The sequence below is a fragment of the Enterococcus sp. DIV1368d genome, assembly GCF_050542975.1.
Lineage (GTDB): Bacteria > Bacillota > Bacilli > Lactobacillales > Enterococcaceae > Enterococcus_D > Enterococcus_D casseliflavus.
Map to the genome: position 1 here is coordinate 2313529 of NZ_CP172939.1, position 57671 is coordinate 2371199.

Genomic DNA, 57671 nt, shown 5'->3' on the forward strand with positions numbered 1-57671 from the left:
GTAGATTCGATCCCATCCATTTCATCCATCACCAAATCCATCAAAATCACATCTGGACGTAATTCCAATGCCTTTTCATACCCGACTCGACCATTTTCCGCTTCCCCAATTACTTCTATATCGTCTTGAATCGATAGATAAGAAGAGACCCCCAGACGAACCATTTCATGGTCATCAACTAACAACACTTTAATCATACCTTATGCCTCCTTCAACAGTGGAACTTTAATTTCAATACTGGTTCCTTGATTTTTAAAACTAATAATTTTCAACGTTCCGCCAACGGCACTTACCCGTTCTCGGATATTCATCAAGCCATAACTGCCAGCCTTTTGATCTTGTGGATCAAAGCCAACACCGTCATCGATCACCCGCAATAACACGTTATTATCAATACGATGCAAGTAAACTTCCAACTCATTGGCCTTGGCGTGACGCAGTGTATTAGATAAGAGTTCTTGGATCACACGAAAAAGTTGATCTTCAATCGAACTAGGCATCGTAAAGTCTTCAATATCCCAAGTCAATAGAATTTTGATTTTGGTCTCTAATTCTTTTAACAATTGCTCGATTCCTTGCTTTAGACTCTTCCCTTCCAAAGTAACAGGTCGTAGATGAAGCAAGAGCGCCCGCATTTCAGATTGCGAAGCATTGATAATGTCTGTGACCATAGCTAACTGTTTCTTTTGGCTTTCTGGCGCATCTGTTCGAATCGCTTGCTCATTAAGTGCAGACATCATCATCATGGCGGCAAACAGCTGTTGAGAAACAGAGTCGTGCAATTCACGAGCCAGACGCTGCCTTTCTGCTTCTAAAATCTCTTCTTTTGTCTGACCATCAACAAACTGCGGTTTCGCATTCAATTGCTGTAATTCCATCGACATCTGTTTCATCTTCGATTGGATACTGGCAATATCACGATCCACATTCGCAATCAAATGGTTTTCAGACGCATGGGGGATTTTTGTTTCCAATAAAGGGCTATCGATATAGCCGCTGGCTAACAGTCTTAACTTTTCTTCCACCGGACCGTATTGACGGTTGCGAAAAAAAGAAATCAGTAAAAAGACAGCTAAAGCAATCAATGCAGATATTACAAGTAAGTGAAAGACGATTGGGATAAAGAAGAGCTTGATTTGAAAGACTTCTATCAGCCAATTATTTTTCCCACTGGCATATAAATAGGAAAACAGCATCAAAATCATGGTGAAAAAACTTGCTAATCCTGCATAAAAAGCAATCATGCCTCTTGAAAATTTCCCGATCATACCCGAATCACCTCAACATCACCAACAAGGGTATTCGTCAAGATTTTCAAACGCCGACTATTTTCGCCATAATCCGGGCTGTAGATCGTCACTTTTTCATTTTTCAAGCTCGTTTCTTCGCCTTCAAAAATAACGGAGCCAATAAAAGTACTGTGCTCTAATTTGATCGCTATACCAGCAGGCACTAAAATACGAGTTCTGCCAAAGCCTTTTCGTACGATCACGACGTTTTCTTTCTTAGGCAATAAAGTGTTGCCTAAATCGATAAAAGTGTCCCCCGTCAAGATATCTAAATTGATATCGTCCCATTCATAGACTTGACTGCCGATCCGTTCATTACCTAACCATTGCTGCTTTTGTTTCAGTGGATGATCAGCTTTGGGTTCTTCAGTTTCAACGATAATCATTTGTTTTTTGCGCCAGAATGAATTTTTAGTTAAGTCGATTCCGGTAATCTCGACTCCTTTTAAACCAATAAATAAAATCGCAAAAATCAGCATCAGCCACAGTGCTGGACTATTTAACAAACTGATCAAAATAGCAATGGAACTTGAGACCATCAAGAAATTTTTAAAATTGCTCTTGCGCTCACTTCGGTTCACAAGGACCAAGCACGTCACACCAAGTATTAATAAAAATAATAATGGCGGATTAGATAAAATTTGCCATACCGCAAAAAGCAGTAAGAGCGCTTCAACAATAAAGAAAAAACGCCAAGGACTTTTCATTCAAGCTCCTCCTCCTAGTAATTCTACTCTATCATACCTGAAAAAAATGGTTTGTCCATCCGTCGCTGGTCCGAAAAAAGACCCTGTTTGATCAAATTCCCTAAAGGAGAATGAACAACAGGGTCAACTAGATTGATCGAGTGATCAAGCAATTAGCTTTTCTTTACTTCTGTGATTCTTACTTGCATATCTCCGCCTGGCGTTGAGATCGTCACTTCATCATTGACTTTTTTCCCAATCAAGGCACGAGCGATTGGTGAATCATTGGAAATTTTACCAGAAAATGGATCTGCTTCAGCACTACCGACGATCATGTACTCTTCTTCGTCACCATCAGGCAACTCAACAAAAATAACTGTTTTTCCGATGGAAACTTCATCAGAGTCTACACCCTCATTATCAATGATCTCTGCAAAACGAATCATATTTTCTAAAGTAGTGATTCGGCCTTCGACAAACGCTTGTTCATCTTTAGCAGACTCATACTCTGAGTTTTCGGATAAATCGCCAAAACTGCGGGCTACCTTGATACGTTCAATGATTTCGCCGCGTTTTACCGTTTTCAATTCTTCTAATTCTTGTTCTAGCTTTTCTTTTCCTTCAAGTGTCATTGGGTAAACTTTTTCTACCATAGTTCTTTTCTCCTTTTAGTAACTTCTAATAAATCGCAAAAGGTAATCTTTTGCGATGAGTCCACAAAAGATTACCATGCTTTTTTTTAAATGTAAACTATAAACCTATGAAAATTTAATTTGAGGTATTGTTTACATATTGTTCCACTAATTGCATATGCTGTTCATAGGTTTCCGCAAAGTAAACTTCTTGGGTTTGAATGTCAGCAACGAAATAATAGTAGTTGTTCGGTGTTGGATCTAAGACCGCTTGGATCGCTGCTTCACTTGGATTGTTGAATGGTCCAGGTCCGTAGCCAGTATGCACATAGAGATTATAAGGAGAGTCAACTTGAGTGTCCTCATAAGTAACTAGCTCTTTGTGCTCACCTAACGCGTATAGAATCGAAATATCCGATTGCAGCGGCATATCAATCGCTAAGCGATTGAAGAATATCTGTGCGATATTTTTACGATCTTCTAGCTTACTACCCTCTTTTTCAACAAGTGAAGCCAAAGTAAGGACTTCTTGAACCGTCATTTCTTTTTGAGCAATTTGATCGAAATATTTCGACAAGACTGAATTTGATTTATCCACCATTTGGGTAACGACTTCTTCTAGGGTATTCCCTGTATAGTAGTCATACGTCGCTGGGAACAAGTATCCTTCTAGTCGGTAACGCACACCTTGCGCATCGCCGGCACTTGCTAAAAGCTCAGGATAGGTTTCTTTCATTTTTTCAAAGAACTCATCGCTTTCCATCAAAGCTAAGAAATCGTCTTTCGAGATATTCGTTGCTTCCGCTAGAGCATCACCGATTTGATCAACATCAAATCCTTCTGGAATCGTCACTTTTGCATCAGAGGTGACCGAGCCTTCGCCATTTTGCAACTGCTCACTTATCGCTTCCAGTGTCATATTTGGTGAAAAATGATATGTTCCTGCTTGAAAGCCCGTCAGATTATTAAATTTTGTGTAATAATTAAAAATCATTCCACTTTTAATAATGTTCTCATCCTCTAAGATTTCACCAATTGCTTTATTCGAAGAACCGCTTGGAATAACAATCGTCACCTTCTCAGTATCATCGGGATCTAATGGCTGCAAACTTGAAGTAACATATCGATAAGCTGAGAAACCTAATATTCCGCCGATTACTAAGAAAACAAGAACAACAATCAACACGATCTTATTAACTATTTTGTCTTCCTTGCTGCGCTGCAATCTGCGTTGGTTTTTTTCAGAAACAGTTTCTTGCAAACTTTCTGAAGAAGCAGAATGATTTTGTTTCTCTTCTATATGTTTACTTTTATTTAGATGATTACTACGAGATCCCACAGAATCGTCATCCAAGAAGCTGTGTTCAGATATCGATTCTTTTTTTGAACTTGATTCTTTTAAAGACTCCATAACTTTCTCTTTAAAAGAATCTTCTGGATGTTGTTTAGACAAAACAACTCCTCCTTAATTTCTTCTTTTTGACTTGTATCATTATACATGAAAACTCATCAGAAAGAAATGACATTCTTTTTTTTACTTAAGCATTCTGCTCATTTAAAACTTTTATAATTTTTCACCGGTCACGTTTTGCACAATGTTTTTTGCGATATTGTCCAAATTGTTTCTTATTCTCGCAACATCTGAAGGATTGGAGATAAAGCCAAGTTCCATTAAGCGATACTCAATCCCTCTAGATCTGAAAATATTTAAATTCAATAAGTCTTGTCTAAAACTCAACCCATTCGAATTAACAAATGAAGGATGCCAGCCGACATAGGTCCGAATGGTATTCGCTAGCCCGATATTAACTGAATTGGATCCCCCTGGTCTCACTATGACGTGCCCCCCAGAAGCTCCGATACCTCCGCTATCTAGATGAAATTCTGTAACTGAAGTGATTGCATTACTTACAAGGTGTGCTCCTTGTCCGTTTCGAGTGTCAGTAAACATATCGCGTGACACATCATAAAAATTAATTCTGCTTTCTTTCAATTGATTGGCATACTTCCGCAAATATGGAAGCAATTCATTTCTTGTAAAGTCTCGCTCATTTGTCCCGCTTCCCACTGCTCCCGGGTCAATCCCTCCGTGTCCCATTACAAATAGAAACTCTTGCATTTCGATATACGGTTTGGTTGTCGATCCTGGTGCCGGTTGATTTTTAGGCACAAGTTTTATTTCGAGAGACTCAACACGTTTTGCTAACGAACTCGTTCCAGCCCGCTGATCATTTCGAGCCCAATCAAGCCAACCATAAGTCTGGGAATGCACTCGATAATAAATATCATAAAGCAATGAGATATTGCCGGTCAGTCGAATTTGGAGTGCTTCGATCCGTTTCGCCTCACCTGTTGTACCGGCTGTACTCCCATTAGATTGATACCCTTGCCAACCATAGGTTTGGACATGCGTACGATATTCTATTCCACCTGTAACTGGTGAGTTTTCTAAACTTAGCTGGATTGCTTCCAGTCGTTTTGCCTGACCAACTGTTCCAATACTCGCTTGGCCCGGATTAATCGTCGTCGACCATCCAAAAGTCTGAACATGTGCACTCAAATGAATACTTGGTGTTTCAATTGTTTCGTAGGAGATAAACGGCATCGTACTATCTCCTGGCGGCGCCGTTCCTTTTTGCACAAGTTGAACTTCAATTGCTTCTACTCTTCGTGAGAGCGCGACACTTCCCGACATTTGATCGTTTTTCGCCCACCCTAACCAGCCAAACGATTGAATGTGAACCCGATAATAGACATCAAATAATTGAGACAAGGTTCCTGTCAAGCGGATCTGAATTGCTTCTATCCGTTTAGCTTCATTTGTTGTACCTGCAATTGCACCATTCGTTTGGTAGGATTGCCAACCATAACTCTGAACATGTGCACGGTATTCGATATCTCCATCATAAATATTATTATCTAAACGAAGCTGAATCGCTTCTAGTCTCTTTGCTTCTCCAATAACACCTCCAGAAACAAGACCGCTCGATTGGGACTCTTGCCATCCGTAAGTTTGAACATGCGAAGATAAATGAAGCGAAGGTTGGGTTACATTGTCAGTTGAAACATAAGGTTTATCAGTGTTCCCGGGTGCTGGACTACCTTTTTCCACTAGCTGAATTTGGATAGATTCTAGTCTTTTAGCAAATCCAGAAGTACCCGCTTCATTCCCGTTTTTCGCCCATCCAAGCCAACCAAACGTTTGTGAATGGACGCGGTAATAAATATCATAGTCCTCCTCTAACTCATCGGTCAAATTAATTTTGACTGCCTCAAGGCGCTTAGCTTCACCAATCGTTCCAGAAAATTCGCCATCTCTTTTTTCGCCTAAATCCCAGCCATAAGTTTGAACATGCGTGGAATAAACGATACTACCTTTCAGTTCTGTGCTGTCTGGATCAATAGCGAGCGACATTCCCTCCAAACGCTTCGCCTGTCCAACTGTACCACCAGTAACATTACTAGCTGGTGGTACTTGTGTTTCCCCATCTGTTTGTATATGTACCATTAGTTTCAAGTTGGGTAAACCTTTTGCGGATTTTAATTCAATATCATCCTCTTCACTGGAAGAAGACGTCGTCTGCTCTGTCGTAGAATCAAACGTACTTGAAGATGATTCTGTTATATCTTGCGTACTTGAGTCACTTACTGAAGTTGAACTTGTACTTTCACTATTTGTTGTAGAAGTACTATCCGACATTTCCGTCGTTTCTGTAGATTCGCTTTGATAATTTGAATCAGTACTGCTGGTTTGCTCATTTGTCAAACTCTCTGAAACGTTACTTGTCATTTCTTGTCCTACAACGTTCGTTTCAGCAAGTCCAATGATTGGACTGAAACTGCTCGCAAGGATTACTAGAACCAGAAAGAAATTAGCCAACCTTTTTTTCATATGAATTACTCACTCCTTTTTAATTAGATGCGATTTTTTATTTGAATACCACAAGATTTTCTTGAGTATAGCAAATCTAAAAGACAGATTTTATTTTTTTAACTTCCCCTGTAATTAACAAACATGAAACCAATAGAATTAACCATAAAATACCTTTGATTACCAGTAAGACGAAATAGTTCGTGTCGATCGTGATGAAATGATCGAACAAAAAGAGAGCAGCTGCTAAAACGACACTGATACATACTGGGCTGATCAGCTGCTTCAAAACATCTGAAAGTTTTCCTTCTAAGACTTTTGTCATTAAAATCCAGTAGGAGGTGAAAAAATTTAAGATATACGCTGCACAAACAAAGGCAGCCACATAAGTTATCTTCGAGAAATTGATTCCAACCAATGTTAAACTAAGAATCAAAAAAGTTGAAATCATTCCCGTTTTCAATAATGTTTTTGAATGGTTTCTTGCCATAAATATGCTTCCAGTTGCAGAAGTAAGCATCTGCGCCCATATACTAAATGCCAATATTGAAAAAGGAACGACAGCGGCATACCAGCGAGAACCAAAGAGAAATAGGATAATTTCCTCAGCATTCATTACCATAAAAATAGTTAATGGAAATGCGATTAATCCTAGGACATGGACAATTTTTAAAAACGTTTCTCGTATCAACTTCACATCATCTTGATGATGTGACAAAACAGGTTGCAGAACTGGGGAAATAATACCTAAAAATACCGTATTGGGCATAGTAATCATTTGATAACTCTTTTGATAATTTGCTAAGGGCACGGGACCTAAAAATCGTCCAATTAGTAAATTATCTGAATTACGGGAAAAATAATTTAATATTGTAAAACCTAATTGGTTTTTTGCGAATGACCATAGTACTTTAAAAGGTTGCGGGTCTAAACTTTTTGTGTACTTGATCTTAACTACAGCAAAATTAGCAAACAGCGTAGCAATTGCAGGAATAGCGGCACTTAAAATCAATGCATAAACGCCAAAGCCAGCAAAAGCTGAGGCAATACCAAAGATTGCACCAAAAAGATTACAGAACAAGAGCCTCAAATTAAGGGTTCGAAATCTCAATTCTTTATTTAAAATTGCCGTTGGTACAACGTTCATTCCTTCTGAGAATACAATGATCGACATAAACCAAAATAGCGATTTATAGATAGAATTATTATAGATAATCGCAACAAAATGGCCGAACAACCCAAAACCGACAGCTAACAGAAACGCAAACAGAACTGTATAGTTAAAAACAATGCCATAATCTTCTTCCTTCATCTCTTTGTTCTGAATGATCGCCGGACCTAGGCCAGCTGTCACAAACATTTGGAAAAATACTAGGAAAACTTGAACATTCGCTACCACCCCAAATTCTTCAACTGGTATTAATCTTGACAGTACAACGTTTATCAGCAATTGGATCAAAACATTGCTGTACTGTCCGATTGCTGTAAAAATCATACCTGATCTAAAAGCATTTCTCATCTAGATACTCATCCTTCTCTTTAAGTCTTCATTTGATAACGAAAACAATCCGCTCATTAATGATAAGTTCTTTTTTGAATATCTTAACTTAAAAAGATATGATTTCTTCAGATTGTCATTATATAATAGGTCACTCGAAGCATCTTCTTTGTGGTAAATACTCAACGCTGGTATATACAGTTGTTTGTATCCAAGTCGCTGACAAAGGATTGCCAAAAAATCTTCTTCAAAATAAAGAAATGTTTCCGGGTAAAAGCCAACATAGTTTCTCAAATAATTTTCGGTAAAAAAGATTGCTGCACCATGAAGTGTCTTCTCGTAAGGATCTAGTATTTCCTGGGGCTCTTCCGAAAAAGAAGCTGATTGATTCGTGCTGTTCTGATCTGGCATCAATTTTTTGAGGTGTTGATAGATATTTAATTTCAATGAACTTTCCAACAAAAATAACTTCAATCTAGGGAGAATCAAATCCGTTTTCTTTTTTAGGTTGACATTTAACGTATTTTGGTTCTTTCCGTCTCTGGTGATAATTTTTGTTCCAATCATTCCAATATCCTCGTTGTATGATATTGAAGCTAATCTTTCTAAATAAGTTCTATCTTCAAGGAGAGTGTCACCATTAATAACCAGGACCCTTTCAATTCCTTTCTTTCTAAAAATTGATAGACCAAAATTATTTCCTCTTGCAAAGCCAAGATTTTCTTTCGTCTGTACAACGGTTACCTGTTCTGAATCTTCATAGTTATCTGATAAACGTTTGAAGGAATCATTCGGAGAATCATTATCTACGATTAGGATATCTATCTCTTTAAAGGTTTGATTCATTAAAGATTCCACACACTCAATTGTATCTTGAAAAGCTAAATAATTCAGAATTAAGATTCCTATTGTTTTCTTCATTTCACTGATCCTACTTCTATATGATTTTTTTTATTATTCTTGCCAAAATACTTTTTTTCCCATTCTCTTTATTCTTATAAATCATACTTACTGCAGTGAGAAAGACTTTATAAAGAAAATAGTTTTTATAGAGAATCTGTCTTACGGCATTCTCTTTTGCATATTCTTGATTCATCGAAAATATTTCTCTAATCAACTGATTAGAAAGAGGGGTTTTATCCTGGATACATTTTACTGCAATAAAATCATTCAGATTCAGTGCTTTTTGATAAAAGTGCCCTAATGCTTCAGGATGTTTCTCTTTAAAAAAGTTCTCAGTTAACCTGTTTTTCTTTAACACATCAAAATTCTTCTTGCTTATCTTACTCGTTAAAGTTGAATTTTCTGTTGTTCGGTAATAATAGCTTTTACTATCAACCAATGCAATCTTCGTTATCCTGTCAATCAATTCATAGAAAAACAACCCATCCTCATAAATGATTCCTTCAATGAATGAAAGGTCTTTGAAAAGTTCCACGTTATACAGTTTTACTGTTGGAGAAACTGCTGGAAAATCAGAATCGTACAATTCGTCAATTAGTCTTAAAAATGTCCCTTCAACAATTTTAGGAGGATTGACCACAGCAAAGTTCAACTCGGTTTCTTCTTTGGTAAACTTGCACATAGCAACTTGAACATCACATGTTTTAATCGCATGCATCAATTCTTCACAATAAATCGGCGTAACAAAATCATCGCAGTCAATGAAAGCAATAAATTTGCCACTGGCATACGAAATTCCTGCGTTTCTAGCGCTTGATTGGCCACCGTTACTCTTACTGACTAATCGAATAACTCTGGATGTGTTTTTCTTTATGACTTCATTAACTACCTCTATTGAATCGTCTGTTGAGCCATCATCAACAACGATGATCTCTATGTTTTTATAGGTTTGATTCATAAGACTAGTGAGACATTCACCTATATATTTCTCTCCGTTATACATTGGAATTATTATACTGATTTTCTCATCCATTATTTTGTACTCCTCAAATAGTCAATTACAGGCTTAAAGGTTTTTTCAAAAGTAAAATGACTAACACCATATTGAAAAATAGCTGCGCTTAATTCCTTTTTTGAAGAATTTTCAAGCATCGAATCGTACCACTCAATTAAGCTTGGAATATCGATTGGTGTATCATCGCTCGGTACACGATAATAAAACGGAAGATCACAATTATCCAAATCAGTTTTCACTCCAGAAACAATCGGTAACCCTTTCGCCAAATACTCTTTTCCTTTTAAACTACTATTATAAGTCACTCCAGATCGATGACGGGCTAAAGAGTCAATCCCAATATCTGCATTCTGATAAAACTGATCCAATTGAGAAAATTCTACTCTGCCTAATAACTTCACTTTTTCTTCTAAGTGGTAATCAGAGACCAGCTTTTTATAGTCCTTTAAGACAGGACCATCCCCGACTAAAGTGAACATGACGTTTCTCTTAGCATCAGATGAATTATAGTATTCGTGCAGTCCCTGAATGACGCGATCATATCCATGGTAGAAACAAAGTGCTGCGACCCCTAGTAATCGGATTGCACCATCTCCCTCATTACTGCCTTCAATCGGACTAGCAAAGTCGTATGCATTCGAAAGATTGATACATGGTACATCAAAAATTCTTTCATCATCCGAAAAAGTCAGAACTCGATCAACGTAGTGTTTTAAATATGGTGTCCAGAGATGTTCTTTGGCTTGAATGTCCCATTTTACAATTCCTTTAAATTCATTCATATAAGGATATGTTGGAATTTCTAATAGGACAATAATTGATGGATTCATTCTCTTGATTTTTTTTAATAAATCGATAACACTTTTATCAAAAACCGCACTTTTTCTAATGTAAACGAAGTCGTACTCTTGCCAATTTATTTTCTCTTTTAAAAAAAACTGTCTTGAAAAAAAAGGAACTAGGTTTACAAACAAATGACCTATATTCCTTTTTGGGTTTATTAAGGGTTTCATGGAAAAACCATTTTTTTCAAACTCTTCAATTTGCCGACTGATCTTCTTTTGAATTCCACCAGCATGCGTTAAATCTTGGGAAAAATAAATACCCTTCATTTTTCTCCTTCTTTCATTTCTCTAATTTCCTTTTTCAAAAAAGATAACTCTTGTGTTAAAGTTTTGACTTGTCTTTGCGTATTTATCAATGCAATACTAGTTGTTAAAGTGATAAACAATAAAAAGGCAGTTAAACTATATAATGCTAAAGAAGTGAGTGTACTGATCCCTAGAAAGTGGGCAATCGTCGTCCCTACTTTGGGAAATAATGCACCGATCAACATTATTATTCCCAGTAAAAGCCATTTGTTCATTTGACGTACTTCTGCATGATCTTTACGAATCAAATAAACAGTTAAGACAAAAAAACCTAATGCTAAAAAAATAGCAATAATTTGTAATTGAACAGGCATTAGGATTCCTCCTTTTTGATCAAAGATGCAATCAGAATAGCCAAAGAGACATTAACCATATACGCTGCCGAGTCGAAAAAATGAATACTCGAGCGACCAGTCGTTCTTTCGAACATGTTTACCCCAATCTCTTTCACCCGGATGTTTTTGGCTACTAAATGCATGTAGCTTTCAGGTTCCGGATACTGGCTCGGATATCGATGGGCAAATTGTCTGATTACTTGCCGGTTTCCTGCTCTGAAACCACTCGTTACATCTTTGACGCGCATTTTTGTCAGAAGGTAAATAAGTCCTGAAAGAAGCTTGATTCCTAATTGTCTTGCACCAGTAGATTTAAACGTCGACGTGCTGTCTTCTACAAATCTGGATCCGACGGTAAAATCAGCCTGATTATTGATAATCGGTTCAACCAACTGACTTAAACTTTCAATATCGTGCTGACCATCGCCATCATATTGAATTGCGATATCATAATCGTGTTCTAATGCATACAGATATCCCGTCTGCACAGCTCCTCCAATACCTAAATTGTTCACCAACTCGACATGATGAATATTGTTTTCTAATAATACCGCTTCCTCATTGTCTGTAGACCCATCATTGATAACAAGATAATCTAAATTATATGGTGTTTTTTTTCTATACTCGAGTACCTTGTCGATTACTTGGACAATACCTTCTGCTTCATTATATGCTGGAATAATCAGTAAAATTCTTGGATTCACGATTTACACCCTAACTTTTCTTATAATTGATTGCTTTTTTGATTTTTCACGTAAAATTTCATGAGAAAAGAAGCAATGGTTTTCCCCCAATAACGTTTGTACATTTCCAATTCTTCTGCTTCTCTCGTTTTATCCAGGGTTGTTGCAGTTGTTTCAGATTCTTCGTGAATTCTATGATACATTGCATTTTTTGAGATGTAACAAATGTTTTCCGGCCGCTTCATGATTCGTTCCCATGCATCCCAATCTACTGCCATTCGCATCTGTTCATTAAATTTGAAGTCATTGAGCACCCGCAAATTATATGAAACAGCTGGACAACAAATAAAGTTCCCAAACGCATATATTCGCCTTTGATACCACTTTGATTGTAATAACCCCATTGTTTTTAAACCGAACGTTTTAATTTTAAGATTTATTGATCTTTTTCTAATTTGACTTTCTTGATCGATTTCCTTATAATCCGTAAACACAATACTTGTTTGATTATTATTTTCGAACGCATCAATGACGCTTTCACCATACTCTTTTAAATAGATGTCGTCTTGATGAACGATCGTCGCATATGGCGTATCAACAAAAGACAATGCATTGTTCCAATCTCGTCCGATACTTCCGCCTGAACTAGTAAACATAGGTATCTCATAAGAGTTGGCAATCTCTGTTATATAAGTATTTGGTGTACTTGTGTACAAAATCAGCTTGGACTTTCCTTTTTTCATACTTGTCTGATTTAAACAAGAAAGTATACATTCTTCTAAAAAAGAAGACTCTTTATAAGCGCAAATAACAAATGTATGCATGAATATCCCTTTCCATGAATTGTTAAGAGTTTTAAATATCCAATTCTAAAAAATTATACTCGACTTTTTAGTAATTCTCAACAAAAATTAAAATCCCGAAAAAAACTTAAAGAAGACAAACTCTCATTAATTGGCAAAAAATGAAAAAAAATAAGGATTCCACGCCTTTTTTTAAGTTTTTCTTTTGGAGACTTGTTATTATTCTAGTATACTATATATAATATGTATTTGGAGGTACAGGATGCTTTTTTCAATCTTACTTTTTATTCTCATACTCTTTTTAACAGCAAATAGAAGCTTTTATCGGCGAATTTCGCTTTCTCTATTTTGTGCCGTTTCTCATCTCTCATTCACGGCATTTATTGCACGATCACTCGGCTTAACTGAATTAAGAAAAAATCTCTTATCTTTTAGTTTCCTTTCAACCAAGTCCGCTGTCACTGGTGTAAGTATCCTTGTTTTTCTTTTTCTCTTATCAACGGTACTGATTATCAAAAAAACAGGTCTGATTGACAGAATATTTCAATCCTTGACCTGGCGTCTTCAACTTTCTTTTTTTATTTTTTCATTACTAGTATTCATTGGAGCACTTGCGGGAAACAGTGCCGTTTGGACGAAAAATTTTTTTGGTAATGTAGGCATTAGTGAAATTCTATACACGTTGTCTCAACCCTTGACAGGAACAGATGCGGGCCAAATTTATACGTTCATTTTGGGTCCTTTATTAAATTCTATTATTCTCACACTTAGTTTTCTAGTAATCCTATACTTGCTACTCTATGCTCTATCTTACAAAAAGTTTCAGAAAATTAAGTTAACCAAAAAGACGAGTTTCTTTTTTTCCTTCATTAGTGTAAGCCTCACTATATACGGTTTTTTCTTTGGTATACAAACATTGGGCTATGCAGAACTAAAAGCATATTTTTTTGAAAAATCAACGATTTACGAAGATTTTTATGTGGACCCGAATGATGTTGCGCTTACCTTTCCAGACCAAAAAAGAAACCTTATCTATATTTACGTCGAATCATTAGAATCAACGTACTTATCCATTGACCTTGGCGGAATGCAAGAAGTCAATCTATTACCAAATCTCACAGAATCAGCTTATGCAGATGGACTAAATTTTTCGCACCAAAGTACTTTCGGCGGTGCTCGTCAAGTTCCTGGTGTTGGTTTTACAGTAGGAGGAATGGTTGCCCAAAGTTCTGGGGTTCCTCTGAGAGTCTCTGGTGGCTATAACGAAAATGAATATGGCAATACTTCATCTTTTATGCCTGGTGTCACCACAATCGGTACCATTTTAGATCAAGAAGGATACAATCAAACACTGTTAATCGGTTCCGATGCAAGCTTTGGCGGCAGAGATAAATTTTACTCTCAACATGGAAATTACCAAATAAAAGATTATCAATATGCCATCGACAATCAATGGATACCGTCTGACTATAAAGTCTGGTGGGGATATGAGGATGAGAAACTTTTTGAGTTTGCTAAAAACATACTTATAGAAGATTCTCAGTCAGAAGAGCCCTTTAATTTAACGCTTCTAACAGCTGATATGCACTTCCCAGATGGTTTGATGACCGAAAATACACCTAAACTTTTTGAACAGCAATATAGTAATGTCATCCACTATTCAGATTATATGTTAGGTAATTTTATACGATGGGTTCAGCAACAATCTTTTTATGATAATACTACTATCGTAATTGCCGGTGACCACCTAAGCATGGATCCCTCTTTTTTTAATGGTATCCCTGAAGACTATGAGCGAACTGTCTTCAATCTCTTTATTAACTCACCAATAACAACCTTGAATAATACCAATCGTTCTTTCAGTACATTGGATTTGTTTCCGACCACTTTATCTGCATTAGGTGTTTCCATTGAGGGAAATCGATTAGGTTTAGGAACAAATCTATTTTCAGAAGAAATGACTCTAATGGAAAAATTAGGGTTTGATGAATTCTCTAATGAACTTAGTAAGACATCAAGCTTTTACAATCAGCAGATTATGCAAGGATCAGACCTTGAAGTTAAATAATAAATTGCTAAATCACACCAATCACTACTAAAAGACTGGTTACTATATAATTGAATATACTAACCAGTCTTTTAGTAGTGTCAGTAAAAACTCAATTATTTTTTACTGACACTATTTGATATGGTCGAGGAAACAACTTAACAATAAATATATCGTAAAATCTGATCATTTTGTTTATGATAGCATTAAATCTCTGACATATTCACCTATCAAGCTATTTTTATTGCTAATAGAATTAAACAACTATTTTAATGCCTTGTTTGTATTTTTTGCTTTAATACTCGATCCCTACTATTTCTAGGGGTAAGCGGTCCGTGAAATAGTAAACTTTTAACTGAAAAAATAAAAAAGACAAGGTTGCAATTGTTGCCGGCCTTGTCTTTTTACTTAGAATCATTTGAACTTTATTTAAAGCTTTTGCTTATTTTATACTTAACTCTTTGCAGGAAACTTCTCGTTTGATACTCAAATTGCGCCAGTTTGCTCTTTTTTTCATTTAAGGTCAATAAAGATTTTATATGGCGAATCGCTTTTGGCGAAGCAGTTACGGAATCGATCGCTTCGATTAAGTCTTGATAAACATAATAAATCTGGTACTTTTCTTTTGCTTCAACGGAGAAATTGACTGTTTCGCTTTTGAAGTCATCGAAGTTATCTAATCGAACGCGGATCATTTCTACTAATTTATCTATATCACCTAATGGATAGACACAACCGTGATTAAAGAAATCATATGCTGACATGTGCCCTGGATTATTGGATATAATAACTGGTACACCGTTTAAAAGAGCCTCAACATAAACTAAACCGAATGTTTCCATTGCTGAAGAAAAAACGCATATATCTTTCGATGTCACGTGCTCCCATGGATTGTCTACATTTCCTAGAAAAGTAATATTTTTTAAACGATTTTTTTTGATATAATCGAGACATTTTTCTTTATACTCATCATCCCATGCACCAATAAAAACCAACTCAATATCGTCCCTGTTCAACTGATGATATGCTTTAATTAGTTCTAATTGATTTTTTCTCGGGTTGATACGTCCTACTGAAACGATTCTTTGAACATCTCCCTTTTTAAGGGAAACTTGTTCTAACTCTGTGTAGGGAGCGAATGATTTAATTTTTTTTCTTGTGAACAGCTCTTGCAAATTATTGCTCAACTCGCCTCTAACAGCAAAAATCTCATCAGAAAATTCTTCTATAAACTCAATTTTATCCTTGTAGTAAGCAAATTCGCCGGAAGGAAATTCATGAATTAACCAGATATGAGAAACGTCTTGAACAGCCGCCGCCATCGCACCTTGGAACATGTTTGCTGTATTTGTGATTACCAACTCAATATCAAACTCGTCTATCTTTTTTGCAATGAGATCGATAGTATTTCTAAAAGATGCCGCTCGTTGTTCTTCACTTCCAAATAACATTCCTGGTGCATCCTCCCACCACCACCGTTGATTTGAAACTAAAAAACATTTGATCCCATTACTTTCAAAAATTCGCGAGTAGTCATTTACTTCGACGTCTCCACTAACCGGTGCAATATTTACTACTTCATATCCTTGCTCAACTAGATATTTCATTAAATTAAATATTGAAATTTCTGCCCCGTTGTCCATTGTGCCAGTTGGTGAAAGGAATAATATTTTTTTCATTAAAATCTCCTTTTCTTATTCTTATAAATAGCCATACAGTGCGACACAAGAATTAAAAAATGTAATGACATAGATTGTTTTAACGCAAAAGCTAGTAATTTTATTTGAATCCAAATGACTCATTACCTTTTCACTTTCAAAGCCTACTTTATTAAGAATAGGCCCTAGAAATAACGGCAGGAATGCGAGTAAATAAAAATGATACCTGCCTTGTACACCTGGGACTCTTAAATCACCAATTGCAAATACTCGTGGATCACCTGTTATTGCCAAGATTGTTCCTGAAATAATCACAAAAAAAGTAGCCAAAGTAAGCACACGTGTCTTCTTAGGGATAGTGATTTTAATAAGCATAGCAGAAAGAGTAATCATCAAAGTATAGTTTATCAAATTGATGAACCCCGCGGCTTCACTAGCCATAAAGTATGGCATTGGATTCTTCAGAAAATAACCGATAGAAGCAATTACATCCGAATATGATCGTAAAAACAAAGTAATTGTGTATCCAATATTACTGATTAAATACGAAAGAACATCTTCATTTTCATCCACTGCGACAGTATTAGCTGCAGGAACATCCTCGAATATATGGAAAATCGCACCGTTCATCAACCATAAAAAGCCTAATGAAAAACTTAGAAGTACTGCAAAAACCGTAATTTTTTTTGTTTTCCTCGTATCAAAATATTTTGTAGGCACAAATAAAGGCAGTGCAGCCAACAGAATCACTGGTGCCTTACAAAAAACCAGCCCAAGGCAAGTAAGCATATAAAGTATGATTTTTCGAAAATTAACTTCGCGTTCACCAACAAAAAAATTGGTGAATTGAGCCAATATCAATAGTACTAGACCATAATAAAGATTATCGTAGGTAAAACCAGATGAGATCCATACGGCAAATGGGGTCGTAGCTGCAACGAAAAGCGCTAATTTATAAACTTTGCTTACCTTTATAGCCCAAAAAGCCAACAATGCATAAAACAGAACATTAAAAATTCTCCCTAAATAATAGTGAACAGATACTCTTTGCGAGAATAATCGTCCAATGGATATGCCTATAGCACTTGGTATATAAGCGGGATTATTAAACCCGCTTTTTTCAAGCCAGTCTTCATTATAGGTAGAGGGAATAGATTCAATTTCAAGGAATTCTTTGTGGTAAAGATTAGTATTCAGTTCATTTCCATACTCGGGTTTACTAGGTAATTTGGTAATAGCTAAGAAATCTGGGGATATGGCAAGAAAATTTCTTTCATCTGTTTGATTTCTGACTTTTCCATCTGCTACTTCTAATGCGTGGTAATAATGCGTATTCTCGTCATAGTTTTGTCGAATTGGTAGAATCAGTGCATTTAATGTACCAGCAATAAAGATTAAGACAAACGCATTTCTGGCGATTTTCGTTTCATCACTTATTCTTGAAACTATCAGTAAGAGTATAGCAGCCGCTAAGGCCAAAACAATATACAGTTTAGGCCAAGTTAATTCTATATATTGTAAGAAAAACTGAGCAGTCAAAAGAATGAATAGAAAAAGAATAAGCAGCTTGTAATTCTTTTTTAGTTCAATTAGATTGTTTTTAATAAATAGCATTGATGGATACTCCTTAAAAAAGCACTTAGTTCATCTTCATGCTCTGATGTTGTACAATTTTCAATTACGTAATTATAAGCATTCTCACCGATAGTTTCTCTAAAAGTCTTATCGTTTATCACTTTTTCTAATTGGTTGAACCACTCATTATCTTTGACGAGTATGCCGTTTCTGTTGTGCGTTACCATCTCTTTAAAAGCGCCAATTTCACTTGCTAATGTAGGTATTTTCACTAAAGCAGCCTCCATCCATTTGATTTCAGACTTTGCCTCATTAAAAATCGAATGTACCAGCGGTGCTAAATTAATGTCCACTTGGCAAATCAGTTTCGGCAATTCTTTCCAATCAACAAATGGATGAATGACCAGTTGCGATTCTACCCTTTCCATTTCTTTCGGGACATCTAAATGCCCAACTAAATGCAATTCCACTTGCGGAAAAGTTTCTAAGATTTCTAGAATAGCAGGCTTAATCAATTCGAAATTCTCATTATGGGTGATTGATCCCGAAAAGTACCCGATTTTCACCTTTGTACTATCTTCCATCTTATTTTCAACTGCATCATGACTGATCGCCACCAACTCTTGGTTCGCAAGATTTCGATTAAGCAGTACGTTCTGGTGATAATTCAGAAGTTCCTCTTTTAAGACACCTGTGGAAGCTATTGCTCCATCACACATAAGCATCATTTTTTTGTAACTGATAACGCCACTATCGTAATTGTTTTTTTCAACTTTTGTAAGATTTTGGACGTACGTCAACTGATCCGTGTACTTGGTATCGATCACTAAATCATCAATATCATACAACACAGGTTTATGGTACTTTCTTGCTAAACGAATCAGTTCTGCTAATCGCTCATCATATGGTGCACGGTAAATAATGATATGACTTGCGTGTTCAGCTAATCCCATCTGAAATGTAGAAAGATTAACATGCCAGACATCAAAGCCTAGGTTTTTTAACTGTTCAATCTTATTTTGTACACGGTATTTTGTTAACTGCGGAATTGCATTTTCGACACCATCTATTATGAGAATATGTTCTTTGTGCTTTTTATTTTTGATATCCTCCATGATTTGATCGATCACAGCACCTGGATACTCCGTTTCATTTCTAATATATTCAATTAATTCAGGAACTTCTGTTTTCCTCTGAAGTCCTTGCCAAGCAAATTTCTCGTCTGTATCGTTTGCAAAAGCTGTGTATTTAACGATAGGTACACCCTCTCGAACCATTTGAAGGGGATGGATATACATTGGACTATCCGTATTCTTTTCGGTTAAAGCCCCGTGTTTAAAGCCCAAATCGCTGAAATGTTTTGTAAAAACCGTTTCATGCTTTCCGATTGCTTTTTCTCTTGAGTTTGTATCTCCAAGATTTTTCCAATAGTCATAAAATGATGGATCGTGGAACATTGATTTCTCAATTACTAAAAAATAGGACTGTAAATGAATAGGGATATATCCATACTTGTTATACTTGGTAAAATCAGGTTGTTCTTCTCCATAAGAAATTCCCCAGAAATCAAGTTTTTTAGCTGCCATTTTATTAAATGCTTCTGTTAAATCTGAGACTGGACCAACATTCGTATCATTCACCAATAACAATTCATCATACTTACTTAATTCCTTTTCGCCAAGAAAATCGATACCGTGTTTAAAGGCTGCCGTATCATATCCATCATTAGATCTAAGAACGACCTCCCCAAACTTACGAAGCTTTTCTAAGTCAGACTCCGGTAATTTACCATTCACTACGATTAATACTTTTTCTGAAAAATCTGCTAAAGAGGAAAGAAAAATGAGTTTATACTCTTGCAACTGGGATTGGCTTTCATAGATAACATATACCAATACTCTTTTTGGATTTTGATAAACATTTTTTTTGCGTGTTGCTTTTCGTTTGCTAGATAAAACTAAAAATTGCAAATTAGGGATTTTTCTGAGTTTAACCAATAACTTTTGTTTTGCTTTATCAACAAGTACTAATCCTTTACTAGGATTCCTTAAAAATCTTAGTCCATAACTAAAAGGCTTCACAATAAGTTTACCAACCCTGTATGACTTAGATGACATCAACGCTTGTTTATCGTTTTCCAGCAACTGAATTAATTGCGCCATAGATAAATTCTGATTTTGCAAGTCATTTTTTTCAAGATTTTCTTCAAGTAGTCGCTGATCTATCGCCTGTTTTTCATTGTTTAAGTCTTCCACAGATACTTTTAATTCATTAACTTCTGCAAGCAATAATTCATTATCTTTGTTTTGTTGTTTTATATAATTAGTCAAATCTGCAAGATGATTGATTAAATCTTCGTTTCGGTCTTCCAGTTGCATGATATTATTCTTAATTGCTGAAAGAACCAGTTGTGGATATTGTTCCTGATGCTTGCTCAGGAGATAAAGATAAATCTCATAATAAAATTTTTCGGTCCCATGCTGCCCTTTCCTTGATATTGATTCTTGTAGCACTCGATAATTTAATTTTGTGGAAGAACATTTAACAGCTTTCGCATGGTTGGTAAGAATCAGTCGCATAAAAAAGTCATAGTCGACTAATTTTTTTCTGTTTAACGCTAAATCATATGTTAGCTGACCAACAATTTCTTTTCTTATCAACGAGCAATTATCAATAAAGTTACTAGAAAGAAACTCTTCCAATTGGAATGGTTTGGCTTCCATAAACAGCTCACCTGTTTCAACATTTACAAGATCAGTATATACAATATCTGCTTCTTCTTTTTCGGCAGTTTCAACTAGCTTTTCAATATATTGATTATCTAGATAATTATCACTGTCGACAAATAATAGGTATTTTCCGACAGCTCGCTCGAGTCCTTTATTTCGTGTCACACAAACGCCTCGGTTTTCTTGAACCAAATACTCATGTTTTAGCGAAACATGTGATAAATAATCTCTAATAATCTGATCTGAATTATCTGTCGATCCATCATTGATAATCACTAATTCTAAATGTTTATAGGTTTGGGAAGATACACTTTCCAGACACTGACCAACATATTTTTCATGATTATAACAAGTTATAATCACAGAAACTAATGGTTCCAATACGACTCACCTTTTTCTATAAGTAGATTTTTCTGATCACTTAAGCTTCTGCCAGCTTCCATTGCTTGTCAAAATACCGCTTGAGGCGATCCGCTCGCTTTTTGATCGATTTTTTCTTGGGGAAACGATTATTACGGGTGAATTTTCTTGATCTGAAAAAGCAAATGGTTCGTCCGCGGCGTTTCGAATTGATACGCCTAACCTTAATTTGCATTCATTGATATGATTTAACTCGCAAGCATATTTAAAAGTCTTTTTACCGATACCTTTTGTCATTTCATCATATGAATTGTCGTTGTACATCCAAATGTTGCGATCGATATCTGTCATTGAAAAAGCAATATACGTCTCCATATCTTTTAACACTTCATAAGAAATCAAAAACTCTACTCGTCGATTCTCATCGGTAAGCATTTCATCAGATAATAAATCTACTGTAAAGTTTCGAATTGTTTCCTCTTCTTTACTTTTTGTTTCAACTTCTTGTGGTTCTTCTAAAACCTCTTCCTTTTCAATAACGGTGGAGGTCCCCGTCTGTGTAACATTGTCTAAAGAATATTGATTTGCTACATCATCTGGGGTCCCGATGATTTTTACTTCCCCTTTATCGATCATCAGTGCTTTATTACAGTATTTACGAACAGATTCCATTGAGTGAGTCACGAGGATAATGGTCTTGTTCTCATCTTTGGCCTTCATGAAATAGTCATTGCATTTTCTTTGGAACGCTTCATCCCCGACAGCCAATACTTCATCTAAGACTAAAATATCGCTTTTCGCTTGAATCGCTACAGAAAACGCAAGCCGAACCTGCATACCGCTTGAATAATTCTTTAATTTTTGATTCATAAATTCAGTTAATTCCGCAAACTCAACGATATCGGAATACATTCCATCCACTTCTTTTTCGGAAAAACCAAGCATAGCGCCATTCAAATAGACATTCTCTCTCCCAGTTAATTCTGGATTGAATCCAACGCCTAACTCGATGAAAGAAACCAATTTTCCGTTCACTTCTACAGACCCTTTTTCAGGTGTATAAATTTGGGAGATAATTTTTAATAAGGTTGATTTTCCACTCCCATTTCTTCCGACAATTCCAAAGAAATCTCCTTTATTCACTTCAAAAGAAATATCTCTTAGGACTTTTTGCTCATTGTATCCTTTGATTCCTTTAAAATAATTAACGATCGTTCTTTTTAAACTCGTTGTACTTTCTGTAGGAAGACGAAACGATTTTCCTATATGATCAACTTTCACTGCTATTTCATTATTCATATTAAATAATCTCCGCAAATTTTTTCGAATTTTTATTAAAAATCATGTAGCCGGCAACTAATACGATCCATGGCAAAACATATGGAATTGCGACGATCCAATTCGTATTTATTAATTGCCATACCGTAATATTACTTGTACTTGTTAAGATATGCCGCATATCTTGAATAATTTGAGCCATTGGATTCATCATCAAAAGTTTGGCAATGTTCACGTCCATATTCATTACAAGTGTCAATGGGTAAATTAACGGTGTAAGGTAAAAACCCGCTTGAAGGACAACCTCCCAGATCGGTCCAATGTCTCGAAACCTAACATAGATTGTTGCCAAAATAAAAGACACGCCCAATGAAAAGGCATAGAGTTCAATCAGAAGCAGCGGTGCTAAAAAAGCATAGATTGAAATATCCGCTCCATTGATCATCGCAAATAAAAGAACGATCACAAGGCTGATTACTAGATTGATTAAGGCGTTGATCGATACAGCAACAACAATGATATGTGTAGGAAAGCTTAGTTTTCTAAGCAGATCGCCTCGTGTGACGATTGATGACATACCTAAATTTGTCGTTTCGCTAAAAAAGCTCCATAGAACGGTTCCCAAAAGTAACGCCACTTCAAAGTGAGGAACATCTTGTCCAAATTTAAGAAAACGTACAAAGACCACATACATGACAGTAAACAGCATCAAGGGCTTTAAAACAGACCAAACATAGCCCATAATACTTCCTTGATATCTTAGTTTAAAATCGGTTTTTACTAATTCTTTCAATAAAATTCTATTTTTACGCTCGAACATCATTTTCTCCTTTAAGGTTCCACTAATCTTTTTTACGGTAAAACTTTTTAAAGCTATCCTTAAAAAGTATACTCGACATTCACCTCTTTCTCAACCTCTACCAGATCATTTCAAAAATTGAGAAAAAAAATTAATGTTTCATTGACAGATTAAACGAAAAAAAGAAAGCCGCATTCAACGAACGAAATTTGGCCTCCTGTTTCTCAAAGTTTTTAGTCTCTTTCAAACAAATCTCTTGTGTATACTTTGTCTTCTACGTCATGCAGTACATCTTCCATACGATTTGCTACAATAACATCAGAGATCTTTTTAAACGTCTCAAAGTCATCAATAACTTCAGAGTTATAGAAGGATTTCTCTTTTAAAGAAGGCTCGTATACTACTACGTTGATTCCATGGGCTTTGATCCGCTTCATAATTCCTTGAATGGAAGAATAGCGGAAATTATCAGAATGAGCTTTCATAGTCAATCGATAGATGCCCACAACTTTCGGTTGTCGATCAAGGATCTGCTCCGCGATGAAATCTTTGCGGGTCGTATTTGCTTCGACGATCGCTTGAATGATATTATTCGGAACCTTATCATAGTTAGCTAGGAGCTGCTTGGTATCTTTGGGCAGACAGTAGCCACCGTATCCAAAAGACGGATTGTTGTAGTGGGAGCCGATTCTAGGATCCAGCCCGACGCCTTCAATGATTTGTCGTGAATCAAGTCCCCTCACTTCCGCATAGGTATCTAATTCGTTGAAATATGCCACGCGCAGCGCCAGATACGTGTTAGAAAACAGTTTTATTGCTTCAGCTTCAGTCGGATTTGTTAAAAGCACGGGAATTTCATTTTCCCATGCATTTCGCTTGAACATCTCGGCGATCTCTTTCGCTCGCTCACTGCATTCTCCAACAACAATTCTCGAAGGATGCAAATTGTCGTATAAAGCTTTTCCCTCACGCAAAAATTCAGGTGAAAATAAAATGTTCTCTGTGTTAAAACGTGCTTTAAGCTCTAATGTATACCCTACAGGAACTGTTGATTTAATAATAAACACAGCATCTGGACGCAACTCCAGCGCTTTTTCAATCACCGATTCTACAGTCGACGTATCAAAATAGTTTTTATGCTCATCGTAATCTGTAGGCGTCGCAATAATTAATACATCCCCAAAGTCAACAGCTTCATCAAAAGCTTTGGTGAAATGAACGGACAAGTCTGTCCGCTCCAAAAATTGGTGAATTTCTTTGTCTTCAAGAGGTGAGATTTTCTTTTGCAATTGATCGATTTTTTCATCCACAATATCATAAGCTAGTACTTCTTCTTTTTGCGCCAATAACAAAGCGTTTGCTAATCCTACATAACCTAAACCAAAAACGGAAACTTTCATCATGATCCCTCTTTTTCTAGTTTTCTTCTTTCTCTAAAGATGCAGTCATATCAGCCAATGCTTCTTCCCAAGTAGGAATAACAAAACCGGTATTCTTTGCTTTTGTAAGATCCAACACCGAGTATTGTGGTCGTTTTGCTTTTTGCGGATATTCTGCTGAAGTGACAGGTGCAACCTCAACATCCGTTTCTTTCAGAATTTCTTTGGCAAATTCGTACCATGAACAGCTATTGTCATTTGATAGATGGTAGATCCCATAGTCTGCATTGTTTTCGATAATATAGACCATAAATTCAGCTAATGTTCGGGTCCATGTTGGACGGCCATATTGATCATCAACGACGGTTAAGCGCGGGTGCGTTTGCGCTAAACATTTCATTGTATATACAAAATTATGTCCATATTTACCAAAAACCCATGAAGTTCGGATAATGAAGTATTCATCTAAAAGATCTTTCACTGCTTGTTCACCCAACAATTTTGTACGACCGTATTCATTTTGAGGATTCGGCTTATCTGTTTCTTTGTAGACCCCCTCTTTTTTCGTTCCATCGAACACATAATCAGTACTGATGTAAACAAACTTTGCTCCTACCGCTTTCGCCGCTTTCGCCACGTTTTCCGTCCCGTTGACATTGATTTTCTCATCAAGTTCCTTGCCTTCATCTTCCGCCTTATCTACTGCTGTGTATGCAGCACAATGATAAATAACGGTCGGTTTTAATTCTTGAATAAACGCAAGAGTTGCTTTTTCGTCCGTAATATCCATTTCCTGGGCATCCGTTGAGACATATTTTAATCCTTTTTCATCTAATAGATGTCGCAGCTCCGTGCCCAGCTGCCCATTTCCGCCTGTCAGTAAAATCATATTTCTCATCCCTTCAAAAAAAGCAGGTTTCCCTGCTTTTATTTATTGTCCATTCGCAGCATAATTTTTCTCTACCGCTTCTTTTTCTGTCTTCCACCATTCTTCGTTGTTGCGATACCACTCAATCGTATCGGCTAAACCATCTCGGAAATTGGTGAATTCCGGTTGCCAGCCCAATTCTTCTTTCAATTTTGTCGAATCAATTGCATAGCGTAAATCATGACCTGGTCGATCATTTACGTGCTCATACGCGTCTTTGGGCTGATCCATTAGTTCTAAAATCAGTTCAATTACTGCTTTATTATCCTCTTCACCATCGGCACCGATGAGATACGTTTCACCCATTTGTCCCTTTGTTAAAATCGTCCACACAGCTGATGAATGATCATTTGTATGAATCCAGTCACGGACATTTTTCCCGTCACCGTACAATTTCGGCTTGATGCCGCTCAAAATATTGGTAATTTGTCGAGGAATAAATTTCTCAATGTGTTGATAAGGTCCATAATTATTAGAACAATTGGAGATCGTCGCTTGGAGACCGAATGAGCGCACCCAAGCTTTTACCAAAAGATCGGAACCAGCTTTTGTTGAAGAGTAAGGACTTGATGGGTTATACGGCGTTTTGTCCGTGAATTTTTCTCCCGCTCCTTCGCCATGTCCCGGAAGATCTTCTCTCAAAGGAAGATCGCCATATACTTCATCGGTTGAAACATGATGGTATCTTACATTATACTTTCGGCATGCTTCTATCAGCGTATACGTTCCAATAATGTTGGTTTGAACAAACGGAAAAGGATCTTTCAACGAGTTGTCATTATGAGATTCTGCAGCATAATGAACGACAGCGTCTGTATCCTGAACCAATCTATCTACCAGCTCCTGATCAGCAATGTCGCCGACAACTAATTCGAAGCGATTCTTTGGAAGACCATTAAGATTGTTCTTATTTCCCGCATAGGTCAGCTTATCTAAAACTGTTACAAAAACATCAGGATGATTATTGATCACATAATGAACAAAGTTAGAGCCGATAAATCCTGCTCCACCGGTTACAATAATTTTTTTCATCACTTTCACTCCTTATACTTCACCATAGACAAATGTATTTTCTATTTCAAATTCTTTCAGTGTTGGATGTTTTTTATCTTTTTCTGATAGAATCGCTTTTTTCACATCTATAGGCCAAGTAATTGCCAAATCGGGATCATCAAATGCAATGCCGCCATCAGCTTCAGCATTATAATAGTTGTCACACTTATACAAGAAGTTCACATTTGGGGTCAGTGTCATAAACCCGTGAGCATATCCGCGAGGTACCAATAACTGACGATGGTTGTGTTCGGTTAACAAGTACCCTTCCCACTCTCCATAGGTCGGGCTGCCTTTACGAATATCTACGATAACATCAAGTACCGCACCAGTCACCACACGAATCAATTTTGTCTGTGCTGCTTCACCTTTTTGAAAATGCAGGCCTCTTAACACACCTGCTTCAGCAGATAATGAGTGGTTATCTTGAACAAAATCAAAGTCAATTCCTTGTGCTGAAAATTTTTCTTTTGAATAGCTTTCAGTAAAAAAACCTCGATGATCGCCGTAAACGTCCATCTCTATTAATTTTACATCTGTCAATTTTGTTTCTATAACTTTCATCAAAGCGTCTCCTCTTTATTCAGCAGCTAGTCGTAATAAATATTGACCATACTGATTTTTTTTCAATGGCTCAGCTAAAGCAACCAACTGCTCTCTTGTGATATAGCCCATTCGGAATGATATTTCTTCCAAACACGCAACTTTCAAGTTTTGCCGTTTTTCAATCGTTTCAATAAAAGTAGATGCCTCAAGCAATGTTTCATGTGTTCCTGTATCAAGCCAAGCGAAACCTCTTCCCATGACTTCGACAGAAAGTTTATTTTTTTCTAGATAAACTTTATTGATATCGGTAATTTCTAATTCTCCACGCGCAGACGGTTTGATATTCTTGGCTATTTCGACTACTTCGTTATCATAGAAATACAGACCTGTTACAGCATAATTTGATTTCGGCTTCTCAGGTTTTTCTTCAATAGACAAGGCGTGCATATCGTCATCAAACTCCACTACACCAAATCGTTCAGGATCATTTACATGATAGCCAAAAACAGTTGCACCTGATTCTTTTGCAGCAGCTCGTTGAAGCATTTTCGATAGACCGCCGCCATAATAAATATTGTCTCCTAAGACTAAACAAACACTATCAGTGCCGATAAACTTTTCCCCAATAATGAATGCTTGAGCGAGGCCGTCAGGACTTGGCTGTACTGCATAGTCAATTTGCAGTCCTAAGTCTTTGCCATCGCCGAATAACTCTTGAAAGCGAGGAGTATCTTGAGGAGTGGAAATAATTAAAATTTCTTTGATCCCCGCCAACATCAATGTAGACATTGGGTAAAAAATCATTGGTTTGTCATAAATAGGCATCAATTGTTTAGAAGTTGCTTTTGTTAATGGATAAAGGCGTGTTCCTGAACCGCCTGCTAAAATAATCCCTTTCATTCATTACGCTCCTTAAATAATTTACTTGTATTTCTCACCACAGCATTATCTCATTTCTAGAAAGCTTTGTCATTCAATTCAAAGTTTTGAAATGAAAATGTAACTTTTATTTATCAAATACCTTTCTCATGAACAGGCTTCTTATTAAACCCCAGCGCCACACGAATTGCTGGCCAAATGAAGCGGATGTTTTGATTTCACTGGCATTTTTTTCATGTCTTCGATACAACGTTAACTGCTTATCAATAAGTTCGATACGGTTGCCTGCCATTGCACCGATCCACATATCATGCATTGGAATTGCTTGCGGAAACGGAAGAATAGCTGGCTTCAACTCTCTTCGAAAAGCCATGCCTGCTCCGATGTATTTATTTTTAAGCACATTTCGTAAAAATCCGACTTTTACATTCCGATAGGCAAAATAGGAGGGTTCAATCACTTCAAGCTGCTCATCGACAATTCTCAAATCAGAAATGACTACCTGTGTCTCTTTTTTTTCATCAAATTTTGCTTTTGTATCAGCAACTTTATCGGGAAGCCACACATCGTCTTGGTCGGCCAAAAAAATCAGATCGCCTGAAGCCTGCTTAATTGCGTGTTCAAAATTCTTGATAATGCCTTTTTGCGGTCCTTCCAAAAGTTTGATTCGGGGATCTGCGCGATAAGAATCGAGGATATTTCTTGTCTTGTCAGTAGAGAAGTCATCCGAAATAATCAGCTCATCATCAGGTGCAAGTTGAATTAGAATGCTGTCCAGCTGTTCTTGAAGATACTTTTCTCCGTTATAAGTGGCTACACATACTGATATCATAAATGATCCTTCCTAAATGACAAGTATTCTTTCCATGTTCTTCGGCTGAATCGGCACATTTTGGGTGAAAGTGCTTGTTTTATTGTTCGAAAAAAAAGCTGTTTTTCATGTTCCTTTTTCTTTTCTTTATCGAAATCCCTATAGAATTTCGATTCACTGGTAAGAATCTGCTCATATCTTTCCCTAGTCATCGTTTTATAATGCATGACTGAAAGATCATGATTCAGCTTTTGGTTTGCGATCAAAAACCGAAAGCCTTCTTGATGTAAGCGAAGAAAAAGCCAATGATCTAAAAAATCCAGCGGAAAAGCATCATTGAATCCGCCGATTTTTTTTATAGCCGCGAGAGTGACTGCGGTGCCGGAATTGATTGCCATAATCCGCTGTTTTTGCTCACCGATAGCAGGATATGCCAGATTTCGATTGATGTAACGATCAGCTAAGACCGGTGATACCTGAGTTGTGCCACTGTAAATCAGCGGCACAACAGCACCTATTTCAGTTCCGATCGTCTCAGTCATAAGAAAGTTTAGGTAGGCTTTTGTCAGCTCCGTATCTTGATCCAAGAGAAGCAGCAAATCAAAATCGCCGCTAGACGCAGACTTAAACCCTTTATTGTATGCTTTGGAGAGGCCGGGATTGGCTGGATCATGGAAATAGCTCACTAATGGATGCTGAAAAAAAGGCTCATCATGACTATGTGGACTGTTATCATAAACCAGCAATTGGATTTGCTGGTTCTTCACCGCTTTTTCCAAAAGCGGTGAAGCCGACGCTTCTTGCCAGCTTCTTTCATACATTACGATCGTCACAAATAAACGGTTCATCAAAACAGCCTCCAACCCCATTTATTAAAAAATTTCATCATCGAATGCATAAACACCAAAAAGAGTTTTGCACTTCTATGAGCTCCTTTGCCGTATAAGTGCACGACTTTTTCAAAGGGCGTATACAAAATGCGGTACCCCGCTTTTTCATATCTCAAACACAAATCATTGTCTTCAAAATACATAAAGAACTGTTCGTCAAAGCCGCCGATTTCTTTAAAGCGAGCGATTTCTACCAGCATAAAACAACCAGAGCCCATTCGGATATAACTGGTTTGATCTTGTGGAAGGTCACGGCACTCATAAGCAGACAGTCTTTTTTTAAATACTTTTTTTACCCAATGAAACGGAATAAATCGCAAGAAATAATCGAATACAGCTAATCGTTTTCTTACTAAATACTGAATAGAGCCATCTTCGTTCAAAACCTGAGGAACTACGACAGCTGCTTCATTCTCTTGAATTCTTTTTAATAATCCTTCAATTGATTCTTTCGTGACAAGAATATCAGGATTGCAAATAAATCCGTATTCTTGCGTTGCATTCATTAATAATTGATTGTGTCCATGACCAAATCCAAGATTTTCATTGGCTGAGATGACAGTGACAAATGGATAATCTTTCATTTTAGCAATGTATTCTGCTTTCGAATTATTATCAAATATTTTCACTTCAAAGCGTGGATCCTCTCCTATCTCTTTCTCCAGATGATCCAATGTTTTGAATATATCACGACTATTATGTGTCACAATACTGATGATTATTTTATTCGTTTTTCTATTATCCATAGTGTATTGTCCTTAATGTTATAAAATGAGAGATACTAGTCAATTTGTTATTATATCACATCCCCGCGCGTAAAAAAAGCACACTCGAGCAAGCAAAGCGATTTCTTCTATTCAGTCCCAGCCGCCCTTTGGATTGCTGCTTGCTTCTTTTCTGAAGTAATCCCTCATCGTCAAGAGCAGATAAAAAACACCAGCCCCGCTAGAGACTTTCTAGCAAGGGATGGTGTGATGAGTGAATCATTTACGCTTTCGCACAAAATTTGTTTAAATTACGGATAAATCCGATTCAACAACCGTGGAAATGGAATGGATTCTCTTACGTGCTCGATTCCTGATAACCAGGTAACGGTCCGTTCTAATCCAAGACCAAAGCCGGTGTGAGGAACTGAGCCGTACTTGCGTAGATCTAAATACCATGAATATTCATTTTCGTCCAAGCCGTGGGCGCGGATTTGTTCTAGCAGGTATTCATGATCGATGGCACGTTCAGAACCGCCTATGATCTCGCCATAGCCTTCTGGTGCGATCATATCGGCACAGATCACGACATCTTCTCTCGTTGGATGTGGCTTCATATAGAAAGGTTTGATGGCTTTTGGATAGTTTAAGATAAAGACGGGCTGATCGAATGAATTGGCAATAAAGGTCTCATGTGGTGAGCCAAAGTCATCGCCCCATTGAATATCATCAAAGCCGTTCTTTTGTAATAATGCCACTGCATCATCGTAAGAGATTCGTGGGAATGGTAATTTGGTGTATTTTTTCAAGACTTCACGGTCACGGCCTAAGACGTCTAATGCATAGTCACAGTTATCGAGCACATTTTGCACTAAGAATGCCACGTACTGCTCTTGGACTTCCAAGCTTTCTTCTTGGTGCATAAAGGCCATTTCTGGTTCAATCATCCAAAATTCAATCAAGTGACGACGTGTCTTTGATTTTTCGGCACGGAAAGTTGGTCCAAAAGAAAAGACTTTGCCAAACGCCATAGCGGCAGCTTCCATGTACAATTGACCAGACTGAGACAAATATGCTTTTTGATCGAAATAGTTGGTTTCGAATAAATCAGTCGTTCCTTCTGGTGCTGATCCGGTTAGGATCGGTGGATCGATTTTGATGAAGCCATTCTTGTTGAAAAATTCATACGTTGCCCGAATGATTTCGTTTCGGATTTGCATGATGGCGTGTTGTTTTGAGGAACGCAACCATAAATGACGATGGTCCATCAAGAAATCTGTTCCGTGTTCTTTTGGTGTGATTGGGTAATCATGGCTTTCCCCAACAACCTCTAAACCAGAGATACCAATTTCATAGCCGAATTTTGAGCGGCTGTCTTCTCTGATTTCCCCAGTGACCAGTACGGCAGTTTCCTGATTTAGATTTTTCGCTAATTGGAAAACTTCTTCCCCTACTTCACTTTTTACAACGATTCCTTGAAAATACGCTGTTCCGTCACGAAGTTGTAAAAAGGCGATCTTGCCGCTAGAACGTTTGTTAGCAACCCATGCTCCGATTTGAACGGTTTCGCCAACGTGTTTTTTTGCATCTAAAATTTGAATAGATTCCACTTGATTCTCTCCTATCTAATTAATAAAGGCACCATAGAGCATTTTAAGCTTTTTGGCGTTTCTTTTCAACAAAATCATGGATTCGTTTGGTAGCTTCCGCTAACGTGTCCCAATCAGTTGCATAGCTGATGCGTAAATAATCTGGTGTACCAAAACCAGCACCAGTCACTACTGCCACGTGGGCTTCCATCAGCAAGGCCTCCACGAAGGCATCAATGGTTTGATAGCCGCACATCGTCATGGCTTCTTTGACATTTGGGAACAAGTAAAACGCGCCTTGGGGTTTCGTCACCTGAAAACCAGGAATAGCGGCAATTAGCGGATATAGTTTGTTCAAGCGCTCTTCGAAGGCCTGACGCATCACTTCGATCGATTCTTGATTCCCAGTCAGTGCCTCAACTGCTGCGTATTGGCTAGCAGCCGGCGGGTTGCTAGTAGCTTGGGAAGCGATATCGATCATCGCTTTGATGATTTTTGCATCGCCGACAGCAAATCCGATCCGCCAGCCAGTCATAGAGTAGGTTTTAGAAACGCCATTGATCACGATGGTTTGTTTGCGTATCTCTTCTGATAAGCTTGCGATCGATGTAAAGGTATTGCCGTTATAAACCAAACGACCATAGATATCATCGGCAATGATCCAAATATTATTTTCCACTGCCCAGTTGCCGATTGCCGTTAACGCTTCTTTTGAGTAAATCGCCCCTGTAGGGTTGGCAGGCGAGTTTAAAATGATGGCTTTCGTTTTCTCTGTACGAGCAGCTTCTAATTGAGCCACAGAAACTTTAAAATCGGCTTCTTGCTTGGCTTCAACAAACACAGGTGTCCCTTGCGCTAAACGGACTTGTTCCGCATAGCTGACCCAATAAGGCACTGGAATGAGTACTTCATCCTCTTCATCAAGGAGCGCTTGAAACAGCGTATAAAGGGCAAACTTCGCGCCATCTGTCACGATCACTTGGTTTGAATCATAGTCAGCACCATAAAACTCTTTCATATAAGCAAGAATCGCCTGTTTTAACTCAGGAATCCCCGCAGTTGCTGTGTAAAAACTAGCCTTGCCGCTCTCAATCGCTGCGATCGCTGCTTGGCGAATGTTTTTCGGGGTAATAAAGTCGGGTTCACCGACAGTTAGACTTAATACGTCTACACCTTGGTCCGCTAACGCTTTTGCCTTAGCAGATGCCGCTAACGTTGCGGAGGGTTCCAATTTTTCTGCTCTTTTTGAAAGTACCATGTTTATCATCCTTTCTACGATCCAAAATTTATTCTATCATAAGCGTCTTCCTATAGTTCAGTGATCGCTTTGATTTCTTCGCCATCTTTGAAACCAATCAAATAATAGTTCAAACGACCATCGCCATCTTTCGTCATGACTTCCCAAGTTGGCTCGCCTTCAAAAATACCCAATGCGGCCTTTTGGATTTCCTGACCTTGATGATTGTCGCGAACAAATGCCTTAGCTTGTGCTTCCGTCAGCCCATCCGCTTGATTAAAAACAGAAACCTTCTCACCGCTTTTTGGGATGATCACAACGATCTCATTGTTATTCGTATCCTTTCCAACAATGCTAAAGGAGGTTTCCTCACGGGTAAACCAATAAAATTGTTCGACCTCTGCTAAATCGGTGTATCTTTCTGCTATTTCGATTGCTTCGTTTCTTGCTTGTCGCATTGGACGAGAAGAACGGAGATAGAAAATAGAAGCGAAGAGAATAACGACCAGTAAGACTGTGATCGCACTCAGCAAAATAACCACACGCCGATGTTCTTTGTCTTTTGTTTTCACACTTCGTACTCCAATCTTAAATAAAATCCATTATATCAGATGTTCAACTCATTTTTCAAAATCGGCTGCTGCTTTTTCCTCTTGCGCAAAAAAATGTTGGATGTCTTCGGCGATCTCGGTTGGACTTGCTTCAATCAGAGGTAAGTTTTTGGGTAAGCCTTTGACCATTCGTTTGCCATACTTTGTCGATAGCAAGCGTCGATCAAGGACGACCATCACGCCGGTATCCTCCTCGGAACGGATCAAGCGCCCCAATGCTTGGCGCAGCCGTAAAATCGCTTTAGGTAAGGCATCTTCTTTAAAAGAATCAATGCCTTCTGCTTCCAAAAAGGCGTGCCGTGCTTGGACCATGGGTTGTTTAGGGTTCTCAAAAGGCAATCGGGTCACCACAGCGATCTTCAGTGCCTGTCCTGGTAAATCGACCCCTTCCCAAAAACTGCTAGTCCCTAATAAGATACCATTTTCCGCTAATAAAAATTTCTTTAAGATTTTCTCACGGGTTCCGCCAGTCCCTTGAGCAACGATTTCTCTGCCATAATGCAGGGCTTTTTTATTCAATCGATCATAGACATTTTTCAAAGTTTCGTGCGCCGTAAACAACACAAGCGCTGGTTGCGGATTGTCAAACAAAATCGGGACTAACGCTTCGACTAAATAATCCGCGTATTCGGCAGCTGATGCTTGTTGGATCGAGAGACCTTTTTTGATTACATACAGTCGCGTTTGCTTGCTGTAATCATAAAAGGCAGGAATCGTTTTGACTGGCACATCCGTCAAGCCGATCTGATGGGCAAAAAATTCTTTGTTGCCTGGGATCTTCAATGTCCCCCCTAAATAAATGATGTGCTGATAGCGTTGGTACCATGTGCTCTCCACGATCGAATGTCCTTCTAGATCAGCTAACTCAATCACAGCATTTCCTGACTGGGGATGCTTTTTCAGCCAATGAACGTAACGAGGATGCCACCAAGTCAACCACGCGGTCACTGTTTGTTCCTGTGCGTCCATTTGACTAAAGAAATCAAATAAACGGGCAATCACGATCCGTTGTCTTGCATACCACCGATCATTGGTCAACTCGAATCGCTGACGCAGCTGCTGTTGAATCTCATTGATTTCCTGATAATAGAGGCTCAATTTTTGATGTAGCTTGTCCTGCTCTAATGACCCATCATAGAGGTCATGATGCTGAACGACTTGTAATTCTGGGGCATCGATCGATAAGGTGCGAAAATACTGTTCTTGTGTTTCGACCAAAACCGACAATGCATTTCGATACAACGAGAACATCCGTTGCAAAAAATCGTCCTCGGTAATGATCTGGGCAATTTCTTCAAATAGTCCTTCTTCATTCAGCTGTAAAAACTGCCGCTTGAAATGAGCAGAGTCAAAGACATGTTGACTAAAGCCTTCTGCTTGCTGCGGCAACTGTTGGGCTTCATCGATCAACAAATAATCACTCGTTGGCAACAGTGGCTGCGCCCGTCGGTTTTCCTGCATTAAAAAGGCATGATTGACGATCAAAACATTGCTTTGCGCCATCCGCCGATATAAATGTCGAACAAAATCTTGTTCATAGAAGGGTTGATCTTTGGCTAAAAAGTCGACCCCGCGATGGCGAATGTCGGTAAATAAAGGATGATCAAGACGAACTAAATTCAATTCATCAAAGTCACCTGTTTCTGTTTTGGTCAGCCAGACTAAGATCCCCATCTGATATTGGGCGTATTGCTTTTGTTCTACCGGTTGATCCAGCGTCGCTTTAAAGCGCTGCAAATCAATGTAATGACGATGGCTTTTGACCAAGACCGCTTGCAAAGGCTGCTGCAGTACTTGGTTCACCAATGGAATGTCTTTGCTAATGATCTGATTTTGTAAAAGAATCGATGAGGTGCTAACGATCAATGGATTTTCTGGCGTCGCTAAATAAGCGGCTGGAAACAAGTAACCGATGGTTTTTCCCATCCCCGTTTCTGCTTCAATAATCAAATTTTTCTCTGGTTGGGTGTAATGCGTATACACCGCATTCATCAAACGTGCTTGTTGTTTCCGATAGATCAAGTGCTCGCCAAAGCGCTGTTCTTTTTCCGTTTTTACTTTCGGATACGTTTCTTGAAAATGCGTGGCTTCAAAAAGCGGAACAGTTTTTTTTCGCAGGACGACGCCGTCGATCACTTCGAAATCTTCCGCCAACTCTGGTCCTTTTTCTTTCAAAATTCCGTGAATATACTCACTCGTTTGCATCCCCATCTGACCGCTTAAAAGCGCAATCTGTTTAAGAGTCGTCCGTGGTAGCTGTCGCATAATTGCTTCAATGTATAAAAATAAAGCTGCGGTCACTTCTGCATCACTATCGGCTTGATGCGGGTTGTCATGACGAAAGCCGATGCTGTCTGCCAGATCACCTAAGCGAAAGCTGCTTTCTGTCGGCAAAAACACTTGCGCCAATTCCACCGTATCGATCCCTGGAATCGATAAAGGCGGCAGACCGCAACGAACAAATTCATTGCTTAAAAAATGATAGTCAAAATAAATGTTATGCGCCACAAAAATCGTATTGCTGAGTAAGTTGTAGATTGTGTCAGCTATGTCTTCGAAATAAGGCGCTTTGCTTACTTGCTGGTTTGTGATGTGTGTCAATCGTTGAATTTGCTTAGAAATTCTGCGGTCAGGGTTGATATCTGCGGCAAAACGATTAATGATCTTGCCATCTTGGACTAAGACGCAGCCAAATTGAATAATTCGATCAATCGTCGAATCGGTTCCTGTTGTTTCAAGATCCACCACAGCGTATATGGGTTTCATTGTATTCCTCCTTGCACACTGTCTGCATTATACTACAAAATCAATGGCGATTACATCTGTTTTCCCATCGGATACGAGGGTTCGCAGGAAGAAGAACCTTACTATCTAGTATCCGTATTTATCAGCCAAAGGAATTTGTCACTCGTCGCTGATCGCTTTTTTCGACAAAAAAAGAGATCTTTTTTATAATTTACTATAAGGAGGCGAAAAAAATGAATGATTTCAAATACAAACGAGTGATTGTAACGGGGGCTGCTTCAGGGATTGGAAAAGCGGTGGCAGAACAATTTCTAGACCAGGGTGCTCTTGTTGGGTTGATTGATCGCAACGAAGAGGAGCTACAGGAGTTTCTTGCTGACTATGACGCACAAACCCACTATCGTGCCGTTGACGTCACTGAAGCAGAGAAGCTGCAAGAAGCGATGAGTGGTCTTGTGGAAGAACTAGGTGGTCTCGATGTACTTCACGTCAATGCCGGCATCAACGGTACTTGGACACCGATCGAAGAATTGACGGTGGCGGAATGGGACCAGACAATCAACACAAATTTACGCAGTACCTTTATTACCGTCAAAGCTGCGATCCCATTTATGAAAGCAAACGGCGGCAGCATTGTCATTACGAGTTCAGTCAATGGAAACCGCATCTTCAGCAATTTTGGTGCGACTGCTTACAGTACATCTAAGGCAGGTCAAGTCGCCTTTACAAAAATGGCTGCGCTGGAACTTTCTGGTTATAATATTCGGGTCAATGCTATCTGCCCTGGGGCGATCGCAACGAACATCGATGCCAGCACAGAAATTGAAGAAGAGGTTGCTCGCGTTGAGATCCCCGTCAAATATCCAGAACGTTCTCGACCATTAAAACAAGAAACAGGCGTGCCAGAACAAGTCGCCAACCTTGTACTTTTTCTATCTTCAGAGGCTGCGGGTAATATTTCTGGAACGGAAGTCTATATTGATGGAGCGGAATCTTTGCTTTAATACAACAAAAAAACGAAAAATCAAACCTGATCCCCTCACTTGTTTCAAGTAAAACCTGTGAGATGGATCATTTCTTGATTTTTCGTTTTTTCTTTTTGTTTATTTTTCCACCAAAGCTGCGATTTCTTCTAGAAAAGCAGTCTTGCCATAAAAATCTGCATTCAATAACTCGGGAAAAATGGCTTCAAAGAAATAGGTCACACATGGACGATGCTGAAACGCTTTGACCGTCAAAACCGCTTCACGAAACATTTCTTTGAACACTTTGTCGGGGTTGCTTTTTGAGATCTCTTCAAAAGATTCATACAAAAGATCGATCTTATCCGCAATTGCCAAAAGCTGTCCTTCAAGGCTGTTGTCTTTGCCATCCGCCAAGCGTCTGCGATACGTCGCTTGAAAGCTTTGGGGGATTTCTTCTTCTATGAAAGCATCGGTCATTTTTTCTTCAACGGTTGATAACATCGCCCGCAATTCTTTGTTTGCATATTTGACTGGCGTTTTGATGTCGCCGATGAAACGTTCCGTGTAATCATGGTTCAAGGCTTTTTCATAAAGAATTTGCCAATTGACTTGGTTTCCCGCTTGTTCTTCGATATCGGCTAAGGTCTGGGCAATCATGGTTACTCGAAACGAATGAGCGGCCACGCTGTGCTCGGTAAACTTAAAAAATCCAGGTGCTCGTTGGATTTTTTCTAAATTAGCCAATCCAAGAATAAATTCATTCAATCCCATCAGTCTGCCTCCTTTTTTTCTAAGAGTATAACAACTACTTTCTCCGCAAGCAAATATCACGCGCACAAAAAAAAGAGCAGCTAAGCTGCTCTTAAAAGGCATTCACAAATTACGCTTTGTTAACGTTAGTCGCTTGAGGGCCACGTTGTCCGTCTTCGATATCGAAAGTCACTGCTTGACCTTCTTCTAAAGTTTTGAAGCCTTCGCCTTGGATAGCTGAGAAATGAACGAATACATCGTTACCGTTTTCTGCAGTGATGAATCCAAAACCTTTGTCTGAGTTAAACCATTTAACTGTACCTGTTTCCATAATAAAAATCCTCCTTGTGTTTATACACATATTTTGCAATTACTTGTATAAGGTGAAAATGTGGAAGATGTTTAAGATGAAACAAGCTACCATAATTTACCGTAACAAAAACTACACTTTGTATTATAGCACATTATCTTCTTTATGACTAATAGAAAATCAAAAAAAATGAAAACGCCTTTATTTTTTTATAATTCGTAAAAAGACTGCTGCACTAAAGATCTGCAACAGTCTTTTCTTTTTTGTAAACGATTTATTTACGAAGGACGCAACTGCGTTTAGTAGCGCAAAATCGCAGTCAAACTTTTTTCTCCTGGGGCATCTTTTTGTTCCAAAATAGATACCTCGCCGCCATTTTCTAAAACATCGATTGCCAGCGTATTTAACACTTGGCGACGATCGTATTCCGTGTCAGGATCTTCTCCAAACCCATCGGCGAGATTGGAAGTCGCTACAAACAGATTGGCGATCCTGCCTTCTTTAGCTGCAGGTACGATATCAACCAATTGGTCAATAAATTTCCGATCCAACAGCTTGTCGTATTCCCCAACTTCTTTTTGTGTCAACTCCGCAATCAGCTTTTGCGTACACGTTTGGATCTCTTTCAAAGATAACGATGCTGGTGAAGAGGAAATGCTTGGTTCTGCTTTGAAAAAGTTCGTTTTTGCCACTTTTTTAAACAGCGTTTGATTTTCTGGTAAAGCAAAAAGATACATTGGTAAATGCTCTTCGTTTGAAAAATCATTCTTAAAAAATGCATCAACTGCTTGGTAGTAGTTGACGTGATCGATCTCGACTTCTTCATCTTTGGCACTAAAGCCGTGATAAGCGACGCCTTCTCCCCCTGAGTTAGGGCCACCTTGGGCACTGTAATTAAAGTTGCCGCCGCCAGTGATTTCTTCCCCCAGCGCTTTTTCGATCGTTGTCGGTGCCTCTTCTGGCAACTCGACTTCACGCACTTGATTGTTTTCAACTTGATAGACTTGCATTGAATCGCGATTCAACGCTAAGAGATAAAATGGGTAATTAAATTGTGCGTTTTTGATGACAGCTAATACATACGGGGTTTCCCCTACATAATATTGATCATCCACACGAATACTTAACCGATGGACCAGTACATCTTCTGGTGTGATAATCACCGCCACACTCGTTGTACTGTTACGCCAAAATGATTGATCTGCAAGCAGTTCATCAATTTTCGTTTGAAAAAGATCCCAAGAATGTTCTGGGTATTTCTTTTCAAAGCGGCGCTTCGCATCTTTGGCAAAGTTCTTAAATTTGATTTGATCCTTTTCGACATTCTGGTGGCCGACATGCGTATTTAGCATGATCGTGACAAATGGTCCTTTGATTCCGTCAGATATTACCTGCGATAAAAAACTTTTTCCAAATTTTCCCATTCCACATTACCTCCTGCTTAATCAAATACAAATAAAGTGTACCATGCTTATTTTTTTCCATAAAGTAAAACGATTGCACGCGTTTATTTCTTCATTCGTTTTTCTGATTACTCACTATACTGGCTATTTTTCAGCGGATCAGCCAAGGTATTTCTGGTGGCCCATAGAAAGCCTCGTTTGGTCCAAGTCTGAATGGTGGGCTCTTCTAGCTCTTTTAGACTGTGTCCAACGGATTGGAAAAAGACTCTGCCCTTGCCCCATTTTTTGATCCACATCATTGGCAGTATGACGTCTTGGTTAGCTGCATTCGGATGATCTTTAGCGGCAAATGTTGAGGTAGCTAACACAGTGACGGCTGGATCAACCAGACAATAGTATTGCTCCGTCGTCAACTGAGGGATCGATTGAGTATTTGCCGTAATATAGTGATCTGTCGTAAGATCGATGCTATAGGTCGTTTCCAATCCACCAGGATGTGCCAAAAAACAGCCGCCAGTCAGAAACAACCAGCCTTTACTGGCTTGAAAAGCCGAGGCAAAGCCGCCATGAACGCCTGCTAATCCTAACCCTTCTGCTACAGCCTGAGTGACATTTTGCAGCGGCTCATCAGGCAATTCTCCTCGCGTCCAATTCATGATCAACAGATCCAGCCTTTTTAATTCTTCTTTATGATAGAGAGGTTCAAAATCTGAGGCGAGTGTCACCTGATATCCTTCTGACTCCAGCAGTGTTTGGTAAAACTGACTGGTTTCTTTTGGGGCGTGTCCTTCCCAACCTCCGTAAACGATCAATGCTTGTTTCATTTTGTGTTTCCTCCTTTCTTTCTAACTTAGCGAAAAAAACGCAAAAAGCGAAGCAGAACGATTCTCCGTTTTCCTTCGCTAGTAATTTTTTCTGATTTAACGGTTGATTGAACGCCCGACACGATTGATCGTATGGCGCATACCTCTAATTGCAACCGATGTTTCGAAAATATTTTCGGTCGGTGCCATGCCGCCATAGCCGGCATCACCAATATGTTGCAGATCGACCCCACAAGTTTTGTTGATAATGGCTAATTGTCGCAACGTTTCTGGACGCGCGCTTTCTTGACTCGTTCCGATCGCTGACATCGTCAATAAGTCATATTGTTTGGCAATTTGAACAGCTTCGATCAGATCCTTTTCTAGAAAGCCTTGAATCGAGCCAACGGAAGGCAGTAACAAAATATCTGCCCCAGCTTCAGCGTAAGAAATGATGGCTTCTCGATCAACCACAGGTTCATCTGAGCCGGCACTGTGCATTTTCCCAGCGATGATCAACCCAGAGAAATGTTCTTTTGCCAATTTTACTGCTTTAGCGATTTCTCGGTTGGTCACACCCGTTCCAGGATTGCCTGTAAAGCAGAGAAAGTCCACCCCGAGTTCTTGGGCTTTTTTGATGGTGTCAACCGAACTTGTACGGCCTTGACTGATGCTGATCTTTTCACTCATCATTTCCGTCGTAGCTGGGATCGGCTCAAGATTGATGCCGACAGGTCGTCCAATCAGTTGTTTTAGTTGAGGAATCGGATTTTCAATGGGCTGTGTAGGATCAAGCAGCTGCTCCAATGTGATACCAGGCATCCCAAAAATAGCTGGACGATAACAATCAAAGCCATTCAACAAAATCAAGTCAGCCCCAAAAGCTGCCGCGACTTCTGCGTTGGTGATGTCGCCAGCTTGCGGCATGGTTTGAACCACCGTTTCACAGACAATCACTCGTCCTTCGCTCGCTTTAATGGATTGTTTCAATTCTTGCGCCGACATTTCTTTGATTTCACTATAGTTTGCACTTATCAATCGTTTGACCATGTTTTTCTTCCTTTCTTTTCCTTCTCATCTTGCGAGAAACACGAATAACAGGTAAAATATAGCTATTGTGTTCCCTTAGTTAAATGGATATAACAAGTCCCTCCTAAGGATTAGTTGCTGGTTCGATTCCGGCAGGGAACGTTTTTTGAAGAAAAAGATTCCTTATTTTTAAGGAATCTTTTTTTGTTGGAAAGCAAATACCTCTGCCTCGATTTGTTTAGAAATAATCTTCCAGAATCGGCTTTCCGTCTGGTAAGTTTTCCTGAATCATCACTGCAGCTTCCTTCTCCGTTTCCATTTGCTGGAAAAAGACCAAGGAATCAAGGGATTGCGCCTGCAAGAACAGTTGCACAAAACGCTGAATGGACAAGGTTGCTTTTGGCAACTTGGTGTCCGTCGTTTTCATGACCTGATGCTGAGCGTTTTCGATCGTCACTTCATAACACCCATTATTCCATGGGGCATAATCATCCCCTTGAATTTCTATGGCAAAACGACCAGCTTTTTTCAACGTAAATGGATAGCTTGTTAGAAACCCTTCCACATCGACGACTCTTGCCATCATGTCCGGGCGCACTTGGTAGTGAGCCAATGGTTTGGCTGCATTTACTTGCAGGACTTCCCCATCAAACCCTGGTCGATAATGGATCTGCGCTACTGAATCTGCATGGGAAACGATAAACCGATTGAATCCTTGATACGCGTCAGCGGTCAAATAGCCCCACTCTTGAATATCAAAGCGTCCTCCTTCAACAAAGTAGATCAAATACCCTTCAGGAACGCCCGCTTCATTGCGATAAATCGCAAACGTATACGGTCTGCGCAAAACAAACTTGATTTCTTCCCACCAGGCTTGGCGAATCAGCCCACCTTTTTGATGGCGAGGCAATTGATGATAAATCTCGTGAATGATCGGCTGTGCTTCCTCCCAATTCATGCGTTGAATCCTTCCGTTCACTTTCTTCCCATCGGGCCAATGATGCGCATCAACTTCATAAACGGTGCGTTCAAAGGTATATTCATACCCATATCTGCGATAAAACGCAAAGGAGAAAGGTGCCAGATAAGAAAGAACGATTTTTTGTTCATAGCAATCTTTAATGATTTGTTTCATGATCCGATCGATTCGACCTTGGCTGCGATACTCTGGATAAGAAGCCACAAAACCGATCCCTGCCATTGGATAAGTCGTTCCATGAAAATTCACATCAAAAATCGTTGCCATGATTTGGCTCGCTAGTTTTCCATCCTCGTCGTAGGAACCATAATTCCATGAATTCTCCGCAAGCTTGCGATAGCGCTTGATATTTGTTTCATTCAACTCCCACTGAAAGGCATAAGAAACCAATTCCAGTACTTCTTGCGAACCGAATTCGGTCATTTTTTTGACATCTGTCATTCCTTCATCTCCTCTACTTGAAAACACGCAAGAAACGCAAAAAAGGCGTCAGTCGACCCCTTAATATGCTTCTTCCATCATACTCAACATTTTTTTAAATTGCTTGCGTTTGAAATATCCTAGAATGGTGCCTAAGAGCATGTCATTCAATTGTTGGATCATTCCTTCAGAAGTCATTTTTTCTTCATAGTGCAAGGTGCAATGCGCGTCATCTATCGCTTCAATTTGATAGTGTACACGGAAGGTATTTTTTTTCGTCGCCGTTTGGAACGCATAGGCTTGGTTTTTCTTGACTGTTTCAATCGTTATATTGGCATTGCTATCTTTATAAAATTGTTTTAGATAACTATAGCCTTCTAATTGGTCTTCTGTCAACGTTTGATCTGTCGCTTGTTTAATATCATGTAAAACGGAATCGATGATCGTTTTATATAAAAAGTCAGCGGGTACATTCATTTTTTTAGTGATTTCCATCTTGCGCCTCCTTGTCTTTCTTGTTGCGTTTGTGTCCAATTGAAGCCATGATTCCTCCAATAGCCATTAGAATGACTGACGTGATGAGATTCACCCAGTGGTATTCACCTGACTGCGCATTGGCGCTGTATATAAATAACATACTACCGATACTTATAAAAAACAATCCATTTTTAAACATGATATCACCTCACTATTGACTAACGACGTTGAAGTATAGTACTCGGCCCCAATCGGTATTTTTGATTGCGTCCTTGGCAAGCTTCACTGCTTTTTCTTTGTCATCTGCCGTTGTTTCAAAAATCAACTGAATCCCTTTTTTTTCTTTGAAGGTATACTTGATCTCATCTTCTGACAAAGACTCAAGTAATGCTTTGATGTTGTCTTGCTGCATTGCGGAATTTACGATAATCATTTTTTCTCCTCCTAAAAAAGATAGCTAGATGGGTGAAATCACCCATCTAGAACGTTTGCTTCGTTTGATTAGTTCTCTTGGTCTGCTGGGTTGATTTTGTTGGCAGCAATAATAAATGGTGCCCAGATCAATAAAGCTACAGCCAAATTAATGATCGTCAAGATGATTGCACGCCAGTCCCCACCGGTAGCCAAGAAGCCACTTAGGATCGTTGGCATTACCCAGATCACATTTACCACAACTGGTGCAACTAAGCCTAATGTTGTTGCAAAGTAAGCAATTGTCGCTGTAACTAATGGTGCAACAATAAATGGAATGATAAACAATGGGTTCAACACGATCGGTAGACCGAACATTACTGGTTCATTGATGTTAAACAAACCAGGTCCAATCCCTAGTTTACCAACTGTCTTGTAGTCGGCACGTTTAGAAAATAGCAAGATTGCGATCAAGAGCATTAAAGTCACACCTGCTCCACCAGGCCAAACAAACGCTTCGAACGAACCTGCTACCCATTTATAAGGAACTGCTTCCCCTAATTGGTAAGCATTGGTATTTTCAACCATGGCCACACCGTAAATCGATTGTAAAACGGGTCCCATGATATTTGTACCATGTAAGCCAAAGAACCACAAAACATGGACAAGTAATACAATGATAAATACGGCAAAGTATCCTTGAGAAAGACCCAATAATGGTTTTTGGATCGATTCAGAGATCCAGTCAATAATTGGCATTCCAACGAAACGTTCAAATAGATAGTAAATCAAACCTGATGCATATAGCCCGGCGATCCCTGGGATAATTGCTGCGAAAGCACGAGAAACTGCTGGTGGCACTGAATCTGGCATTTTGATAATAATATTTTTTTGCATCAATTTTGCAAAGATAATAACTGAAACGAAACCAAAGATGATTGCGGTGAACAATCCTGAGCCGCCCATATAAGCACTAAATGGGAAATAGCCCCAGCCAGCAGCGCTGATCGTTGAACCATCTGCTGCAAATCCTGATGTAGCACTTGTGCTGTTGATCAAGTCTACTACGTTGGTTGGTAGTGCTTCTTCTAATGCTAAAGAAAGAGAAGCTGATTGTGGAATACCCATAATAAATGCTGCTAAAGAAACCAACGCACCTGATAGTGCATCAACATTGTAAGCCTTTGCTAAATTATAGCCAAAAGATGCTGAGAAGATAACCGCCATGATTGCTAAGGTACCTGTCCAAACTAATCCGTTGACGGCAATCACTGGTGTGAAAAATTTGGTGATTGCATTGTCCGCACCTAGATAAGTGTTTGGAAAATCACGCATGAAGGCGTTCAATAATACTGCAATTGCCCCAGCCATCGTTGCTGGCATCATTCCGATAAAGGCATCCCGCAAAGCAACCAAATGCTTTTGCGCACCAATTTTAGCTGCAACTGGGAGAATGTGTCTCTCCATCCAACTTGTTAATCCATCCATTCTTAATTCCTCCTATAAGTTCTATTCGTCAAAGAAGATTTTTTGATTCATCGACAATAACTACTTCTATCCGTTCAAAGATTATTCGTTATTTAGACGTCGATAGACATCAATGATTTCTTTCGCTAAATCGGTAAATGCGATTGACGTCATTAGGTGATCTTGTGAATGCACTGTCAACAATGTCACGGTCATATGATTGCCTTGCGCTTCTTGTGTCAATAATCCTGTTTGCGAATGATGCGCTTCCACAAGAGATGCTTCAGCATCTTTGATTTTTTGGTCAGCTAATTCGAAGTCCCCTTCTTTTGCTGCCGCGATTGCTTCCATTGCGTCACTTTTTGCATTACCACCATACATGATCAATCCCATAATGGCTTCCAAATTTTGCTCATCCATCTTTAAAAATCCTCCTTACACTTCGATCCTAAAAATCTTAGTTCATTAATGTTTCTGCTTGTTGCAATACTTTTTCGCCGTTCATCATGCCATAGTCTGCCATGTTGATCACGTCCAAAGGAATGCCTTTTGGTGCTAGTTTTTGTTCAAATTGTGATTTCATGAATCGTACTTGTGGTCCTAATAATAGAACATCGACTGGTTTCGACTCCAAATGTTGGTCGGCTTCTGAAGCTGAAACAGCAAAGATATCTGCTTCCATTCCTTTTGCTTCGGCTGCTTTTTGCATTTTCGTCACCAATAGACTGGTACTCATTCCTGCTGAACAAACAAGCATAATCGTTTTTTTCGCCATCGCGTATCTGCTCCTTTCTGTTGTAAGTTACACTTTACTATAAAGCAAAAAGCGTGCCAAAAAAAAATAAGTTCAGACCTTTATATATCAATGGTCTGAACCAATTTTTCTTTTGCACACTCACGGATTTTTCATTACACACTAATATTGTGTGCGGATTCATCATAACTTTTTATTTCATTTTCTAAGAACATTTGTGTTAAATAGGCGATCTCATCTTCAGAGATTTTGATTTGATAGTTTTTCTCTATCTGCAATAAATGAGTTCGCAACACATCTGTTTCGATACGATAGCGTTTTTGGAAGGCCGCCAAATTGGGGAAGGTACGGGAATGTTCCTTCTTCAATAAACTTTCCACTAGAAAGGCTAAATGAATCACTAAGCCCGCATCAACGGTAGGTTCAACAATCACATGCAATTGATTTTGAATTTGATGAACGATTCGCTGCAGACTTTCGATCAGATGATAGACGGACCCCACATGCGTTAAGGTATTTTCTAATGAACGTACGATTTTTTCGATCGGCACTTCATCTGAAACGATCCGCTTCAGTACATTCAACCGATTGTCATCAAAGACATCATAGGCAGAAAAGAACGGTATATTTTGATAATCGATCTCGACGGTGCCCGCAATGGCTTTGATCTCATATTCTTCTAGCAAGCCATCAATATGTTTCTTGAAGGTTTCTTTTTCAATAAATTGCATTTGAATGATCTCGACTTTTGATTGATCGACGACGGGATAAATTCGTTGATAAAGTTTAGCAGCGACACCTTCTCCAGTAAAGCAAGTGACGATGACTGCTTTTTTATTGCCCTTCGCTTCGCGAACTGTGCGGAACTGTTCTTGCACGATGGTTTCAAAAGAACGCTGAATGTTTTGATAAATGTCTTCTAAACTTCGGCCACTTTCCGCCATTCGCAAAGCCTCTAAGACGATCATCGTACTGACCATCGAGATGGCTTTCGTACGAATTCCGGTCTCTTCAGAAATCAAATTCGCAAATGAATTGAGGGAACCCATATCAGTTAAAAGCAATAAGCCGTTGCTCATCTTTTCCTTATTATCAGTGACATAGTACAATAGCTGCTCATACATTTGACCGACTTCCATATCTAAAGACATATTCATCGCTTGGCCGTGGTCGGTTTCTAGCAGCTCTTGTGCCGTTTCCAACATACTGCTGGCAGTCGCCTTGCCGTGCATCAAGACAATGATCTCGACTTTTTCAAGGGGCAGTTGCGAGGGTTGTTTGACTTGAATCGCTAAAAACATACTGATAAAGCCGATCTCATCGAAGGGGATCTCGACATGGCGTTCTTCTTCGATAATGGTCGATAGATCCATTGCCACCTGGAACTCGGATTTCAAGTTTTTTCTGACTGTATTCAAATCTGGGTGAACGATCATATGTCCTTCTTTGACACGTTCCAGTGTACTTTGCAGATGCAGTGCAAAGGCAAAGCGGGCTTTTTCACTATAGGTTCGAGACAATCTTTGCCCAGCTAGATCATAAAGAACATTTGTCAGTTTCCAAATGTCTTCTGGAATCAGTTCTTTATGAACGGGATTTTGGATCAATTCTTCGACATACTTTTCAAAGTACGCATCGACATCTTTAGAGATCAAATTTTCCAGATCGACATTGGCTACGCCCGTTTCAATCAGCGAGCTGACTTTTTCTTCGATCTCGTTATACACTTGCATATTCCGTTGTGGATCACGAGACCAGACGACATCTGGGTCGCCAGGTTCAAAACTTAGAAAGTCGCCTTTGCCATCCAAAAACCGATCCAAGCGTTCCGACATTTCTTTGATCTTCAACAAGCCTTTTTGAACTTGCAAGGAGCAATCGCCTTTTCGAATCAGCAAGTGTTTTTTTCCATAGGTTCGATAATGCAAAAATGCTTTGGCACAGACGAGTTTAAGGTCGCGCTTGATTTGACCAATGTTGCCTTCTGCATCATAGAGCATAAAGGCCAATATCGCATCTCGTTCGACATCGATTCGTTGGTTCAGACGGGTCGCCTCTTGCTTGATAAACAACGAAATGATTTCATACCGTTCATCTAAGGAACGACTTTCCACATTTGGCAAAGTAATAGCCATGGGAATTCGCCGATTGAAGGTCGTTAAAAAGGTTTCTGATGATTCCGTGGTGGCACCGATAATCTGCACGGCGGCTTCATGAACTTGATTACTTTCCCCTAATGGACGGTAGATCCCTTTATCAATGAAGGTAAAGAGCATTTCTTGCCCTTCTGGCGGCAGTCGATGGATCTCATCTAAGAACAGGATGCCGCCATCGGCTTTTGCCATCAACCCCGGACTATCTTCTGCGGCACCAGTGTAGGCGCCTTTTTTGATGCCAAAGATGTGACCAAACAACAATTGCGGATTTTGTGCATAATCCGCACAGTTAAAGGACACGAATGGGGCATCTTTTTCTAACATATTTGATTCAACCGCAAAGTGATACATACATTCGGCAAATAAGGATTTACCGGTACCTGTCTCACCAAAAATAATGGTATGGAGTCCTCTAGGTGGATATAAGATCGCCGCTTTGGCTTGCTGGATACTTACTTTCAAGGAAGCTTGGACTCCAACCAGACTTTCAAAACTAACTTCAGAGGAAACATCCACATGGACCGTTTCTTCTAAAGGCTCATAAACAACCGGACGGCCGGAACGTTTGCCGATTTTCTTTTCTTTATAAAGCTCACTGAGATAACGGCTTGCATTGCTGCGATCGATTTGTAAGATTTTAGCGACATCAACTGCGGTCAACCCTTGCTTATGCAGTTCGATCGTTTGAAAAATCTCTTCTTTTCGCGAATTCATTCGATAGCCTCCTCATTTTTTTACACACTAATAATAAACAACGTTAATGGTAACACAAAAAGACGCTCAATGGCGTCTTTTTCCTTTGTCTTTTTGCTTTTTCGTCTTTTTCTTGCTCTTTTTGACAGGAGTGTGTAATTTTTCAGGCGTTTTCTTGGAAATTTTCTGCACACTTGCTGTTTTCGTTTCTTTCTTGCTTTCTTTTTCGACAACAGGTGCTTCTGTGTGTAACTGTCCCCCATGCAGATAGACTTCCTTGAGTTCTATGGACAACTGATTCGCGATTTTTTTCAAATCCTTCAACGAATGGTCTTGAACGATCGTGACGACGGTTCCTTCTTTGCCCATTCTCCCAACGCGTCCTGCGCGGTGTAAATAGGATTCTTTTTCTAAAGGGACTTCTGTATTGATCACGTAAGGCAGATCCACGACATCTAAGCCGCGAGAGGCGACATCGGTCGTCAATAGTTCCACTAGTTTTCCTTGACGAAAGCTCTCTAATGCACCTTTTCGTGCAAGTTTGTTTTGATCAGATGCCAGAGAGGCCACCGGCAAGCCATGAAACAATAGCTTTTCTTCCGCATTCCCCATTGTGCTTAATTCATTGAAGAAAACCAAGGCTTGAAAGTTTGGTAAATGAGCAAAGCGTCTTAAAGCATCCACGATTCGTCGTTGCGGATAGTTCAAATAGTAATGATGGATGACGCCTTTGCTCTGATCTTCTTGGGTAACATCAATGATCAGCGGCTCTTTTGACACGAATGGTCGAATCTCATCGATCACTTCGTTCGCGGTTGCTGAAAAGAAACTACGCTGGATTTGTTTTGGTAATGTTTGATTGATCTTGGCTGCCAGGGTGAAGGCACCCTCTTTCAATAATTGGTCAACCTCATCCAATACCAACGATTGCAGCTGCTGGGTCTTGATTTTTTTGGCTTTGATCAACTCTAACACACGGCCTGGGGTACCGATCAAGACCTCGGGTTTGTCTTTTAGTTTTTCCACTTGGCGTTTTGTACTTGCGCCGCCAATTAGTGGCAGAACGGTCAAACCAATGGCTTGGGCCCATTCCCGTGCTACTTCTGTGACTTGCATCGCTAATTCTTGTGAAGAAGTCAAAATCAACAGCTGATTGCCTTGCTTTTTTTCAACCTTCGTTAACAATGGCAAGAGATACGCCAACGTTTTACCTGAACCGGTCGGTGAGATTCCTATGACAGACGCGCCGTCTTTTAAAGGACCAAAGGTTTTTTCTTGGATCAAGGACGGTGCGTGATACCCAGCCGCTTGCCATTTTTCCTGCCAGACGTCTGGCAATTGTGTCAATTCAAATACTGTCATAAATGTTCCATTCCTTATTTTTTATCTGCATCAAAAATGATGTCGGCCTGCTTACGCATCAAAGAGACGGTTTCATTGACACTGCGGGCAAGTTCCACCCATTCCTCATAGCGTTGTCCTTGTTTAGGATCATCTTTGTTTTCAATGATGTCTGCAAAGTCTTGCGCTTCTTCGATCATCGGATTGTCTAAAGCAGCGACTGCTAATGGATGCGTTTGTTTTGTTTGGCGTTCATAAAATGCTGCTTCTTCAATAGCATTGACGGCATTTAGGTCTAATGTCCCGTCTTCAAAATAAATTTCTGATCGTAACTCTGAATCAGCGATTTTGCCTGTTTGGATCGTGACATCAAAATCAGCATAGCGTAGCACAGCAGTCCCGATACCATCTACACCGGTCGGTAATTTGCGCGCAAAATAATGAACGTCCTGCGGTTTACCAAACCAAGCGACCGCCGCATATACTGGATACACACCCAAGTCTGCTAAAGCTCCGCCAGAAAAATGTGGAGAAAAGATATTTGGTTCCTCCCCAGCTAGTACAGCGTCATAACGAGACGAGTATTTCATATAAGAAAAGTTCGCCCCAAGAATGGCACCGCGTGTGGGTAAGAATTCGGCTACGGTTGAAAAACTCGCTTCATGAATGTTGCGAGCTGCTTCAAAGAATAAAACCTGTTGTTGGTTTGCTAGGTCAATGATCTCCGCCATTTCCTCAGTCGTTGAAAAGGCTGGCTTTTCCACAATGACATTTTTTCCTGCCAAAATACCTTGCTTGGCTTGTTCAAAGTGCAAACTGTTCGGAGAAGCGATATAGACCGTGTCCATATGAGCTAAGCCAAAAAAAGTGGCCAAATCGGTCGCATATTCGATGTCCCCGTATTTTTCCCCAAAGCGTTGCGCTGTGGCTAATTTCCTTGAGTATACGGCTACCAATTGATACCGTTTGGTTTCGTGGGCTGCTTGTACAAATTGATCGGTGATCCAATTTGTGCCGATAATCCCTAAATGAATCATGTGTTTTCCTTCTTTCTTCTATAGATTGGGGTCGTCAAATTCGACGTTCAAATCAAAAGGGATCGGTTCTTTGACCGCGATCATCCCTTGGTTTACCTGGCAATTATAAGCAAACACTTCGACACCTTTGCTTTGCGCGTCAGCGATCTTATCGGCCAGATCCGGCTGCATCTGTCGATGGATCGTGGCGATTTGCACCACTTCAAATTGGATCATAAACAAAACCGCCGCATAATAGCCTGCTTCTTTGGCATGGATCAATTCATTGACGTGTTTCAAGCCGCGAATCGTTGGCGCATCTGGGAAAGCGCCGATTTGCTTGTTTTCAAGTGTCATCCCTTTAATTTCTATAAACCCTTTTTCTTGTTCGTCTGTTTCAAAATAAAGATCAAACTTAGACATCCTATAGACGACTTCACGCCGCAAGAGGGCAATTTTCCCTTTGATATTTGGCAACTGGATCGTTCCATCCAAAAGGCCTTCATAGCCTAACCGATTGGGTACTTGACTATCAATATTGATCCATTGGTCTTCTTTCTTGACTGAGATCAAATCGTAATTGGTTTTACGTTTCGGATTGTCCCAATATTGGAGGGTCACGAGTGCCCCTTTGTGCAATAGTTCTTTTCCTCGTCCCGTATTTTTCACATGGACGATCACTTCTTGCCCATCGACTAGACATCGGGCAATGAATCGGTTGTCGCGAACGAGAAACGTGGCTAATAGGGTATTCGGATAATTCATTTTCTCACCTGCTCTTTTGAATCATAGCATATTTTGATAAAAACTTCTAAACTTCAAACTAAAGTACCATGCTTTTTTACCTTCTCATGGTATACTTATGGCAATTATTTTCTAGTGTGCAGAAGCGGGCATCTTGTTCACAAGGTGCAACTAGATGAATCGTAAGTGATAGGACGTGTATAAATGAAGAAAAGGTCTCTATTGATTGGTTTATCTCTAGCAACGGGCGTGGTCAGCTCCTTGCTGTTGCGAAAGGAAAAACAAAAAAATGAAAACCGCCAAAATTTCATTGGAAATTGGCGTTTTACTTCAAAGACAAAAGAAGATGTCATTTTAGAAATTGCCAATGATTATTCATTGACCATCGAAGGCAAACCGTTGTCTGTTTCCATTGTTGAACTGACTCCGATGCGATTAGTGTTACTGGACACATTTGGCTATCATTTAGTTCTGGAACAAAAAGGCTCCGTTATTACTTTATATGATGAAGCAGAAGATTGCCACTATTCTTTGACAAAAATCACGTAAGGGACCTGAGAAGATCGAGTTCATGTTTTCTTCACATTTTCTTCGGTCAATTCTCAGACTTTTTATCAGCATTTCCTGGCAATCCATGCTATCATTAACTTAACAAGTGGTTGAACAAGGTGTTCCGTTGAGTGATGTTTGATCGTTCATAGATTAAGGTGTAGGTTCGATTCCTACCTTCCACATTTATTTTAAACAGAAAGAAGGGATTTTTATGTTAACGACCTTTATTTCACTCTTTTCCATCTTTGCTTTAGCTGCGTTACTAGCTGGGACATTCTTTTTAGCAAAATTGGCCATGCAACAAGAAACGAGAGCAGTGAAAGTTCCCGTCAGAGCCCAAAACCAAAACCCGAGAATCCATTCCAATCGTCGCTAAGTGAAATCGTTTGACCCGATGTCAATTCAGAAAAACTTGTCTTCTTTATTAAATAGGAAGGCAAGTTTTTTTTGCTGCCTGTTGCCCTTAGGTCTTCTAGTTTGTAATGGTTTACCAACGCCCATTCCCCATTTGAGCGGTCTTCTCGCAATTAAATGCTAAGTTTTCTCTTAGAGTATTGCAACAGCGGATACTCTTTGTTAAAATTTTTGCTTAGATACAACTTAAAAGGAGCTACTACATATATGCAGAAAATAACCAAGTTCGGGTATTCCTTCGTTGCTGCTTTGGCAATCCTCTTTGCTGCTGCCGGCATCCCCCTCGTTTCATATGCTGATGATACAGCAATGAGCATCGAAGAGATCCAAGATTTTTCGATTGACGCCAAAGCCGCCTACTCCATTGATTTTGACACAGGGAAAGTGTTGTATGATCAAGATGGCGAGACAGCCATGGGTATTGCCTCCATCACCAAGATCATCAGCCTCTACCTTGTCGCTGAGCAAGTAGAACAAGGAACGATCGCTTGGGATGATCCTGTCCCTATTTCAGATTATGCCGCAAATCTCAGCGTGTCCCCTAACTTATCAAATGTCCCTTTGCATCAAGACGTTACCTATACAGTAAAAGATCTGTATGATGCCAGTTATATCCAATCTGCAAATGCTGCAATCGTCGCGCTCGCGGAGCTGATTGCTGGGTCTGAAAGTGCCTTTGTGGATTTAATGCAAGAAAAAGTGCAATCATGGGGCATCACCGATGCAAAGATCGTCAATGCTTCTGGCTTGAACAATGCTTATCTAGGGGAAAATATTTACCCAGGATCAACTTCAACTGATGAAAACGAACTATCCGCAAAAGATGTGGCATTGATTGCCCGTCATTTGTTACAAGACTTTCCAGATGTTTTGGAAGTAACCAGCCTTTCAACGAAACAATTTGGTGAAGGTTCCTACTCGCCTGTCGAGATGGTCAATTGGAACTGGATGCTTCCAGGTTTTACGAATACGAAAGATGGTGTCGACGGTCTGAAGACTGGTACGACAGATATGGCAGGCGCCTGCTTTGTCGGAACCGCCGTTAAAGATGGCCAACGAATCATCACCGTGGTGCTAAACGTCAATGGTCATGCAGAAAATCCTAGTGTTCGTTTTATTGAAACAGGCCGTTTGATGGATTACTCGTTTGACGCTTGGGAACAAGTAGAGATTGTACCAGAAAATGCGCAACTAGAAGATACCCAGACGGTTGCAGTCAAAGATGGGAAAGAATTGAGTGTGCCCGTTGCCTTAAATCAAGGTTTGACCTTATGGGTACGTGGAGATATGGATGCCACCGCCTTTGAAACAACCATTGACTTTAATGAGCATTATCGTGATTCTGCCCTGCAAGCGCCATTGACTGAGGGCACAGAAGTCGGTACCGTAAGTGCTTCGATTCCAGCTGATACGCTTGGTTATATTGATGATTCCGATCATGACGAGACTGCAGGATTGATCACAACACAAACAGTGGAAAAAGCCAACATCTTTGTTCGTGCTTGGCGCGGCGTGTCCAACTTTTTCAGTAATCTTTTTTAACCTAAATAAAAAAATCTGTCCGAAGCAAAGACTGCTTCTCGGACAGATTTTTTTTATTCTACTGTTTCCACCGTTGCTGTTGCCAATGGCTCCACAGGGAAAAACAATTCAACTTCCCCCTCCTTAAAATGAGGAAGATACCTTTCTTGGATGGCTGCTGACAACTGGACGTTGTTTTCTGGTAAAACTTCCATCAGCATTTTTTCAGTCATCATCGTTAAGTTTTTTTCATCCGTTTTTACAACGAGATAGGTCATTGCGGGCATTTCCCAACGGACCCAACCGACAGGAGGAAAATTTTCTGTCTGGACTTGAACGCCTGCCAAGTAGCGACCGGTTTCTTGCCAAGGCTCTAACCAATTGGTGCCATCACTCATCAAGCCCCAAAATTCCAGTTCTTCTGCCTTTTGATCACTTACGAGAAATTCGATCTCTTCAAAATCCTTTGTTGCAAGTTCCCAGAGCGCTGGTACCCAAGAAGCACCTTCTTCTGCTAACCCCTTGCCCTCTTTTCCAATCACATAAAAAGCGGGTCGTTCGACGCGAATCACTTCACCTAATTGCATGTTCCTTCCTCCTTCTTTCCTTCATTTTAGCGAATTGCAAGAAATTCAGCAACTTTGACCTTAGCAACAAGCAATTTCTGCCATTTTTCGGTATACTAAGTGTATCGTTAAAGGAGTGAAAAACATGGATTTTACGCAATTGCTGATTTTTGCCATCAGCTATGTGTCGGGCGTGATCGTCGTTCAAAAATGGCGCAAGAAAAAAGATGATCCGGATATTTTCTTTTTTGAATGTTGTTGGACGATTCTAGCCCTGCTAATTTATTTAGCTGTCTCAGAATTACGGACAGGTAGTTTCTTTATTCTGATACCCGTCGCCTTCGCCGGCCTTTTTTTATTTTCTTATCGGCGCAACAAGCACCAACTTGTAAATGGCTTGCTTTTTAATTTGTTCGTGCTGGCTTTTGGCGGCTACTTAGTCATTAATTTATACCGAACCCAAGACATACTCGTAGGTGGTTTACTCGCTGTATTACTGGCAATCTTCGTTGCTGTACTATTATTCGGTTTGGCAACACTCGTGGTCTTTCTTTACTGGAATTCCATTATCGTACTACGAAGAGAATCGCGATCGATCGCCAATTTGTTAACCCTGATCTTAGCGGTGGTTTTGACCGTTTTACTATTTTCAGATACCCTTTTGCACTTTTTCCCAGATTGGATCCGAACCTTATTCGGCATTGTTCCCCTAAGTCTTTTGTATCTGTTTGTAGTCTTTTTGAACTTTTTATCCATTTCAGTCATTTATCAGTTCAACCATCCTCGCTATAATCAGGACTTTATCATCGTCTTAGGTGCAGGCCTTTTGAATGGCACCACGGTCTCCCCTTTATTGGCAAAACGCATCAATACAGCGATCTCGTTCTACGAATCGCAATTTAAAGCGAAAAAAACCGCGCCTCGATTACTGATGTCAGGCGGACAAGGAAGCGATGAGCAGCTGCCGGAAGCTGTTGCTATGAAAGAATATGCGATTGCCCAAGGCGTACCAGAAGGTGAGATTTTAGTGGAAACAAATTCCACGACTACTTATGAAAACATGAAATTTTCGAAAGAAATCATGGATTCACTTAAGCCAAACGGCTACAAAGCAATCTTTGCCTCAAACAATTACCATATTTTTCGTGCTGGTCTCTATGCAGATCAAGCCCAACTTAAAGCGGATGGTATCGGAGCACCTACTGCCTTTTACTATTTACCGAATGCCTTTTTAAGAGAATTTGTGGCAATCCTTTTTATGCACAAAAGACGACATTTAACGGTATTGATCACCTTACTGATTCTCTATGCAGGAGCAGCGATCCTCCAACTTATTTTTGGCTAAACAAACAAAAAAAGTTCTTTGAACCAGTTGGTTCGAAGAACTTTTTTCTTATTGAATCGTGCGATGTTTCTTCCAGAAGCGTTGTTGCCATTTTTCTTTCATGCTGTCTGTAAGGGGTTCTGATGCTTCTTTGATCGCACAATATTTGTCCACCATCGTGACGATATAGCTTTCTTTATAGCGTGGCGGTGCAATCGTTGCTCCCCACATATGTTTCAAGATGATATCTTTTTCTAGATCACTAAGTTCAGTGATTTTTTCGGCATTTTTTACTGCGATTCTTGGATGCATGTACGCATGGGTACCTTCGTCAAACTTTGTAGTACGCCAATCGTAATAAAATAAATCATGAAGGAGTCCTGCACGAGCTGTTGCACGAGCATCGCCGCCCCATTTCTTGGCCAATTTGTAACTATAATAAGAGACGCTGATCGAATGTTCCAAACGTGTGGAGTTCATATGCTGCACAAAATTGGCTAATTTTTTTACAGCTTCTGTTTCTAACAGGTCAGCCACGTAAGACATGTATTCGCTATCTTCTTGCCATTTTTCTGTCATAAATTTTTGTCTGCCACCTTTTTTGATCTGCTTGATTGTTACAAGACAAAGTATAGCACCTATTCCTGCAAGTTTCTAGGTGAGGTGCAATAGATTCAAATAGTTTAACAGTTCCTTAAAAATCTAGCTGACAGCAAAATACATCAAAATACCTGCCGCAATGGCGACGTTCAATGATTCCGCCTGACCATAGATAGGAATATATAGATTTTTATCGGTCAATGCCAACAGTTCCTGATTGACCCCTTGCCCCTCGTTGCCTAAAATGAAGGCAGCCGCTTGTTCTTTAGGAAGCTCGGTATAAGGGACTGCT

Annotated in this window: 55 protein-coding genes and 1 tRNA gene (2 of these 56 only partly in view); 7 read left to right on the forward strand and 49 right to left on the reverse strand. The window is 39.4% G+C overall.

What is annotated here, in order from left to right; genetic code table 11:
* The 13 genes from IGJ44_RS10720 to IGJ44_RS10780 form a co-directional block, all read right to left on the reverse strand.
* On the reverse strand, positions 1-197 hold the 5' portion of the coding sequence (locus tag IGJ44_RS10720; RefSeq protein WP_005236913.1) for a response regulator transcription factor. 433 nt of this gene lie to the left of the window's left edge; only the first 197 of its 630 coding nucleotides appear in the window; its start codon is at positions 195-197; the stop codon falls past the left edge of the window.
* A gap of 3 nt (positions 198-200) precedes the next feature.
* Complete coding sequence (locus IGJ44_RS10725) at positions 201-1268, reverse strand: sensor histidine kinase (protein WP_005229561.1); 1068 nt, start codon at positions 1266-1268, stop codon at positions 201-203.
* Positions 1265-1996 (reverse strand): cell wall-active antibiotics response protein LiaF, encoded by a 732-nt coding sequence (gene liaF, locus IGJ44_RS10730; RefSeq protein ID WP_010749367.1) that lies wholly within the window; start codon positions 1994-1996, stop codon positions 1265-1267. The genes IGJ44_RS10725 and liaF overlap by 4 nt, the downstream gene beginning before the upstream one ends.
* A 152-nt stretch (positions 1997-2148) precedes the next feature.
* Positions 2149-2628, reverse strand: a complete 480-nt coding sequence (greA, locus tag IGJ44_RS10735; RefSeq protein WP_005229556.1) for a transcription elongation factor GreA — start codon at positions 2626-2628, stop codon at positions 2149-2151.
* Between the two features lie 115 nt (positions 2629-2743).
* Positions 2744-4018: an endolytic transglycosylase MltG gene (gene mltG / locus IGJ44_RS10740; protein WP_430606578.1), complete on the reverse strand. Its 1275-nt coding sequence runs from the start codon at positions 4016-4018 to the stop codon at positions 2744-2746.
* A gap of 153 nt (positions 4019-4171) precedes the next feature.
* On the reverse strand, positions 4172-6499 hold the full coding sequence (locus tag IGJ44_RS10745) for an N-acetylmuramoyl-L-alanine amidase (protein ID WP_167827089.1): 2328 nt from the start codon (positions 6497-6499) through the stop codon (positions 4172-4174).
* A 76-nt stretch (positions 6500-6575) separates the two neighbouring features.
* Positions 6576-7997 (reverse strand): lipopolysaccharide biosynthesis protein, encoded by a 1422-nt coding sequence (locus tag IGJ44_RS10750; RefSeq protein WP_142968285.1) that lies wholly within the window; start codon positions 7995-7997, stop codon positions 6576-6578.
* Positions 7998-8897, reverse strand: a complete 900-nt coding sequence (locus IGJ44_RS10755; protein ID WP_074535125.1) for a glycosyltransferase — start codon at positions 8895-8897, stop codon at positions 7998-8000.
* A gap of 16 nt (positions 8898-8913) precedes the next feature.
* Positions 8914-9912, reverse strand: coding sequence for a glycosyltransferase family 2 protein (locus IGJ44_RS10760; protein WP_240934887.1), 999 nt, complete (start codon positions 9910-9912; stop codon positions 8914-8916).
* Positions 9912-11006: a glycosyltransferase gene (locus IGJ44_RS10765; protein ID WP_167827090.1), complete on the reverse strand. Its 1095-nt coding sequence runs from the start codon at positions 11004-11006 to the stop codon at positions 9912-9914. Before IGJ44_RS10765 ends, IGJ44_RS10760 begins: the two co-directional genes overlap by 1 nt.
* The gene (locus IGJ44_RS10770) at positions 11003-11359 is read right to left on the reverse strand and encodes a DUF2304 domain-containing protein (RefSeq protein WP_074535123.1); all 357 of its coding nucleotides are present in this window, start codon (positions 11357-11359) and stop codon (positions 11003-11005) included. Before IGJ44_RS10770 ends, IGJ44_RS10765 begins: the two co-directional genes overlap by 4 nt.
* The gene (locus IGJ44_RS10775; protein ID WP_005229540.1) at positions 11359-12084 is read right to left on the reverse strand and encodes a glycosyltransferase family 2 protein; all 726 of its coding nucleotides are present in this window, start codon (positions 12082-12084) and stop codon (positions 11359-11361) included. The genes IGJ44_RS10770 and IGJ44_RS10775 overlap by 1 nt, the downstream gene beginning before the upstream one ends.
* A gap of 20 nt (positions 12085-12104) precedes the next feature.
* Positions 12105-12887 carry a glycosyltransferase gene (locus tag IGJ44_RS10780; protein ID WP_167827091.1) on the reverse strand — a complete coding sequence of 261 codons (783 nt, stop codon included), beginning with the start codon at positions 12885-12887 and terminating at the stop codon, positions 12105-12107.
* 241 nt (positions 12888-13128) lie between these two features.
* On the opposite strand from IGJ44_RS10780, the gene IGJ44_RS10785 reads away from it, so the two are divergent.
* Entirely contained in the window at positions 13129-14934 is a 1806-nt protein-coding gene (locus IGJ44_RS10785) for an LTA synthase family protein (protein WP_260456545.1), read from the forward strand.
* A 404-nt stretch (positions 14935-15338) separates the two neighbouring features.
* Here IGJ44_RS10785 and IGJ44_RS10790 read toward each other — a convergent pair whose 3' ends face one another.
* From IGJ44_RS10790 to IGJ44_RS10870, 17 genes are all read right to left on the reverse strand, one after another.
* Positions 15339-16592, reverse strand: coding sequence for a glycosyltransferase family 4 protein (locus IGJ44_RS10790; RefSeq protein ID WP_167827092.1), 1254 nt, complete (start codon positions 16590-16592; stop codon positions 15339-15341).
* A 21-nt stretch (positions 16593-16613) separates the two neighbouring features.
* Positions 16614-18185, reverse strand: coding sequence for a DUF2142 domain-containing protein (locus IGJ44_RS10795; RefSeq protein WP_240934890.1), 1572 nt, complete (start codon positions 18183-18185; stop codon positions 16614-16616).
* Positions 18161-21256, reverse strand: a complete 3096-nt coding sequence (locus IGJ44_RS10800; protein WP_270266962.1) for a rhamnan synthesis F family protein — start codon at positions 21254-21256, stop codon at positions 18161-18163. The genes IGJ44_RS10795 and IGJ44_RS10800 overlap by 25 nt, the downstream gene beginning before the upstream one ends.
* A gap of 36 nt (positions 21257-21292) precedes the next feature.
* Entirely contained in the window at positions 21293-22534 is a 1242-nt protein-coding gene (locus IGJ44_RS10805) for an ABC transporter ATP-binding protein (RefSeq protein WP_167827094.1), read from the reverse strand.
* 1 nt (position 22535) lies between these two features.
* Positions 22536-23336 (reverse strand): ABC transporter permease, encoded by an 801-nt coding sequence (locus IGJ44_RS10810; RefSeq protein WP_151195675.1) that lies wholly within the window; start codon positions 23334-23336, stop codon positions 22536-22538.
* Positions 23337-23545: 209 nt separating this feature from the next.
* Entirely contained in the window at positions 23546-24712 is a 1167-nt protein-coding gene (locus tag IGJ44_RS10815; protein WP_167827095.1) for a nucleotide sugar dehydrogenase, read from the reverse strand.
* Between the two features lie 16 nt (positions 24713-24728).
* A complete protein-coding gene (gene rfbD / locus IGJ44_RS10820; protein WP_270266961.1) occupies positions 24729-25580 on the reverse strand; it encodes a dTDP-4-dehydrorhamnose reductase in 852 nt (283 codons plus the stop codon).
* 42 nt (positions 25581-25622) lie between these two features.
* Positions 25623-26651, reverse strand: coding sequence for a dTDP-glucose 4,6-dehydratase (rfbB, locus tag IGJ44_RS10825; RefSeq protein WP_060792923.1), 1029 nt, complete (start codon positions 26649-26651; stop codon positions 25623-25625).
* A 12-nt stretch (positions 26652-26663) separates the two neighbouring features.
* Entirely contained in the window at positions 26664-27236 is a 573-nt protein-coding gene (rfbC, locus tag IGJ44_RS10830) for a dTDP-4-dehydrorhamnose 3,5-epimerase (RefSeq protein ID WP_010749348.1), read from the reverse strand.
* A 15-nt stretch (positions 27237-27251) separates the two neighbouring features.
* Positions 27252-28118 carry a glucose-1-phosphate thymidylyltransferase RfbA gene (gene rfbA / locus IGJ44_RS10835; RefSeq protein WP_060792921.1) on the reverse strand — a complete coding sequence of 289 codons (867 nt, stop codon included), beginning with the start codon at positions 28116-28118 and terminating at the stop codon, positions 27252-27254.
* 106 nt (positions 28119-28224) lie between these two features.
* Positions 28225-28929 (reverse strand): glycosyltransferase family 2 protein, encoded by a 705-nt coding sequence (locus IGJ44_RS10840; protein ID WP_086295564.1) that lies wholly within the window; start codon positions 28927-28929, stop codon positions 28225-28227.
* Complete coding sequence (locus IGJ44_RS10845; RefSeq protein ID WP_151195672.1) at positions 28926-29756, reverse strand: glycosyltransferase; 831 nt, start codon at positions 29754-29756, stop codon at positions 28926-28928. Before IGJ44_RS10845 ends, IGJ44_RS10840 begins: the two co-directional genes overlap by 4 nt.
* The gene (locus IGJ44_RS10850) at positions 29756-30544 is read right to left on the reverse strand and encodes a glycosyltransferase family 2 protein (protein ID WP_121260930.1); all 789 of its coding nucleotides are present in this window, start codon (positions 30542-30544) and stop codon (positions 29756-29758) included. The genes IGJ44_RS10845 and IGJ44_RS10850 overlap by 1 nt, the downstream gene beginning before the upstream one ends.
* 269 nt (positions 30545-30813) lie before the next feature.
* On the reverse strand, positions 30814-32112 hold the full coding sequence (gene asnS / locus IGJ44_RS10855; RefSeq protein WP_005229504.1) for an asparagine--tRNA ligase: 1299 nt from the start codon (positions 32110-32112) through the stop codon (positions 30814-30816).
* Positions 32113-32155: 43 nt separating this feature from the next.
* Positions 32156-33349 carry a pyridoxal phosphate-dependent aminotransferase gene (locus IGJ44_RS10860; protein WP_005229502.1) on the reverse strand — a complete coding sequence of 398 codons (1194 nt, stop codon included), beginning with the start codon at positions 33347-33349 and terminating at the stop codon, positions 32156-32158.
* Between the two features lie 50 nt (positions 33350-33399).
* Complete coding sequence (locus IGJ44_RS10865) at positions 33400-33900, reverse strand: DUF5590 domain-containing protein (protein WP_010749344.1); 501 nt, start codon at positions 33898-33900, stop codon at positions 33400-33402.
* A gap of 48 nt (positions 33901-33948) precedes the next feature.
* Positions 33949-36705, reverse strand: a complete 2757-nt coding sequence (locus IGJ44_RS10870) for a helicase C-terminal domain-containing protein (RefSeq protein ID WP_167827098.1) — start codon at positions 36703-36705, stop codon at positions 33949-33951.
* A 212-nt stretch (positions 36706-36917) separates the two neighbouring features.
* On the opposite strand from IGJ44_RS10870, the gene IGJ44_RS10875 reads away from it, so the two are divergent.
* Positions 36918-37688: an SDR family oxidoreductase gene (locus IGJ44_RS10875; RefSeq protein ID WP_121260926.1), complete on the forward strand. Its 771-nt coding sequence runs from the start codon at positions 36918-36920 to the stop codon at positions 37686-37688.
* A gap of 99 nt (positions 37689-37787) precedes the next feature.
* On the opposite strand, the gene IGJ44_RS10880 is transcribed toward IGJ44_RS10875, so the two are convergent.
* The 5 genes from IGJ44_RS10880 to IGJ44_RS10900 form a co-directional block, all read right to left on the reverse strand.
* The gene (locus IGJ44_RS10880) at positions 37788-38420 is read right to left on the reverse strand and encodes an HD domain-containing protein (RefSeq protein ID WP_121260924.1); all 633 of its coding nucleotides are present in this window, start codon (positions 38418-38420) and stop codon (positions 37788-37790) included.
* Positions 38421-38529: 109 nt separating this feature from the next.
* Positions 38530-38730, reverse strand: coding sequence for a cold-shock protein (locus IGJ44_RS10885; protein ID WP_003126918.1), 201 nt, complete (start codon positions 38728-38730; stop codon positions 38530-38532).
* Between the two features lie 278 nt (positions 38731-39008).
* Positions 39009-40133, reverse strand: a complete 1125-nt coding sequence (locus IGJ44_RS10890) for a hypothetical protein (RefSeq protein WP_121260922.1) — start codon at positions 40131-40133, stop codon at positions 39009-39011.
* Between the two features lie 107 nt (positions 40134-40240).
* Complete coding sequence (locus IGJ44_RS10895) at positions 40241-40936, reverse strand: ThuA domain-containing protein (RefSeq protein WP_121260920.1); 696 nt, start codon at positions 40934-40936, stop codon at positions 40241-40243.
* 96 nt (positions 40937-41032) lie between these two features.
* Entirely contained in the window at positions 41033-41965 is a 933-nt protein-coding gene (locus IGJ44_RS10900) for a PEP phosphonomutase (RefSeq protein WP_074536761.1), read from the reverse strand.
* 69 nt (positions 41966-42034) lie between these two features.
* Between IGJ44_RS10900 and IGJ44_RS10905 the strand changes: the two genes are divergently transcribed.
* Positions 42035-42106, forward strand: a tRNA-Arg gene (locus IGJ44_RS10905).
* A gap of 76 nt (positions 42107-42182) precedes the next feature.
* On the opposite strand, the gene IGJ44_RS10910 is transcribed toward IGJ44_RS10905, so the two are convergent.
* The 11 genes from IGJ44_RS10910 to sfsA form a co-directional block, all read right to left on the reverse strand.
* On the reverse strand, positions 42183-43364 hold the full coding sequence (locus IGJ44_RS10910) for a GNAT family N-acetyltransferase (RefSeq protein ID WP_121260918.1): 1182 nt from the start codon (positions 43362-43364) through the stop codon (positions 42183-42185).
* A 60-nt stretch (positions 43365-43424) separates the two neighbouring features.
* Positions 43425-43838 (reverse strand): DUF3284 domain-containing protein, encoded by a 414-nt coding sequence (locus tag IGJ44_RS10915; protein ID WP_005229481.1) that lies wholly within the window; start codon positions 43836-43838, stop codon positions 43425-43427.
* Positions 43825-44019: a hypothetical protein gene (locus IGJ44_RS10920; RefSeq protein ID WP_005236946.1), complete on the reverse strand. Its 195-nt coding sequence runs from the start codon at positions 44017-44019 to the stop codon at positions 43825-43827. The genes IGJ44_RS10915 and IGJ44_RS10920 overlap by 14 nt, the downstream gene beginning before the upstream one ends.
* Positions 44020-44031: 12 nt before the next feature.
* Positions 44032-44253, reverse strand: coding sequence for a hypothetical protein (locus IGJ44_RS10925; RefSeq protein ID WP_005231914.1), 222 nt, complete (start codon positions 44251-44253; stop codon positions 44032-44034).
* 68 nt (positions 44254-44321) lie between these two features.
* Positions 44322-45719 carry a PTS sugar transporter subunit IIC gene (locus IGJ44_RS10930; RefSeq protein WP_081116262.1) on the reverse strand — a complete coding sequence of 466 codons (1398 nt, stop codon included), beginning with the start codon at positions 45717-45719 and terminating at the stop codon, positions 44322-44324.
* Between the two features lie 81 nt (positions 45720-45800).
* Complete coding sequence (locus tag IGJ44_RS10935; protein ID WP_005229473.1) at positions 45801-46118, reverse strand: PTS lactose/cellobiose transporter subunit IIA; 318 nt, start codon at positions 46116-46118, stop codon at positions 45801-45803.
* Positions 46119-46155: 37 nt separating this feature from the next.
* The gene (locus IGJ44_RS10940) at positions 46156-46473 is read right to left on the reverse strand and encodes a PTS sugar transporter subunit IIB (protein ID WP_005229471.1); all 318 of its coding nucleotides are present in this window, start codon (positions 46471-46473) and stop codon (positions 46156-46158) included.
* A 134-nt stretch (positions 46474-46607) separates the two neighbouring features.
* On the reverse strand, positions 46608-49322 hold the full coding sequence (locus tag IGJ44_RS10945; RefSeq protein ID WP_270266960.1) for a sigma 54-interacting transcriptional regulator: 2715 nt from the start codon (positions 49320-49322) through the stop codon (positions 46608-46610).
* A gap of 66 nt (positions 49323-49388) precedes the next feature.
* Positions 49389-50663 (reverse strand): DEAD/DEAH box helicase, encoded by a 1275-nt coding sequence (locus IGJ44_RS10950; protein ID WP_086338054.1) that lies wholly within the window; start codon positions 50661-50663, stop codon positions 49389-49391.
* Between the two features lie 14 nt (positions 50664-50677).
* Entirely contained in the window at positions 50678-51679 is a 1002-nt protein-coding gene (locus IGJ44_RS10955; protein ID WP_167827100.1) for a Gfo/Idh/MocA family protein, read from the reverse strand.
* 18 nt (positions 51680-51697) lie between these two features.
* On the reverse strand, positions 51698-52423 hold the full coding sequence (gene sfsA / locus IGJ44_RS10960) for a DNA/RNA nuclease SfsA (protein ID WP_167827101.1): 726 nt from the start codon (positions 52421-52423) through the stop codon (positions 51698-51700).
* Between the two features lie 183 nt (positions 52424-52606).
* Between sfsA and IGJ44_RS10965 the strand changes: the two genes are divergently transcribed.
* The 3 genes from IGJ44_RS10965 to IGJ44_RS10975 all read left to right on the forward strand — a co-directional run bounded on the left by IGJ44_RS10965 (position 52607) and on the right by IGJ44_RS10975 (position 54910).
* Positions 52607-52951 carry a DUF4828 domain-containing protein gene (locus IGJ44_RS10965; protein WP_167827102.1) on the forward strand — a complete coding sequence of 115 codons (345 nt, stop codon included), beginning with the start codon at positions 52607-52609 and terminating at the stop codon, positions 52949-52951.
* Between the two features lie 214 nt (positions 52952-53165).
* On the forward strand, positions 53166-53330 hold the full coding sequence (locus tag IGJ44_RS10970; RefSeq protein WP_005229460.1) for a hypothetical protein: 165 nt from the start codon (positions 53166-53168) through the stop codon (positions 53328-53330).
* A 245-nt stretch (positions 53331-53575) separates the two neighbouring features.
* Entirely contained in the window at positions 53576-54910 is a 1335-nt protein-coding gene (locus tag IGJ44_RS10975; RefSeq protein WP_167827103.1) for a serine hydrolase, read from the forward strand.
* A gap of 53 nt (positions 54911-54963) precedes the next feature.
* Here IGJ44_RS10975 and IGJ44_RS10980 read toward each other — a convergent pair whose 3' ends face one another.
* Complete coding sequence (locus IGJ44_RS10980; protein ID WP_010749327.1) at positions 54964-55476, reverse strand: GyrI-like domain-containing protein; 513 nt, start codon at positions 55474-55476, stop codon at positions 54964-54966.
* A 124-nt stretch (positions 55477-55600) separates the two neighbouring features.
* Between IGJ44_RS10980 and IGJ44_RS10985 the strand changes: the two genes are divergently transcribed.
* Entirely contained in the window at positions 55601-56800 is a 1200-nt protein-coding gene (locus IGJ44_RS10985) for a YdcF family protein (RefSeq protein ID WP_016610745.1), read from the forward strand.
* 48 nt (positions 56801-56848) lie between these two features.
* On the opposite strand, the gene IGJ44_RS10990 is transcribed toward IGJ44_RS10985, so the two are convergent.
* Together IGJ44_RS10990 and IGJ44_RS10995 are read right to left on the reverse strand one after the other, a co-directional pair.
* Positions 56849-57358: an HD domain-containing protein gene (locus IGJ44_RS10990; RefSeq protein ID WP_005229452.1), complete on the reverse strand. Its 510-nt coding sequence runs from the start codon at positions 57356-57358 to the stop codon at positions 56849-56851.
* A 123-nt stretch (positions 57359-57481) separates the two neighbouring features.
* On the reverse strand, positions 57482-57671 hold the 3' portion of the coding sequence (locus IGJ44_RS10995) for a TrmH family RNA methyltransferase (protein ID WP_430605707.1). It continues 572 nt past the right edge of the window; the window shows 190 of its 762 coding nt (coding positions 573-762); the start codon falls outside the window, past its right edge — the gene reads right to left on this strand; the stop codon is at positions 57482-57484.

Bases quoted from the DNA above. Each gene is read 5' to 3' on its own strand.
- IGJ44_RS10910 (WP_121260918.1), bottom strand. From the start codon at position 43,364: ATGACAGATGTCAAAAAAATGACCGAATTCGGTTCGCAAGAAGTACTG.
- IGJ44_RS10890 (WP_121260922.1), bottom strand. From the start codon at position 40,133: ATGGGAAAATTTGGAAAAAGTTTTTTATCGCAGGTAATATCTGACGGA.
- IGJ44_RS10805 (WP_167827094.1), bottom strand. From the start codon at position 22,534: ATGAATAATGAAATAGCAGTGAAAGTTGATCATATAGGAAAATCGTTT.
- IGJ44_RS10975 (WP_167827103.1), top strand. From the start codon at position 53,576: ATGCAGAAAATAACCAAGTTCGGGTATTCCTTCGTTGCTGCTTTGGCA.
- IGJ44_RS10780 (WP_167827091.1), bottom strand. From the start codon at position 12,887: ATGCATACATTTGTTATTTGCGCTTATAAAGAGTCTTCTTTTTTAGAA.
- IGJ44_RS10980 (WP_010749327.1), bottom strand. From the start codon at position 55,476: ATGCAATTAGGTGAAGTGATTCGCGTCGAACGACCCGCTTTTTATGTG.
- IGJ44_RS10850 (WP_121260930.1), bottom strand. From the start codon at position 30,544: ATGGATAATAGAAAAACGAATAAAATAATCATCAGTATTGTGACACAT.
- IGJ44_RS10950 (WP_086338054.1), bottom strand. From the start codon at position 50,663: ATGACAGTATTTGAATTGACACAATTGCCAGACGTCTGGCAGGAAAAA.
- sfsA (WP_167827101.1), bottom strand. From the start codon at position 52,423: ATGAATTATCCGAATACCCTATTAGCCACGTTTCTCGTTCGCGACAAC.
- rfbB (WP_060792923.1), bottom strand. From the start codon at position 26,651: ATGAAAAAAATTATTGTAACCGGTGGAGCAGGATTTATCGGCTCTAAC.
- IGJ44_RS10840 (WP_086295564.1), bottom strand. From the start codon at position 28,929: ATGATATCAGTATGTGTAGCCACTTATAACGGAGAAAAGTATCTTCAA.
- IGJ44_RS10750 (WP_142968285.1), bottom strand. From the start codon at position 7,997: ATGAGAAATGCTTTTAGATCAGGTATGATTTTTACAGCAATCGGACAG.
- IGJ44_RS10920 (WP_005236946.1), bottom strand. From the start codon at position 44,019: ATGTTTAAAAATGGATTGTTTTTTATAAGTATCGGTAGTATGTTATTT.
- rfbC (WP_010749348.1), bottom strand. From the start codon at position 27,236: ATGAAAGTTATAGAAACAAAATTGACAGATGTAAAATTAATAGAGATG.
- rfbA (WP_060792921.1), bottom strand. From the start codon at position 28,118: ATGAAAGGGATTATTTTAGCAGGCGGTTCAGGAACACGCCTTTATCCA.
- IGJ44_RS10930 (WP_081116262.1), bottom strand. From the start codon at position 45,719: ATGGATGGATTAACAAGTTGGATGGAGAGACACATTCTCCCAGTTGCA.
- IGJ44_RS10985 (WP_016610745.1), top strand. From the start codon at position 55,601: ATGGATTTTACGCAATTGCTGATTTTTGCCATCAGCTATGTGTCGGGC.
- IGJ44_RS10795 (WP_240934890.1), bottom strand. From the start codon at position 18,185: ATGCTATTTATTAAAAACAATCTAATTGAACTAAAAAAGAATTACAAG.
- IGJ44_RS10860 (WP_005229502.1), bottom strand. From the start codon at position 33,349: ATGGTACTTTCAAAAAGAGCAGAAAAATTGGAACCCTCCGCAACGTTA.
- IGJ44_RS10885 (WP_003126918.1), bottom strand. From the start codon at position 38,730: ATGGAAACAGGTACAGTTAAATGGTTTAACTCAGACAAAGGTTTTGGA.
- IGJ44_RS10915 (WP_005229481.1), bottom strand. From the start codon at position 43,838: ATGGAAATCACTAAAAAAATGAATGTACCCGCTGACTTTTTATATAAA.
- IGJ44_RS10785 (WP_260456545.1), top strand. From the start codon at position 13,129: ATGCTTTTTTCAATCTTACTTTTTATTCTCATACTCTTTTTAACAGCA.
- IGJ44_RS10925 (WP_005231914.1), bottom strand. From the start codon at position 44,253: ATGATTATCGTAAATTCCGCAATGCAGCAAGACAACATCAAAGCATTA.
- IGJ44_RS10955 (WP_167827100.1), bottom strand. From the start codon at position 51,679: ATGATTCATTTAGGGATTATCGGCACAAATTGGATCACCGATCAATTT.
- IGJ44_RS10880 (WP_121260924.1), bottom strand. From the start codon at position 38,420: ATGGGATTGAATGAATTTATTCTTGGATTGGCTAATTTAGAAAAAATC.
- IGJ44_RS10900 (WP_074536761.1), bottom strand. From the start codon at position 41,965: ATGGTCAAACGATTGATAAGTGCAAACTATAGTGAAATCAAAGAAATG.
- IGJ44_RS10765 (WP_167827090.1), bottom strand. From the start codon at position 11,006: ATGAAGGGTATTTATTTTTCCCAAGATTTAACGCATGCTGGTGGAATT.
- IGJ44_RS10940 (WP_005229471.1), bottom strand. From the start codon at position 46,473: ATGGCGAAAAAAACGATTATGCTTGTTTGTTCAGCAGGAATGAGTACC.
- mltG (WP_430606578.1), bottom strand. From the start codon at position 4,018: ATGGAGTCTTTAAAAGAATCAAGTTCAAAAAAAGAATCGATATCTGAA.
- IGJ44_RS10815 (WP_167827095.1), bottom strand. From the start codon at position 24,712: ATGAAAGTTTCCGTTTTTGGTTTAGGTTATGTAGGATTAGCAAACGCT.
- IGJ44_RS10755 (WP_074535125.1), bottom strand. From the start codon at position 8,897: ATGAAGAAAACAATAGGAATCTTAATTCTGAATTATTTAGCTTTTCAA.
- IGJ44_RS10945 (WP_270266960.1), bottom strand. From the start codon at position 49,322: ATGAATTCGCGAAAAGAAGAGATTTTTCAAACGATCGAACTGCATAAG.
- IGJ44_RS10990 (WP_005229452.1), bottom strand. From the start codon at position 57,358: ATGACAGAAAAATGGCAAGAAGATAGCGAATACATGTCTTACGTGGCT.
- IGJ44_RS10970 (WP_005229460.1), top strand. From the start codon at position 53,166: ATGTTAACGACCTTTATTTCACTCTTTTCCATCTTTGCTTTAGCTGCG.
- liaF (WP_010749367.1), bottom strand. From the start codon at position 1,996: ATGAAAAGTCCTTGGCGTTTTTTCTTTATTGTTGAAGCGCTCTTACTG.
- IGJ44_RS10935 (WP_005229473.1), bottom strand. From the start codon at position 46,118: ATGGATGAGCAAAATTTGGAAGCCATTATGGGATTGATCATGTATGGT.
- IGJ44_RS10745 (WP_167827089.1), bottom strand. From the start codon at position 6,499: ATGAAAAAAAGGTTGGCTAATTTCTTTCTGGTTCTAGTAATCCTTGCG.
- IGJ44_RS10725 (WP_005229561.1), bottom strand. From the start codon at position 1,268: ATGATCGGGAAATTTTCAAGAGGCATGATTGCTTTTTATGCAGGATTA.
- IGJ44_RS10810 (WP_151195675.1), bottom strand. From the start codon at position 23,336: ATGATGTTCGAGCGTAAAAATAGAATTTTATTGAAAGAATTAGTAAAA.
- IGJ44_RS10760 (WP_240934887.1), bottom strand. From the start codon at position 9,912: ATGGATGAGAAAATCAGTATAATAATTCCAATGTATAACGGAGAGAAA.
- IGJ44_RS10895 (WP_121260920.1), bottom strand. From the start codon at position 40,936: ATGAAACAAGCATTGATCGTTTACGGAGGTTGGGAAGGACACGCCCCA.
- IGJ44_RS10965 (WP_167827102.1), top strand. From the start codon at position 52,607: ATGAAGAAAAGGTCTCTATTGATTGGTTTATCTCTAGCAACGGGCGTG.
- IGJ44_RS10875 (WP_121260926.1), top strand. From the start codon at position 36,918: ATGAATGATTTCAAATACAAACGAGTGATTGTAACGGGGGCTGCTTCA.
- IGJ44_RS10870 (WP_167827098.1), bottom strand. From the start codon at position 36,705: ATGAAACCCATATACGCTGTGGTGGATCTTGAAACAACAGGAACCGAT.
- IGJ44_RS10770 (WP_074535123.1), bottom strand. From the start codon at position 11,359: ATGCCTGTTCAATTACAAATTATTGCTATTTTTTTAGCATTAGGTTTT.
- IGJ44_RS10790 (WP_167827092.1), bottom strand. From the start codon at position 16,592: ATGAAAAAAATATTATTCCTTTCACCAACTGGCACAATGGACAACGGG.
- rfbD (WP_270266961.1), bottom strand. From the start codon at position 25,580: ATGATTTTACTGACAGGCGGAAATGGGCAGCTGGGCACGGAGCTGCGA.
- IGJ44_RS10845 (WP_151195672.1), bottom strand. From the start codon at position 29,756: ATGAACCGTTTATTTGTGACGATCGTAATGTATGAAAGAAGCTGGCAA.
- greA (WP_005229556.1), bottom strand. From the start codon at position 2,628: ATGGTAGAAAAAGTTTACCCAATGACACTTGAAGGAAAAGAAAAGCTA.